The 57,671-nt window shown below is 61.6% G+C and carries 52 protein-coding genes (2 of these 52 cut by a window edge); 36 read left to right on the plus strand and 16 right to left on the minus strand.

The annotated features are described in order from the left end of the window. The 5 genes from IB241_RS19585 to IB241_RS19605 all read right to left on the minus strand — a co-directional run. A protein-coding gene (locus IB241_RS19585; RefSeq protein ID WP_192299862.1) for a sarcosine oxidase subunit alpha crosses the window boundary here: on the minus strand, positions 1-229 show its beginning. Its footprint begins 2,789 nt before the window's first position; the window shows 229 of its 3,018 coding nt (coding positions 1-229); it begins with the start codon at positions 227-229; the stop codon falls past the left edge of the window. Further along, positions 226-528, minus strand: a complete 303-nt coding sequence (locus IB241_RS19590) for a sarcosine oxidase subunit delta (RefSeq protein ID WP_073525868.1) — start codon at positions 526-528, stop codon at positions 226-228. Before IB241_RS19590 ends, IB241_RS19585 begins: the two co-directional genes overlap by 4 nt. Before the next feature lie 14 nt (positions 529-542). After that, on the minus strand, positions 543-1,793 hold the full coding sequence (locus IB241_RS19595) for a sarcosine oxidase subunit beta (RefSeq protein ID WP_034115307.1): 1,251 nt from the start codon (positions 1,791-1,793) through the stop codon (positions 543-545). Positions 1,794-1,815: 22 nt separating this feature from the next. After that, positions 1,816-3,069: a serine hydroxymethyltransferase gene (gene glyA / locus IB241_RS19600; protein ID WP_192299863.1), complete on the minus strand. Its 1,254-nt coding sequence runs from the start codon at positions 3,067-3,069 to the stop codon at positions 1,816-1,818. A 238-nt stretch (positions 3,070-3,307) separates the two neighbouring features. Next, positions 3,308-4,030, minus strand: coding sequence for a TraX family protein (locus IB241_RS19605; protein WP_192299864.1), 723 nt, complete (start codon positions 4,028-4,030; stop codon positions 3,308-3,310). Positions 4,031-4,120: 90 nt separating this feature from the next. On the opposite strand from IB241_RS19605, the gene IB241_RS19610 reads away from it, so the two are divergent. Both IB241_RS19610 and IB241_RS19615 read left to right on the plus strand, forming a co-directional pair. After that, positions 4,121-5,161, plus strand: a complete 1,041-nt coding sequence (locus tag IB241_RS19610; RefSeq protein WP_192299865.1) for a threonine aldolase family protein — start codon at positions 4,121-4,123, stop codon at positions 5,159-5,161. 183 nt (positions 5,162-5,344) lie between these two features. Then, positions 5,345-5,545, plus strand: coding sequence for a hypothetical protein (locus IB241_RS19615; RefSeq protein WP_192299866.1), 201 nt, complete (start codon positions 5,345-5,347; stop codon positions 5,543-5,545). 146 nt (positions 5,546-5,691) lie between these two features. On the opposite strand, the gene gbcB is transcribed toward IB241_RS19615, so the two are convergent. Further along, on the minus strand, positions 5,692-6,792 hold the full coding sequence (gbcB, locus tag IB241_RS19620) for a glycine-betaine demethylase subunit GbcB (RefSeq protein WP_192299867.1): 1,101 nt from the start codon (positions 6,790-6,792) through the stop codon (positions 5,692-5,694). A 284-nt stretch (positions 6,793-7,076) separates the two neighbouring features. Here gbcB and gbcA point away from each other — a divergent pair, with 284 nt between their 5' ends. The 14 genes from gbcA to IB241_RS19690 all read left to right on the plus strand — a co-directional run bounded on the left by gbcA (position 7,077) and on the right by IB241_RS19690 (position 20,361). Next, complete coding sequence (gene gbcA / locus IB241_RS19625) at positions 7,077-8,372, plus strand: glycine-betaine demethylase subunit GbcA (RefSeq protein ID WP_192299868.1); 1,296 nt, start codon at positions 7,077-7,079, stop codon at positions 8,370-8,372. Positions 8,373-9,278: 906 nt separating this feature from the next. Beyond that, a complete protein-coding gene (locus IB241_RS19630; RefSeq protein WP_192299955.1) occupies positions 9,279-9,773 on the plus strand; it encodes a prepilin-type N-terminal cleavage/methylation domain-containing protein in 495 nt (164 codons plus the stop codon). Next, positions 9,748-10,128, plus strand: a complete 381-nt coding sequence (locus IB241_RS19635) for a type II secretion system protein (RefSeq protein WP_192299869.1) — start codon at positions 9,748-9,750, stop codon at positions 10,126-10,128. The genes IB241_RS19630 and IB241_RS19635 overlap by 26 nt, the downstream gene beginning before the upstream one ends. Continuing rightward, positions 10,115-10,621: a Tfp pilus assembly protein FimT/FimU gene (locus IB241_RS19640; RefSeq protein WP_192299870.1), complete on the plus strand. Its 507-nt coding sequence runs from the start codon at positions 10,115-10,117 to the stop codon at positions 10,619-10,621. Before IB241_RS19635 ends, IB241_RS19640 begins: the two co-directional genes overlap by 14 nt. Before the next feature lie 74 nt (positions 10,622-10,695). Beyond that, complete coding sequence (gbpA, locus tag IB241_RS19645; RefSeq protein WP_192299871.1) at positions 10,696-12,144, plus strand: N-acetylglucosamine-binding protein GbpA; 1,449 nt, start codon at positions 10,696-10,698, stop codon at positions 12,142-12,144. Positions 12,145-12,396: 252 nt separating this feature from the next. Then, positions 12,397-12,828: a type II secretion system major pseudopilin GspG gene (gspG, locus tag IB241_RS19650; protein ID WP_192299872.1), complete on the plus strand. Its 432-nt coding sequence runs from the start codon at positions 12,397-12,399 to the stop codon at positions 12,826-12,828. A 1-nt stretch (position 12,829) separates the two neighbouring features. Then, positions 12,830-13,294, plus strand: a complete 465-nt coding sequence (locus tag IB241_RS19655) for a transglycosylase SLT domain-containing protein (RefSeq protein WP_192299873.1) — start codon at positions 12,830-12,832, stop codon at positions 13,292-13,294. After that, positions 13,291-14,475 (plus strand): type II secretion system F family protein, encoded by a 1,185-nt coding sequence (locus IB241_RS19660; RefSeq protein WP_192299874.1) that lies wholly within the window; start codon positions 13,291-13,293, stop codon positions 14,473-14,475. Before IB241_RS19655 ends, IB241_RS19660 begins: the two co-directional genes overlap by 4 nt. A 4-nt stretch (positions 14,476-14,479) precedes the next feature. Beyond that, positions 14,480-16,120: a GspE/PulE family protein gene (locus IB241_RS19665; protein ID WP_192299875.1), complete on the plus strand. Its 1,641-nt coding sequence runs from the start codon at positions 14,480-14,482 to the stop codon at positions 16,118-16,120. Beyond that, entirely contained in the window at positions 16,101-16,826 is a 726-nt protein-coding gene (locus tag IB241_RS19670) for a hypothetical protein (RefSeq protein ID WP_318652606.1), read from the plus strand. The genes IB241_RS19665 and IB241_RS19670 overlap by 20 nt, the downstream gene beginning before the upstream one ends. Next, on the plus strand, positions 16,823-17,377 hold the full coding sequence (locus IB241_RS19675; protein ID WP_192299876.1) for a hypothetical protein: 555 nt from the start codon (positions 16,823-16,825) through the stop codon (positions 17,375-17,377). The genes IB241_RS19670 and IB241_RS19675 overlap by 4 nt, the downstream gene beginning before the upstream one ends. Positions 17,378-17,383: 6 nt before the next feature. Further along, positions 17,384-17,920 carry a hypothetical protein gene (locus IB241_RS19680; RefSeq protein WP_192299877.1) on the plus strand — a complete coding sequence of 179 codons (537 nt, stop codon included), beginning with the start codon at positions 17,384-17,386 and terminating at the stop codon, positions 17,918-17,920. Next, positions 17,917-18,405, plus strand: a complete 489-nt coding sequence (locus IB241_RS19685; RefSeq protein WP_192299878.1) for a hypothetical protein — start codon at positions 17,917-17,919, stop codon at positions 18,403-18,405. The genes IB241_RS19680 and IB241_RS19685 overlap by 4 nt, the downstream gene beginning before the upstream one ends. Before the next feature lie 15 nt (positions 18,406-18,420). Continuing rightward, positions 18,421-20,361 (plus strand): secretin and TonB N-terminal domain-containing protein, encoded by a 1,941-nt coding sequence (locus IB241_RS19690; RefSeq protein ID WP_192299879.1) that lies wholly within the window; start codon positions 18,421-18,423, stop codon positions 20,359-20,361. Between the two features lie 119 nt (positions 20,362-20,480). Here the strand turns inward: IB241_RS19690 and IB241_RS19695 are convergent, their stop codons facing one another. From IB241_RS19695 to IB241_RS19720, 6 genes are all read right to left on the minus strand, one after another. Next, the gene (locus IB241_RS19695; RefSeq protein WP_192299880.1) at positions 20,481-21,251 is read right to left on the minus strand and encodes an electron transfer flavoprotein subunit beta; all 771 of its coding nucleotides are present in this window, start codon (positions 21,249-21,251) and stop codon (positions 20,481-20,483) included. 10 nt (positions 21,252-21,261) lie between these two features. Continuing rightward, complete coding sequence (locus IB241_RS19700) at positions 21,262-22,482, minus strand: electron transfer flavoprotein subunit alpha/FixB family protein (protein WP_192299881.1); 1,221 nt, start codon at positions 22,480-22,482, stop codon at positions 21,262-21,264. Continuing rightward, a complete protein-coding gene (dgcB, locus tag IB241_RS19705; RefSeq protein ID WP_192299882.1) occupies positions 22,482-24,425 on the minus strand; it encodes a dimethylglycine demethylation protein DgcB in 1,944 nt (647 codons plus the stop codon). The genes IB241_RS19700 and dgcB overlap by 1 nt, the downstream gene beginning before the upstream one ends. A 173-nt stretch (positions 24,426-24,598) precedes the next feature. After that, positions 24,599-26,659, minus strand: coding sequence for a dimethylglycine demethylation protein DgcA (gene dgcA, locus IB241_RS19710; RefSeq protein WP_192299883.1), 2,061 nt, complete (start codon positions 26,657-26,659; stop codon positions 24,599-24,601). A gap of 15 nt (positions 26,660-26,674) precedes the next feature. Next, entirely contained in the window at positions 26,675-27,205 is a 531-nt protein-coding gene (locus IB241_RS19715; RefSeq protein ID WP_192299884.1) for a DUF5943 domain-containing protein, read from the minus strand. Between the two features lie 78 nt (positions 27,206-27,283). Next, positions 27,284-28,261 carry a dipeptidase gene (locus IB241_RS19720; RefSeq protein WP_005792153.1) on the minus strand — a complete coding sequence of 326 codons (978 nt, stop codon included), beginning with the start codon at positions 28,259-28,261 and terminating at the stop codon, positions 27,284-27,286. A gap of 219 nt (positions 28,262-28,480) precedes the next feature. Here IB241_RS19720 and IB241_RS19725 point away from each other — a divergent pair, with 219 nt between their 5' ends. Next, positions 28,481-28,882 carry a lysozyme inhibitor LprI family protein gene (locus tag IB241_RS19725; RefSeq protein WP_192299885.1) on the plus strand — a complete coding sequence of 134 codons (402 nt, stop codon included), beginning with the start codon at positions 28,481-28,483 and terminating at the stop codon, positions 28,880-28,882. A 41-nt stretch (positions 28,883-28,923) separates the two neighbouring features. After that, entirely contained in the window at positions 28,924-29,340 is a 417-nt protein-coding gene (locus IB241_RS19730) for a DUF3010 family protein (RefSeq protein WP_192299886.1), read from the plus strand. 99 nt (positions 29,341-29,439) lie between these two features. Here the strand turns inward: IB241_RS19730 and IB241_RS19735 are convergent, their stop codons facing one another. After that, entirely contained in the window at positions 29,440-30,384 is a 945-nt protein-coding gene (locus IB241_RS19735) for a GlxA family transcriptional regulator (protein ID WP_192299887.1), read from the minus strand. 193 nt (positions 30,385-30,577) lie between these two features. Here IB241_RS19735 and IB241_RS19740 point away from each other — a divergent pair, with 193 nt between their 5' ends. From IB241_RS19740 to IB241_RS19760, 5 genes are all read left to right on the plus strand, one after another. Continuing rightward, the gene (locus IB241_RS19740; protein WP_192299888.1) at positions 30,578-31,510 is read left to right on the plus strand and encodes a choline ABC transporter substrate-binding protein; all 933 of its coding nucleotides are present in this window, start codon (positions 30,578-30,580) and stop codon (positions 31,508-31,510) included. Positions 31,511-31,583: 73 nt separating this feature from the next. Further along, entirely contained in the window at positions 31,584-32,471 is an 888-nt protein-coding gene (locus IB241_RS19745) for a 3-keto-5-aminohexanoate cleavage protein (protein ID WP_192299889.1), read from the plus strand. A gap of 147 nt (positions 32,472-32,618) precedes the next feature. After that, positions 32,619-33,584 (plus strand): L-carnitine dehydrogenase, encoded by a 966-nt coding sequence (locus tag IB241_RS19750; RefSeq protein ID WP_192299890.1) that lies wholly within the window; start codon positions 32,619-32,621, stop codon positions 33,582-33,584. A 113-nt stretch (positions 33,585-33,697) separates the two neighbouring features. Continuing rightward, positions 33,698-34,183, plus strand: a complete 486-nt coding sequence (locus tag IB241_RS19755; protein ID WP_192299891.1) for a thioesterase family protein — start codon at positions 33,698-33,700, stop codon at positions 34,181-34,183. A gap of 223 nt (positions 34,184-34,406) precedes the next feature. Further along, the gene (locus IB241_RS19760; RefSeq protein WP_192299892.1) at positions 34,407-34,670 is read left to right on the plus strand and encodes a hypothetical protein; all 264 of its coding nucleotides are present in this window, start codon (positions 34,407-34,409) and stop codon (positions 34,668-34,670) included. A 106-nt stretch (positions 34,671-34,776) separates the two neighbouring features. Here the strand turns inward: IB241_RS19760 and IB241_RS19765 are convergent, their stop codons facing one another. Next, positions 34,777-35,880, minus strand: a complete 1,104-nt coding sequence (locus tag IB241_RS19765; protein WP_192299893.1) for a GlxA family transcriptional regulator — start codon at positions 35,878-35,880, stop codon at positions 34,777-34,779. A gap of 518 nt (positions 35,881-36,398) precedes the next feature. After that, positions 36,399-37,775 (minus strand): L-serine ammonia-lyase, encoded by a 1,377-nt coding sequence (locus tag IB241_RS19770; RefSeq protein WP_192299894.1) that lies wholly within the window; start codon positions 37,773-37,775, stop codon positions 36,399-36,401. Between the two features lie 415 nt (positions 37,776-38,190). Here IB241_RS19770 and IB241_RS19775 point away from each other — a divergent pair, with 415 nt between their 5' ends. The 3 genes from IB241_RS19775 (at position 38,191) to choV (ending at position 41,230) form a co-directional block, all read left to right on the plus strand. Then, positions 38,191-39,138 carry a choline ABC transporter substrate-binding protein gene (locus tag IB241_RS19775; RefSeq protein WP_192299895.1) on the plus strand — a complete coding sequence of 316 codons (948 nt, stop codon included), beginning with the start codon at positions 38,191-38,193 and terminating at the stop codon, positions 39,136-39,138. Positions 39,139-39,209: 71 nt separating this feature from the next. Next, positions 39,210-40,055: a choline ABC transporter permease subunit gene (gene choW / locus IB241_RS19780; protein WP_010207125.1), complete on the plus strand. Its 846-nt coding sequence runs from the start codon at positions 39,210-39,212 to the stop codon at positions 40,053-40,055. Further along, positions 40,052-41,230: a choline ABC transporter ATP-binding protein gene (gene choV, locus IB241_RS19785; protein ID WP_192299896.1), complete on the plus strand. Its 1,179-nt coding sequence runs from the start codon at positions 40,052-40,054 to the stop codon at positions 41,228-41,230. The genes choW and choV overlap by 4 nt, the downstream gene beginning before the upstream one ends. Before the next feature lie 168 nt (positions 41,231-41,398). Here choV and IB241_RS19790 read toward each other — a convergent pair whose 3' ends face one another. Beyond that, a complete protein-coding gene (locus IB241_RS19790) occupies positions 41,399-43,333 on the minus strand; it encodes a BCCT family transporter (RefSeq protein WP_226454820.1) in 1,935 nt (644 codons plus the stop codon). Positions 43,334-43,713: 380 nt separating this feature from the next. Here IB241_RS19790 and betI point away from each other — a divergent pair, with 380 nt between their 5' ends. The 10 genes from betI to yccS form a co-directional block, all read left to right on the plus strand. After that, the gene (gene betI / locus IB241_RS19795) at positions 43,714-44,307 is read left to right on the plus strand and encodes a transcriptional regulator BetI (RefSeq protein ID WP_015886274.1); all 594 of its coding nucleotides are present in this window, start codon (positions 43,714-43,716) and stop codon (positions 44,305-44,307) included. Between the two features lie 91 nt (positions 44,308-44,398). Continuing rightward, entirely contained in the window at positions 44,399-45,871 is a 1,473-nt protein-coding gene (gene betB / locus IB241_RS19800; protein WP_192299898.1) for a betaine-aldehyde dehydrogenase, read from the plus strand. A 129-nt stretch (positions 45,872-46,000) separates the two neighbouring features. After that, positions 46,001-47,704, plus strand: a complete 1,704-nt coding sequence (gene betA, locus IB241_RS19805) for a choline dehydrogenase (protein WP_192299899.1) — start codon at positions 46,001-46,003, stop codon at positions 47,702-47,704. A 215-nt stretch (positions 47,705-47,919) separates the two neighbouring features. Then, a complete protein-coding gene (locus IB241_RS19810) occupies positions 47,920-49,362 on the plus strand; it encodes a TldD/PmbA family protein (RefSeq protein WP_192299900.1) in 1,443 nt (480 codons plus the stop codon). Beyond that, positions 49,362-50,678, plus strand: a complete 1,317-nt coding sequence (locus IB241_RS19815) for a TldD/PmbA family protein (RefSeq protein WP_192299901.1) — start codon at positions 49,362-49,364, stop codon at positions 50,676-50,678. The genes IB241_RS19810 and IB241_RS19815 overlap by 1 nt, the downstream gene beginning before the upstream one ends. Before the next feature lie 291 nt (positions 50,679-50,969). Next, complete coding sequence (locus tag IB241_RS19820; RefSeq protein WP_192299902.1) at positions 50,970-51,818, plus strand: alpha/beta fold hydrolase; 849 nt, start codon at positions 50,970-50,972, stop codon at positions 51,816-51,818. Positions 51,819-51,855: 37 nt separating this feature from the next. Further along, positions 51,856-53,262: a multidrug transporter subunit MdtD gene (gene mdtD, locus IB241_RS19825; RefSeq protein ID WP_192299903.1), complete on the plus strand. Its 1,407-nt coding sequence runs from the start codon at positions 51,856-51,858 to the stop codon at positions 53,260-53,262. 293 nt (positions 53,263-53,555) lie between these two features. Next, positions 53,556-54,893: an ATP-dependent RNA helicase DbpA gene (gene dbpA, locus IB241_RS19830; RefSeq protein ID WP_230412671.1), complete on the plus strand. Its 1,338-nt coding sequence runs from the start codon at positions 53,556-53,558 to the stop codon at positions 54,891-54,893. A 162-nt stretch (positions 54,894-55,055) separates the two neighbouring features. Beyond that, on the plus strand, positions 55,056-56,234 hold the full coding sequence (locus IB241_RS19835) for an NAD(P)/FAD-dependent oxidoreductase (RefSeq protein WP_192299905.1): 1,179 nt from the start codon (positions 55,056-55,058) through the stop codon (positions 56,232-56,234). Between the two features lie 171 nt (positions 56,235-56,405). Continuing rightward, a protein-coding gene (gene yccS / locus IB241_RS19840; protein WP_192299906.1) for a YccS family putative transporter crosses the window boundary here: on the plus strand, positions 56,406-57,671 show its 5' portion. The gene runs 918 nt beyond the window's last position; only the first 1,266 of its 2,184 coding nucleotides appear in the window; its start codon is at positions 56,406-56,408; its stop codon lies beyond the right edge, outside the window.

Below are 57,671 nucleotides of genomic sequence, written 5' to 3' on the forward strand. Positions count from 1 at the left end.
TCGCACCGATCTGCAACACCGCGTTCGGCTCTTCGGCGCCGGCGGCGAAGATGCCGCGAGGACGCGAGTACTTGAAGCTGCGGCCGATGATGTCGACGCCGTTGGCCAACAGGGCGGCGGCCAGGGTGTCGCCTTCAAAGCCCTTGTAGGTCTGGCCGTTGAAGGTAAACGTCAGGACTTTATTACGGTCGATCCGGCCACCGTTGGACAGGCGATTGGTCTGGCTCATACCTTCTCTCCAGAGGCCTTGGCGGTGAATTGTGGCTTCTCACCGATCTTGTAGGTTTCAAGAATTTCGTAGGTCAGGGTGTCGCGGGTCGCGTTGAAATACTGGCGGCAACCGGCGGCGTGAATCCACAACTCGTGGTGCAGGCCACGGGGGTTGTCGCGGAAGAACATGTAGTCGCCCCACTGCTCATCGGTGCAGGCATTCGGGTCCAGCGGGCGCGGGATATGCGCTTGGCCGGACGCGTGGAATTCCTCTTCGGAGCGCAGTTCGCCACAGTGAGGACAGAAGATATGCAACATAGGAATTTCTCCTGTTAGTGGGCGACGGCCGCAGCGCCGTGTTCGTCGATCAACGCACCGTTGTGGAAACGGTCGATGGAGAAAGGTGCGGCCAACGGGTGCATTTCACCCTTGGCGAGGCTGGCGGCAAACACGTTGCCTGAGCCTGGAGTGGCCTTGAAGCCACCGGTGCCCCAACCGCAGTTGAAGAACATGTTCGGCACTGGCGTCTTGGAGATGATCGGGCAGGCGTCCGGCGTGGTGTCGACGATGCCGCCCCACTGGCGGTTCATGCGTACGCGCGACAGCACCGGGAACATCTCGACGATGGCCTGGATGGTGTGCTCGATCACCGGGTACGAACCACGCTGGCCGTAGCCGTTGTAGCCGTCGATACCGGCGCCGATCACCAGGTCGCCCTTGTCGGACTGGCTGATGTAACCGTGCACGGCGTTGGACATGATCACGCTGTCGATAATCGGCTTGATCGGCTCCGACACCAACGCTTGCAGCGGATGGGATTCGATCGGCAGGCGGAACCCGGCCAGCGAAGCCATGTGCCCGGAGTTACCGGCCGTGACCACACCGACGCGCTTGGCGCCGATAAAGCCCTTGGTGGTTTCCACGCCGATGCACACGCCGTTTTCCTTGCGGAAACCGATCACTTCGGTCTGCTGGATCAGGTCCACGCCAAGGGCGTCGGCAGCACGGGCAAAGCCCCACGCCACGGCATCGTGACGGGCCACGCCGCCGCGCCGTTGCACGGTGGCACCGAGTACCGGGTAGCGGGTGTTTTTCGAGCAATCGAGGTACGGGATCTCGTCGGCCACTTGCTTGGCGTTGAGCAGCTCGCCGTCCACGCCGTTGAGGCGGTTGGCGCTCACACGCCGCTCGGAGTCACGGATGTCTTGCAGGGTGTGGCACAGGTTGTACACGCCGCGCTGGGAGAACATCACGTTGTAGTTCAGGTCCTGGGACAGGCCTTCCCACAGTTTCATCGCATGTTCGTACAGGTGCGCCGACTCGTCCCACAGGTAGTTGGAACGCACGATGGTGGTGTTGCGCGCGGTGTTACCGCCGCCCAGCCAGCCTTTCTCGACCACGGCCACGTTGGTGATGCCGTGTTCTTTTGCCAGGTAGTAGGCGGTCGCCAGACCATGCCCGCCGCCGCCGACGATGACCACGTCATAGACCTTTTTAGGGGTGGGCGTGCGCCACATCTTCTGCCAGTTTTCGTGGTGGCTGAGGGAGTGCTTGAAGAGGCCGAAGCCCGAGTAGCGTTGCATAGTCATTACTCCAAAACCGCGCTCAGCGATAAACCGGGAAATCAGCGCACAGGGCAGACACGTGCTTGGCCACGTTGGCCTCGACATCGGCGTCGCCGAGGTTGTCGAGGATGTCGCAGATCCAGCCGGCCAGTTCGATGCACTGCGCCACTTTGAAACCACGCGTGGTCACCGCCGGGGTGCCGATGCGCAGGCCCGAGGTCACGAACGGCGACTGCGGGTCATTCGGCACGGCGTTTTTGTTGACGGTGATGTGGGCGCGACCGAGGGCGGCATCCGCCTCTTTGCCGGTGAGGCCCTGACGGATCAGGCTGACCAGGAACAGGTGGTTATCGGTGCCGCCGGACACTACATCGTAGCCGCGTTTGATAAACACGCTGGCCATCGCCTGGGCGTTATCGATCACTTGTTGCTGGTAGGCCTTGAAGCCTGGCTCCAGCGCTTCCTTGAAGCACACGGCCTTGCCGGCGATGACGTGCATCAGCGGGCCGCCCTGGGCGCCGGGGAATACGGCGGCGTTGAGTTTCTTTTCGATCTCTTCGTTGGACTTGGCCAGGATCAAACCACCACGTGGACCGCGCAGGGTCTTGTGGGTGGTGGTGGTGACCACATCGGCGTACGGCAGCGGGTTCGGGTACAGGCCGGCGGCAACCAGGCCGGCGACGTGGGCCATGTCAACGAACAACAGCGCGCCAACCTTGTCGGCGATCTGACGGAAGCGTGGGAAATCCAGAGTCTTGGAGTAGGCAGAGAAACCGGCCACGACCATTTTCGGCTTGTGCTCGACCGCCAGGCGCTCGACTTCGTCGTAGTCGATCAGGCCGGTGTCGGTGTTGATGCCGTATTGCACCGCGTTGTACAGCTTGCCCGAGGACGACACTTTGGCGCCGTGGGTCAAGTGACCGCCGTGGGCCAGGCTCATGCCCAGGATGGTGTCGCCGGCGTTCAGCAGGGCCAGGTACACGGCGCTGTTGGCGGACGAACCGGAGTGTGGCTGCACGTTGGCGTAATCGGCGCCGAACAGCTGCTTGGCGCGTTCGATGGCCAGGGCTTCCACTTTATCCACATGCTCGCAGCCACCGTAGTAACGCTTGCCTGGGTAGCCTTCGGCATATTTGTTGGTGAGGCCGCTGCCTTGAGCTTCCATCACGCGCTTGCTGGTGTAGTTCTCTGACGCGATCAGCTCGATATGATCTTCCTGGCGCTGCTCCTCGGCATTCATCGCCGCCAGCAGTGCATCGTCATATCCCTGGATCTGGTCTTGTTTGCTGAACATCGCGTCTCTCCCAGCCTTTCGTATTGTTGAGGCCCGGTGCAGGGCCCTTTGATGCGATGGTAGGGCTGGCGCCTGTAGATCAAATGCCTACGCACGCCACGCAAAGGTGCGTTTACGACATTCATTGAGCGCCGCAGAAAAAATGTGGGAGCGGGCTTGCTCGCGAATGCGGTGGGCCAGCCAATACATGTGTTGACTGACCCACCGCATTCGCGAGCAAGCCCGCTCCCACAGGGGGTTACGCAATGATTTTGCGGACGATTAACAGCAGCAGAAAATGCAGAGGATAGAGGGTGTAGGCCCAGCGCCGCATCGCCGGCGGCGAGGCGTTTTTGGCATGTCGCAACAAGACCAGACCGGCCAATGGCGCGATCAGGCATGTGGCCAATCCCGACATCGCCATCAGCGTGCCGCTATCGAGCAACACCTGCCATTGATTGGCGGCCACGCAGACCAACCCCGGCAATACGCTGAAATACCAGGCACGGCTAAACACCAGCAGCATCGCCAACGGCAGCAGCACGCCAAAAAATCCGAACATCAGGTACGGGGAAAACACGCCGGCTATCGTGAGGGCAATCAGCGCCAATCCTCGATCAAAAAGCGTCTTCTGCTGCCATCCTCGCGCAACCAGCATTCCCAGCGCCAAGGTCGGCAACACATTCAACGTATCGGCATCCTCGATAAACAACCGGTACGGTACCTCGCTGATCACACTGAACAACAGCAGCCAGCCCAGGTAGCGCACGCTGACCGGGGCCCCTTTCACCCGGTGCAGATTCGCCGCAATCGCCAGGCAAAACCATGGGAACGCCAGGCGCCCCGGCACATACAAACCGTCCAGGCTCAACCCGACATAGCGCAGGTGATCGAGCACCATGCACAGCAGCGCCAGCCACTTGAGCAAGTCCAAAGCGCCATCTCGGACAGGTCCGACAGGCAAGGTGTGAGTGCCGTGCATAATTCCCCAGTGACTTTGCATTTACAGAGCGTGCGCACCCGCGACAATCTTGGTTACAGTGCGCACCAACATCGACCACAGGAATGGGCCATGACTGACAAGAGCCAACAATTCGCCAGCGACAACTATTCCGGCATTTGCCCGGAAGCCTGGGCCGCCATGGAACAAGCCAACCACGGCCATCAACGTGCCTACGGCGATGATGAATGGACCCACCGCGCCGCCGACGGTTTCCGCAACCTGTTCGAAACCGATTGTGAAGTGTTCTTCGCCTTCAACGGCACCGCCGCCAACTCCCTGGCGCTGTCCTCGCTGTGCCAGAGCTACCATAGCGTGATTTGCTCGGAAACCGCCCACGTCGAGACCGACGAATGCGGCGCGCCGGAGTTTTTCTCCAACGGCTCCAAGCTGCTCACCGCCCGTACCGAAAACGGCAAGCTGACCCCGGAATCGATCCGCGAGATCGCCCTCAAGCGCCAGGACATCCACTACCCCAAGCCCCGCGTGGTCACCCTGACCCAGGCCACCGAAGTCGGCAGCGTGTACACCCCGGACGAAATCCGCGCCATCAGCGCCACCTGCAAGGAACTCGGGCTGAACCTGCATATGGACGGCGCACGCTTCTCCAACGCTTGCGCATTCCTGGGCTGCTCGCCGGCCGACCTGACCTGGAAGGCCGGCGTCGACGTGCTGTGCTTTGGCGGCACCAAAAACGGCATGGCCGTGGGTGAAGCGATCCTGTTCTTCAACCACAAGCTGGCCGAAGACTTCGACTACCGCTGCAAACAGGCCGGCCAGTTGGCGTCGAAAATGCGCTTCCTGTCTGCCCCTTGGGTAGGCCTGCTGGAAAACGACGCCTGGCTCAAACACGCACGCCACGCCAACCATTGCGCGCAACTGTTGAGCCGCCTGGTGGCGGATATTCCCGGCGTGGAGTTGATGTTCCCGGTGCAGGCCAACGGCGTGTTCCTGCAACTCTCGGAACCGGCGATTGCGGCGCTGACAGCCAAGGGCTGGCGCTTCTACACCTTCATCGGCAAAGGCGGCGCGCGCTTCATGTGTGCGTGGGACACAGAAGAGGAACGTGTAAGGGAATTGGCCGATGATATTCGGAAAGTGATGGGCGCCTGATCCCGGCGGATACTGGCGCTATGCCGAGTCTGTTATTTGATATTTCTGACAGCAGCACACTGTATTTTCATTGACTAGCCTCTTGGAACCCGCAAGGAAAAGGCCGCTGCAGCGGCCACCTTTCGGGTACAACTGCCTGCCGAATCATCGGCCGGAAATGGAAATCCAGCAGAGAGCCAAACCATGGAATATCAAAGTAACGGTACCACCCTGCAAAACGACGACGGCGTCAACACCACAGTCATCGACTGGGATGAGTTCAGGAAATCCGCCAGAGTCGGCGACACCATCCGCGAGCCATCAAGGACGTTGAGGATCTACGATAAAGTCTATGAATTGACAGCATCAGGTCAGCACTTCGTCGTGCATATCTACGCCCAGTAACCACTGATGTGGGAGCGGGCTTGTGTGGGAGCGGGCTTGCTCGCGAATACGCAGTATCAGTCACCAGATCAGTGATCTGACACACCGCTTTCGCGAGCAAGCCCGCTCCCACACAAGCCCGCTCCTACTCTGAACTGCGCCCGCTGTCAGAACTCGATGCGCACGTCACCCTTCGGTACGCTGCAGCACGACAGAATGTAACCCTCGGCCTCGTCTTCCTCGGTGATCCCGCCGTTGTGCTCCATCTCCACCTCGCCACCCAGCTTCATCACCTTGCACGTGCCGCAGATCCCCATGCCACAGGCTTTCGGGATCAACAGGCCGAGCTTGGCCGCTGCCGCGTGCACGGTTTCGCCCGGCGCCACGCGGATGCTTTTGCCCGAGGCAATGAACTCCACTTGATGCAGGTCCGCCAGGTCGATCTCCGGCGCATCCGCCGCTTGTTCAGCTTGCTCTACCGCATCGGCACGCGCTTCCGCCGGCGTGGCACCGAAGGATTCCTCGTGATAACGCGCCATATCGAACCCGGCGACTTCCAGCAGGCGTTTCACCGCGTTCATGTACGGCGTCGGGCCGCAGCAGAACACTTCGCGCTCAAGGAAGTCCGGCACCATCAGCTCGAGCATCTTGTGATTGAGGTAGCCGCGATAACCCGCCCATGGTTCGCCCAGGCCGTGCTTTTCGCAGATCAGGTGCAGGCTGAAGTTGTCGATCCGCGACGCCATGTGTTCCAGCTCGCGGTGGTAGATGATGTCTTTGGGCGAGCGGGCGCTGTGGATAAACGTCATGTCGACGTTGGCGTTGGTGTCGTAGAACCAGCGCGCCATGGACATTACCGGGGTGATCCCGACACCACCGCTGAGGTACAGCACTTTCGGGCTGGGGAAATCGATGGCGTTGAACAGGCCGACCGGCCCGTGCACCGCCAGCTCCTGGCCTTCGTGCAAGGTATCGTGCAGCCAGTTGGACACCTTGCCGCCCGGCACGCGCTTGATCGTCACCGAGAAGCTGTACGGCACCGACGGCGAGCTGGAAATGGTGTAGGAGCGCATGATCGGCTGCCCTTCGATTTCCAGCTCCAGGGTGACGAACTGCCCCGGCTTGAAAAAGAACAGGATCGGCTGGTCGGCCATGAAACAGAAGGTGCGCACGTCCCAGGTTTCCTGGATGACTTTGACGCAACGGACAATGTGTCGACCATTGGCCCAGGTCTGGGTGGTTACCGGATTCAGGAAGCTGTTGGACATGCTGATTCTCCACTGCCGATGTTCGGCTTTATGGTGGCGATTCTGCGTAACGTCGCAACCGCCCATTTACCTATCTGCGACATTCACATACTTATCGCGACCAGCCCCCAACTACCTAGGCTTGCGCGTCGGGAACAGATTGGGCCATGTCGCCCATGGATAAGGTTCAACCCATCGGCGGCCCCACACTCGCTCCCAACAACGACGCTTTCTTTACGCCTTGCACTGCACCAACCGTAGCCACTATTCGCCGGCCACACAGAATGGCCATGAGGACACACACGATGGACGTCACCGCAACCTTAAGCTTGGGCGATCCGCTGGAACCCGCACGCAAGGCCACCGCGCAAATGCTGCAAGAGCGCGAGCGCACTTTCTCGCTGCCACAGCCGTTCTACTCTGATGAGCGACTGTTTGATATCGACATGCAGGAAATCTTCCAGAAAGAATGGTTGATCGCCGGCATGACCTGCGAGATCCCCGCCAAGGGCAACTACCTGACCCTGCAAGTGGGCAAGAACCCGATCATCGTGATCCGCGGCGCCGAAGGCGTGGTGCATGCGTTCCACAACGTGTGCCGTCACCGTGGCTCGCGCTTGTGCACCAGCGACAAGGGCAAGGTCGCCAAGCTGGTCTGCCACTACCACCAGTGGACCTACGAGCTGGACGGCCGCCTGCTGTTCGCCGGCACCGAGATGGGTGCCGACTTCGACATGAAGCAGTATGGCTTGAAGCCGGTGAACGTGAAGACCGCTGGCGGCTACATCTTTATCAGCCTGGCCGAGAACCCGCCAGCCATTGATGACTTCCTGTCGACGCTGAACCATTACATGGAACCGTACGACATGGAAAACACCAAGGTGGCGGTGCAAACCACCTTGATGGAGAAGGCCAACTGGAAGCTGGTGCTGGAAAACAACCGCGAGTGCTACCACTGCAACGCGTCGCACCCGGAACTGTTGAAGACCCTGCTGGAATGGGACGACGTCACCGACCCTCGCGCCGACCAGGCCTTCAAGGATCACGTCGCCGCATCGGCCGCCGCCTGGGACGCCGAGAAGATCCCGTACGCCCACGCCAGCTTCGGCCTGCGTAACCGCATCGTGCGCATGCCGCTGCTCAAGGGCACCGTGTCGATGACCCTGGACGGCAAGCAGGGCTGCGCCAAGCTGATGGGCCGCATCAAGAACCCGGACCTGGGCTCGATGCGCATCCTGCACCTGCCGCACTCGTGGAACCACTGCATGGGCGACCACATCATCGTGTTCACCGTGTGGCCGATCAGCGCCCAGGAAACCATGGTCACCACCAAGTGGCTGGTGCACAAAGACGCCGTCGAAGGCGTGGACTACGACGTGGAGCGCATGCGCCAGGTGTGGGACGCCACCAACGACCAGGACCGTCGCCTGGCCGAAGAAAACCAGCGCGGCATCAACTCCACCGCCTACCAACCGGGCCCGTACTCCAAGACCTACGAGTTCGGCGTGGTGAACTTCGTGGATTGGTACAGCGAGCGCATGCTCAACAACCTGGGTGCGGCACCGGCGCCTTACCTCAAGGGCGTGGCCGCACACGAATAAACAAACATGCGGGCTTGATGTGGGAGCGGGCTTGCTCGCGAAGGCGCAGTGTCAGTCACGGATGAAGTTGACTGATACACCGCTTTCGCGGGCAAGCCCGCTCCCACAGTTGATCGGCGCCGCTGGCAGATAGGCTGCCCCTCAACCATGGAATCTCCCACAGTTTGATCCGCACACTGTTCAAAATTTAGCCATACAGCCTACAGGCCGCTAGCAATAGGCCCTCCAGCCTTTGCCCAACAACTTATCCACAAAGCCACCCACAGCAATTGTGGGCAACTGTGTCTTCCAGCCAAAAATAACCGAAGAAAATCCGTGACTTATTCAGTCAGACGGTTTTGAGTACGCGCTGATCATTTTTTGACCATAACTCTACAAGCCACGTAATCCGTGGCATGCAGCAGTACGCAAACACCTTATCCACAGAAGCGCCAACAGACTTTGGGTGTAACTTTGAAAGCGCTGTGGAAAACCACCTTAAAGCTTCATAAATCGAGGCTTCGAGGGAGTTGGGCGCACAATTACCGGAAATTGATCAAAATATGATCACATGCGTGAAGCGCCCTATCCACCTGGCCTGTAGCCGATAGCAAACATCTTATCCACAGAAGCGCCAACAGACTTTGGGGGCAACTCCAGAACCCGCAGGTGCCTTATCCACACGAAAACTGCCTTAAAAACCGTGACTTAGCCTGGTCAGTTTTCATACAAGGGCCTGGAGCCGTTGATTGGCGTGGCCTGTGGACAAGCACCAACACCTTATCCACAGCTACGCTCACAGCGATTGTGGGTAACCCGCGCAACTGTACAAAAAACATACGGCATCTACACTGACTGTTGCATCCAACTTCACAAGCCTGGGTTAACGCGGACGTCCTTGGCGCAACAACAGGAGAGACCACGGTGATCTGGCAGGGTCAAACCAGCCATCACTGCGCCAAAGGTTTTACGCTGATTGAGTTACTACTGACGCTGGCCCTGCTGGCCACGCTTGCGACAGTGGCATATCCGCTGACAGCACTGATGGGAAAACGTGATCGTGAACTCGACTTGCAGCGCTCGTTGCGGGAGATCCGGCGCGCCATCGATTCCTACAAGGAAGCCAGCGACGACGGACGCATTGAAAAGAGCGTCACCGACAGCGGCTACCCGCCCACCTTGCACGCACTGGTGGAAGGCGTGACGGACAAAACCAACCTGCAAGGCCAAAAACTCTATTTCCTGCGGCGCATTCCTCGCGATCCCGTCTGCGAGTGTCCGGAACTTGCGCCTGAAAAAACCTGGCAGCTGCGCAGTTACAAGAGCAGCGCCGACAGCCCGCAAGAGGGGGAAGATGTCTTCGACGTTTCATCGCGCAACACTCGGGAGAGTTTGAATGGAACGCCCTACAACACCTGGTAATCGGGGTTTTACCCTGATCGAGTTGCTGGTGGTCATGGCCATCATCGCGACCCTCATGACCCTCGTGACACCCCAGTATTTCCGCCAGCACGCCAAGGCCCAGGAAACCGTGCTGCGCCACAACCTGTCGTCGATCCGCCAGGCCCTGGACCAATACCGCGAAGACCACGGCGCCAACCCCGACAGCCTGCAAGCCTTGGTGGATAAGCGCTACTTGCGTGAGATCCCCCGGGACCCGGTGACCGGCAGCCGCGACACCTGGCAACTGCAACCCTCCGACGAACAAGGCCTGGGCGACGTGCGCAGCGGCGCACCCGGCACTGCCAGCGACGGGAGCGCCTATGCCGACTGGTAAACCACGCCAACACGGCTCGGTGTTCATGGGCATGTTGGTGACGGTGGCCGTGGTGGCCGTCATGTTGATGCAGGTGGGCACGCTGTGGTCCAGCGTGTTGCAGCGCGAGCGTGAGTTGGAATTGCTCGCGCGGGGCAACGAGATTCGTCGGGCGATCGGCCTGTATTACCGCGAGGGCAACACCTTTCCCAAGTCCCTCGAAGACTTGGTCCAAGACCGCCGCCAACCCACCGTCAAACGCTACCTGCGCAAGCTCTACAACGACCCCCTGAGCGGCACCACAGACTGGGGCGTAGTCGCCGGGCCGGGTGACACCATCATGGGCGTATTCAGCAAAGCCCACGGCACACCGTTCAAGCAAGGCAACTTTGCAGTGATCAATCAGAGTTTTACAGGGCAAGGCAGTTATCAAGGGTGGGTGTTTCTGTATGGCTCTGTACAGAGTAGCCCTCCAACCCGCACCGCTCCCATGGGAGATCAGCTGAACCGATGACGTGAATGCATTTACACAACTGGTCGTTCCAGCAGTTCGGAACTTGTTTATCTGAATTGAAGGTGGAATAGAGCATGAACAACTTATTTCGATATATGAGTGTGCTTCAAAAGTACGTGCTGGCAGCCTGTATGTTGATGCCCATACAGACCGTTTTTGCCCATGGCGATGTGGACGGTTCACGCGCTGACAAGTGCAGCAAGGGACAGAACATTAACTGTGGCGGCGCACAATGGGAGCGACAAAGCACAGGCGAAACATACAAGGGCTTTCCCAATGGCAAAGGCGGCGCACCCGGGCAAGGCCCGGTTGATGGCGAAATTGCCAGCGGCAGCAATCAGCGCTTCGCGGCCCTGGACGCCCAGACAGCCACTCGATGGAATAAAACGGATATTTCAGATTCGAATGTCTCGTTCAGATGGACCTTTACCGCGCCACACCCGGCCACCATGTATGAGTACTTCATTACAAAAAACGGTTGGAATCAGAACCAACCTCTCACACGTGCGTCATTCGACCCCGCACCGTTCTGTAGCATCAACGCGGGCAACGTGGTGCCTGCCACGGGGCTCACTCACAACTGTGTGATTCCCCCTGGCAAGAGTGGTTACCACGTTATTCTCGCGAAGTGGACCGTTGGTGACACCCCGATGGCATTTCACAAACCCATTGACGTGAACATCGAGATCGGGCCGGGCGTACCGGGCATGCAAAAGATCGGCAGTATTTTGCCCGTAGACACCTTACTGCCCGGAGATTCGGTCAAGGCACGTGCGTTCAGTAGTTCTGGGGAAAGCCAGACTTATTCCGTTTCGACCACGATCGGAACGCCAGAAGAAGGGATGCCGGATGCTTGGCCTCGTGTTCTCGCGAAAAAATTCAATGACACTCAAACATTGGTCAAAGCAGGCAAGCCTCAAGCCGATGGAACGATTGTTCCCGAAAGTGGTGAAAATGATATTTACGCCGCCCCGGCAAGTTTGATAACGCATTACGAGATAGAGAAAGACATCAAGGAAAATCCTAATGCGCGCATGACCATATCCGCCCTCCCTGCTGAAAACCAACTGACGGATGGCAAATATGATCTGAAGTTCACCGTCATTGCCGACCCGACAATGAACGTGGAAACCACGTTATTTGATGCTGCCAACAAAGCAGTAGGGACCGCCAAAGGCGTTGTAGGCAACACGGGCGCCTGGCTGGACATGGCTGTCCGTTCTCAGCCTGGGCTGCATACGCTCATTGCAACAGGAACAACCGAAGATGGCCGCACGTCACGCCAGTCTTCAGCCCCTCTCACACTGACCGGCACGGGTGAATCGCAAAAATATGACTTCGTATTCCCTGAGCAATTGAAGTCATACAAAGCGGGAACCCTCGTACTTCAACCCAAAAATGGCAAGGTTTACGAATGCAAACCGGGAAGCGTCGCCGGGTGGTGCACGATATGGACGCCGAGTGCGACCCAGTACGAGCCAGGATCCGGATCTAATTGGGAGGATGCCTGGATCGCCAAATAAGCACACCGACAACGCCATTCAGAACCTAGCGTAAACATTGAAGCGCCGCGAGAACCTCGCGGCGCTTTTCCAAAAAGGTTTGTTATTCACAATAACGATATAGAAAAGTGCCAATCGTTATAGGGTGCCCTTCGGCGCCGCATAACGACCGACGCTACAGTTGAAATAAGTACTGGTTCTAACGCAGTCCTACCGGCGGTGCCCGCTCCCCCTGCGGGCCGGAAGAGTTACACACAACCGTCGGGTATCGCCATGCGCACACGCACGCTTATCCACAGCCCCCAACACGGCTTCACCCTGCTGGAGCTGCTCGTCGTCCTGCTGATCATCGCGCTCCTCGCCGGCTACGTTGGTCCCAAAATGTTCGACCGGCTCGAGCTGGCCAAAGTCCAAACCGCCCAGGGCCAGATGAAGTCCATCGCGGATGCCTTGAACCAGTACCGCCTGGACAACGGCAACTACCCCGACGAAACCCTCGGCCTCAACGCCCTCACTACCCGCCCCGCCAACGCAGCGAACTGGCAGGGGCCGTATCTGAAAACGCTGCCGCCAGACCCCTGGGGCAACCCGTACATTTTCAAGAACCCCGGCACCCCGCCCAACGATGCCGAGATCATCTCGCTGGGCCGCGATGGCAAGGCCGGCGGTGTAAACACCTACGCCGACATCGTCTACGGACTCTGACATGCACACGCTGCGGATCGCCCTGACCTTGCTGTGCCTCGTGGGCACCGCCCAGGCCGACTGCTGGCAGTTGGCGGCCAGCCGTTATCACGTCGATCCGCTGTTGCTGTACGCCATCGCCAAGGTCGAATCCAACCTCAACCCCAACGCACGCAATCTCAACGGCGACGGCAGCCAGGACCTGGGCCTGATGCAGATCAACAGCCGCCACTTGCCCGCCCTCGCCCGCTTTGGCATCACCGAACAGCAATTGATCAGCCAGCCCTGTACCAGCGTGATGGTCGGCGCGTGGATCCTCGCCGGGTTTATTCAACAGACGGGTTATGGCTGGCAGGCGGTCGGCGCGTATAACGCGGGCGCCCGGCCGGATCGTGCGACGCGGCGCTCAAGCTATGCACTGGCGGTATGGCGCTACTACGGCGCGTTGCTGCAACAGCGCGAGCAACTGGCGAGGCCGGCACCATGATCGACATCGACGCCCGCATCATCCGTGACGGCCATTTGCAGACCCTGCGCCTGCAAGCCAGCGACCTCGCCCAGGCGCGCCAGCAACTGCAAGCCGATGGCGCCCAGGTTGTCTCACTGAAAACCCGTCGCCAGCTCAAGTTGCCCAGCCGCCGCGCCAAGTTCGCCCTGGGCCTGTTTATCCAGGAGTTGGTGGTGTTGCTCGACGCAGGCCTGGTGCTGGTGGAAGCCGTGGAGACCCTGCGCGACAAGGCGCCGCCGGGGATCAACCGCCAGGTGATGAGCGACTTGCTGGCCTCGATGTACGAGGGCAACTCACTGTCCAAGGCCATGCAGCTCAAGCCACAGACCTTTCCCGAGTTGTTGATCGCCACCGTGGCGTCCTCCGAACACAGCGGCCAACTGGCGGTGGCCCTGCGCCGTTATCACCACTTCGAGGCACACCTGGAGAGCGTGAAAAAACGCGTCAGCGGTGCGCTGATGTATCCCTTGGTGGTGCTCAGCGTCGGCGCGCTGATCCTGTTGTTCCTGCTGTTTTTCGTGATCCCGCGGTTCGCCTCGGTGTTCGACTCGGTCAGCGACCTGCCCGCCACCGCACGTTTCATGGTGTGGTGGGGCGCGCTGGTGGAGACCCGTGGCCGCGAATTGTTGAGCGCCGTGGTGCTGGCGACTGTCGGCCTGGTGCTGCTGTTGCGCAGCGCCGCGTTCAAGCGTCGCGTCGCCGACCTGTTCTGGAAGATCCCCAGCCTCGGCGCCCAGCGCACGCTGTTTGTCCTTGCGCGTTTCTACCGCACCGCCGGCATGTTGCTGATGGGCGGGATGCCGGTGGTCACGGCGGTGCACATGTCCGGCGCACTACTGCCCGCCGAGCGTCAGGGCGCGCTGCGCCAGGCCATGACCGACATCCAGGCCGGGCAGCCGCTGTCCACGTCCCTGGCCCGCCATCAACTGACCACCGCCGTCGCCGAACGCCTGTTGCGGGTCGGTGAACAGAGCGGTGAACTGGCGGCGATGTGCGAGCGCATCGCGCAATTTCACGATGAAGCGCTGGAGCGCGCCATCGAACTCTTCAGCAAAGTTTTCGAGCCTCTGTTGATGCTGGTGGTGGGCGGCTTGATCGGCCTGATCGTGTTCATGTTGTACATGCCGATCTTCGAACTGGCAGGTTCCATTCAGGGGTAGCGCCATGAGCGAACAGACACGGCAATGGCAAGCATTGGCGCAACAACGCTCGATGTCCTTGGCCAACTACCTGCTGGAAGTGCTGGACAAGGCACCCGATCAACTCGCAACCATCGCCACCCCCCTGGGCCTGACGCCGATCAAACCCAAGCACCTGACGGAAAGCCATTGGCGTTTCGACCTGCTGCCACTGCCCCAATCGCTGATGCACAACGTGCTGCCCCTGGACTACCAGGGCCACCCCTGCCTGGTGCTCGGCGACCCGTTCACCCTGGCCAATCGGCACTGGATCCAGTCCACCCCCAACCTGCATTCACTGCCCCTGGCGATGAGCCTGCCGGGCGCGGTCAAGGCCCAGTTGGCGCTCGCCGAAACCAGCCAGCGCGTGATGCAGCCGTTTGGCGAGGACAATGAAGACGCCCGCGTCGGCCAGGCCGCCCAGGAAATCTCCCTGAGCAGCATTGCCCGCGACGACAACCCCGTGGTGCGCCTGATCAACTCCATGTTGTTTGATGCGCTGCAAAGCCGCGCCAGCGACATCCACCTGGAGACCAACCCCGAAGGCCTGGACATCAAATACCGCATCGACGGTGTGCTGCAAGCGATGGGCAAGGCCAACGGCCTGGACATGGCCGAGCAGGCGCTGTCGCGGATCAAGGTCCTGTCGGAGCTGGACATCGGCGAGCGCCGGGTGCCCCAGGACGGGCGATTCAAGATGAAGATCCAAGGCCGTGAGGTGGATTTTCGTGCGTCGATCATGCCCAGCATCCATGGCGAAGGCGCGGTGCTGCGGATTCTCGACAAGTCCCAGCGCGGTGAATCCCTGAGCCTGGAAAGCCTCGGCCTCGCCGCCGACACCATCGCCCGCATCCGCCTGCTGGCCAGCGAGCCCTACGGCATGCTGCTGGTGACCGGGCCCACCGGCAGCGGCAAATCCACCACGCTGTACGCGACCCTGTCGGAGATCAACACCGGCGAGAAAAAAATCATCACCATCGAAGATCCGGTGGAATACGAACTACCCGGTGTGCTGCAGATTCCAGTGAATGACAAAAAGGGGCTGACCTTCGCCCGTGGTCTGCGCTCTATCCTGCGCCATGACCCCGACACCATTCTGGTCGGGGAAATCCGCGATAGTGAAACCGCCGGCATCGCGGTGCAAGCCGCACTCACCGGGCATCTGGTGATGTCCTCGGTGCACGCCAACAGCGCGTTCAGCGTGCTTGAACGCTTTACCTACATGGACGTGGACCCAGCCAGCTTCGTCGAAGCCCTCAACGGTGTGGTCGCGCAGCGTCTGGTGCGGCGGGTGTGTCCGGATTGTGCGGTGAATGCCGAACCCGACGCCGACAGCGCCCGCCTCGTCCAGCTTGCCGATGACCAACTCAAACACGGCCACTACCGCGCGGGCAAAGGCTGCGACGCCTGTCGTCACACGGGTTATCGCGGACGGCTCGCCCTGGCGGAAGTGCTCACGCTGAACGACAGCATCAAGGAGGGCCTGCTCAACCGCAGCTCGGCAGCCACCTTGCGCGAGCTGGCACGTGAGACCGGCCATGTGTTCATGCGCGACATCGGCCTGGCCCATGCCGCCCAGGGCCACACCACGATCAAGGAGATCCTCCGTGTCCTTCCCTTTCATTGAGCATGTGGTGTGGCTGCACAGCAGCGGCGCCGTCTGGGCTGCGCGCCCGCGCTGGCGCGGTGCAACGGTATGGCGCGCGGAACAGGCCGGCGAACCCTTGGCCGCCTGCGCCGAACTGCTCGCACAGGCGCCGCGCGGTCGCGTGCGCTTTCTGGACCGGGCCAGCGTGCTGCTGGGGTTTCCCCACGTGCATTACCTGATGCTGCCGTGGCAAGCCGACCTGCATCGCCACACTGACTGGCAGGGCTTCGCCGAAGCCACGTTCAGCCAACAGGCCGGTATCGACAGCGAACATTGGCAGGTCCAGGTCGCCAACAGTAGCTTCGGCCGCGATCGCCTGGCGGTGGCCCTGCCACGGGACCTGCTGCAAGACATCCGCGAGCTGTTCAAGCTGGCGCACCTGCCCCTGGTGAGTTGCACACCGCTGCTCACGGCCGTGGCCCAGCGTTACTGGCGATACCTGCCCGAAGACTGCGTGCTGGCCGTCCCCGAATCCAGCGGCCTCAGTTGCCTGTATCGACACAGCGGTGCGCCGTCCCAGGTGTGCGTGCTACCCACCCGCCCCGACAGCCACTTGAGCGACAACCTGTTCACCGCCGACCTGCTGGCACAGCAACAGGCGACGACCACGCTGATCGTCGCCAATCGCCCTGTCTCGCCCTGGCTGGGGCCCTTGCATCCGTGGCTGGAGGAATCGTCCACATGAAATCCCGGCTCGCCAGCGCCTGGCACACCCTGCGCACGCCCCAGGCGCCAGCGGTGGACTTGCAACGCCCCGACGGCGTCCATCGGCCGCTGGTCGCCGTGCTGTGGCTGCTCACGCTGGGAGTGCTGCTCAACACCTGGTTGCACTGGCAGCGCATGGACCAGCAGCAACGCCAGACCGATGCACGGGAGCAGCAGTTCATCGAGCTGACGCGACGCCAGGAGCAATTGATCCAGGCTGCGAGTCGTCTGTCGCCCCGGCAGAAACAACAGCTGGCAGCGTTATCCAAGCAAGCGGCGACACCCTTCGCGCTGATCGACGCTGTGGCGCAAGCCTGGTCCGCCGACGTGGCCCTGACCCGGGTCGAGGTCAACACCCAGACCCAGCTGTTGCACATGGAGCTGGAGGCCAGGCGGCTGGGCGATGCGTTCCGATTTGTCGAACGGCTCAAGGCCCAGCCGCGGCTGCACGTGAACCTGCAACAAAGCACCCTCAAGACCAATGACCCGCAACACCCGGTGCAGGTCAAGATCGCCGTGGGCGCGGGGTAATCGCCCATGGACGCGTTGACTCGTCACCTGCCGCGCGTGCGCTGGCACCTCATGCAATGGCAACGGCGCCTGGGCTCCTGGGGGCTGCTGGCATTGGCCGTGATGGCGACTGCACTGGTGGTCGAAGTCGCGGTGATTCAACCGGCGGGCATCGTCGACCGCCAGCGCCGCCAGGAACTGGAGGCCGGCATCGCCGAACGGCCCCAGGAGGTGCAAGTCACGGAACCGGCGGCCGTCGAAAAAATGCCCAGTGCCGACGACTTTGCGCTGCGTCTGGAACAGCTGCTGGGCTCCCTCACCCAACGCGGCTTCGTGATCGAGCAAACCACCCTGGCCTACTCCGCCCCCGGCGACACCGGGCTGCAACGCCTGGACGTGGAAATCCCGTTGGTCGGGCCCTACAGCCTGCTGCGCGAGGCGTTGGTGGACATCGCGCAACAGCCGGCAGTGCGCATTGAAAACCTCATGCTGGAACGCAAGGAGATCATCAGCAGCCGGCTGAACATCAACCTCAAGATCAGCCTGCTGGGGGTGACGCAATGAAGCTGCCCCTCTATCTACGCGTGTTGTTGCTGCTCACCGTCATCGGCTGCGCCTGGCTGTTCTGGCAGGACACGCCGGACAGCCCGGTCAGCGCCCCCACGGCAGTGGCCGCCAAGCCGGTGGCCGCCGCACCGGCACCCCAGCCCGTGAACGCACCGGCGGCCATGGTCGAGCTGTTCCCCGCGCAAACCTGGACACCCCCGCCGCCACCGCCGATACCTGTGGATAACTCGCCGCCCAAACCGCCGCCGCTGCCATTCACTGTCAGTGCGCAATGGCGCTACGAGAACCAAGCGAAAATCGTCGTGCTGCAAGGCAACGGCAGCCAATACACCCTGTGCAACCGCTGCTCCGTACCGGGACGTATCGTGCCCGGCAAGATGCTCGACGCGCACTACCGGCTGGACAAACTCACCGACACGCTCGTGGTGCTGACCTACATGCCGCTCAAGCATGTCAGCACCTTGCGCCTGGATACTCACTGATGAAGGGGAATGATCATGTGGATGCGTACATCGATTCCCCTGGGCCTGGTGCTGATATTGCTTACCGGCTGCGAGACCGATCGAGCGATCAAGCACAGTGACGAACTGCGCCAGCAAGGCGACATCGTGCGCTCGGTCGAAGTGCTGCAAGCCGAAGCCAAACAGGCGCCCGACGATGTGAAATTGCGCACCGCCCAATTCAGTAAGCTGGAGTTGCTGGTCGCCCAATACAGCCGCGAAGCCAGCGCCGCACTGATGCGCGGTGACGACGCGGCCGCCATTCGCGCGCTGCAAATCATCCTCAAGTACGACCCCAGCAACCTCGGCGCCCGCCAGGAAATCCAGAACATCGAGGCGATGAAACAACTGCGCCCGCAACTGGCGCGGGCCTATGAAATGAAACGCGCCAACCCGGTCGAAGCGCTCAACCTGGTGCGCCAGATCATTGCGCAAAAACCCAACTACCGAGAGGCCCTGGATTTTCGCAACGCCCTGACCCGCGAATTGGTGAGTGCCGACTACCTGAGCGCCGACCTGTCCGAAGCCATGCGCAAACCCCTGAGCCTGGAGTTCAGCGCCCAGAGCCTGAGCACGATCTTCGAGACGATAGCGCGGCTGTCGGGGGTCAATTTCGTCATCGACAAAGACGTCAATCCCAGCGCCTCGGCGAGCATGAGCGCCAGCCGCACCACCGCCGAAGATGCGCTGAACCTGCTGCTCGCGACCCAGGGCCTGGACAAGAAAATCCTCAACAACAATACGATCCTCGTGTACCCCAAGCGCCCCGACAAAGAGCGTGAATACCGTGAGCTGGCCGTGCGCACCTTTTACCTCAGCCATGGTGACGCAAAGATCGTCGCCGCCGAGATCAAGCAAGTGCTCAAACCCAAGGAAGTGCTGGTGGACGAGCGCCTGAATGCGGTGATTGTGCGCGATGGGCTGGATACGTTGAGTGCGGTGGAGAAGATGGTCGAGGCCATCGACATTGCGCAATCGGAGGTCACTATCGACATTCAGGTGCTGGAGGTCAGCCTGACGGATGAACTGAATCTGGGCATCCAGTACCCGGAGAGTCTCGGCTTGTCGGTGGGCAACCTGGCCAACGTACCCGCGGGGCTCGCGGGTGTGCCGCTGAGTGCACTGCGCGGGATCAATGGCGACAACATCCTGCTGGACTCAGGCAGCACCTCGGCCCGCATCAATATGCTGCAACGCAGCGGCAACACCGTGACCCTGGCCAACCCGAGGGTGCGGGTGCGCAATCGCGAAGAGGCCCAGGTCAATATCGGCGACAAGATCCCCGTGGTCACCACCACGACGGCCAACCTGGTCACCACCTCATCCGTGGCGTACCAGGACGTGGGGCTACAGATCAGGGTCAAGCCCAATATCAGCCTCAGCGATGAGGTGAACCTGGAAGTGGATGTGGAGATGAGCCATATCACCAAACGCATTGCCGGCTCGGAAAATGTGCCTGCCACTTTTGAATTGGGTTCGCGCTCGACCAGAACCTTGCTCACGGCGCGCAACAATGAAACCCAGGTGGTCTCAGGGCTGATTCGCACCGCCGACGTCGAGGACGGCTCGGGCTTGCCGTGGTTGAGCCAGATCCCATGGATCGGCAAAAAGCTGTTTGGCACCAATCAGAGTACCCAGCAGAAAACCGAGATCATCCTGCTGCTGACCCCCAGGATCGAACGCAACCTCGACCTGCCGATTTCCCAGATCAGCACCTTCCACAGCGGCACCGAGGCGCGCAGTTCGACGGAGGGCATGATCCTGCGTGATACCACCGAGAAGATGACGCTCAAGCCCACCGGCGGCGATCCAACGCCCTCGATACCGCCACCGATGCAGCAACCGAATGCCAACTGGGCACCGCTGCCGCCGCCGTTGCCGGACTTGCTGCCCCAGCCAGCGCCGGTGCCGACACCTCAAGCCCCACAGGCACAATGAAGATCAATTGTGGGAGCTGGCTTGCCTGCGATGGAGGCGGGTCAGCTTGCACGGCCTTAGCTGATGGACCGCTATCGCTGGCAAGCCAGCTCCCACATGGTTTTGCATGGGTTCCCTAGTTAGCGGACTACACCCTCTTCCACCAACAACTTGAGGATCGCCTGGGCGCCCTCCTCCGCGCTCACACCCTTGAGCACTTGCCCACCACCGCCACTGGCCTTGGCCGTCGCGGCTTTCATCCGGTCGGCACCGCTCTTGGCCTTGATCACCTTCAAACGCTTGGGCCGTGGCTTGGCCGGTTGCAGCACTGCGGCGTTGAACAGTTCATCTTCTGCCACCTCAACCTCATGCGCCGCCAACTCACCACGTTGCGCCGGGCCGTAGGCACTTTGCCTGGGCTTGGGCGCGGCGTTGTCCACCGTGGCCAAAAACGGCAGGCGCACCTTCAAGCGCCGCCGCTGGCCGCGAGGCAAGGCTTGCAGCACATGGGCCACGCCGCCGTCGATGGACTCCACTTGCGCCAACCCGACAATCAACGGCCAGCCCAGTTGCTCGGCGAGCAGGAACGGCAACATGCCCGAACCTTCGCCGGTTTCCGCCTGGCTGCCGGCGAGCACCACGTGGGCACCGGCATCGCGCAGGTATTCACTGAGCACCGGCAAGGCATCGCTGCCCGCCGGTTGTTCCAGCACATGCAGTTGCGGCAGGCCCATGCCCAAATAACTGCGCAAGGTCGGCTCGGCGATGTTGCCGGCATGCAGCACCTGCAATGTATCCCCAGCCAATTGCAGGCCCAGCTCCACCGCGCGCGCGTCCTGCTCGGCGCGGCGCGGGCGCCCGGAGGTAGGGTGGGCGCCGATGGACACCAGGCTGATTACATTCGTGGTCATGGTCATGTCCTTAAGCGGCATCGCGCTTGGCGCCGTTGCGGTAGGTCTCGACTGCAGCGATCAAGGCTTGCAGGATCGCGGCACTTTCGCCGATCACCGACAGGTCGGCACGCTTGATCATGTCGCAGCTCGGATCGAGGTTGATCGCCACCACCTTGTCGCAGGCGCCGATGCCTTGCAGGTGCTGGATCGCCCCGGAAATCCCCACGGCCACATAGACACGGGCGGTGACCCAGGTGCCGCTGGCGCCGACCTGGCGATCACGGCCCATGAAGCCATCGTCCACTGCCACCCGCGAAGCGCCTTCGGTGGCACCCAGTGCGGCGGCAGTCTGGTGGAACAGCGCCCAGTCCTTCACGCCGTTGCCGCCAGAGAAAATGAACTCCGCCTCGGCCATCGGAATCGCTGCCGGGTCCACGGCCACCGCGCCGAGGTCCTCGATACGCGGCAGGCTGCGCGCCAGGGTTGTGGATAACTCCACGGGCAGCACTTCGTGCCGGGTTTCGCTGACGGGTTCAGCGCATTCCACGGCAGCCAGGATCAGGCGCGGCAGTGGCCGGGCCAAGTCTTCCTGGCCCGCGCCGGCACGGCCGATGCACTCGTCGCCCTTGATCTGCCACACCCGCGTGGCCGGACGCTCCTTGAGGCTGGCGGCAAACCGTCGTCCCAGTTCCCCACCGCCACTGCGGCTGTCCGGCAGCAGCCAGTGACGCGGGTTGAACTGGTTATCCACAGCCCGCAAACCTTGCACGCGTTGCTCCGGTGAATAACCGTCGAACTCGTGGCCTTCCAGCACCAGCAGGCGATCCACGCCCGCAGTGGCAAACGTGTTTTCCTTATGCTCGCCAAACACCACCGCCAGCACTGCGCCGTCGCTGCCGGCAAGTTGCCGGGCGAGGCCGAGCAGGTCGCGGTCGTGGCTGCTCAGGCGGCCACCGACCATGTCCGGCACCACGTTGATGTAGAACGCCGGCGCCGCCACCTGATGCAGCGGCAACTGCACTTGCACTGCCGCCGTGCGTTTGGCCGCGCCGCCCTGCTGGGCGCCGCTGCGGTCGATGCGCTTGATGCCGTTGGGGCCGATAAAACCGACGCCATGCACGTTCTTGCGGACGATGCCGTTAGGCCCCATCCAGCTATGTTGTACGGGCTGCATCGCTGCGTGCAGCGGGTGCAGACGGTTGCGGGCGATCCATTCGGCACGGGGGTCGCGGCGGATAATGTCGCTCATCAGTGCACCTCCGCAGGTTCACGCTTTAAAGGGGCTTTGCTCGGTGCGGCGTCTTCAAGCAATGCGTCGGCCACCAGCTCGGCGATGTCCTTGATCAACGGCCGCGGTTCAACCACGCCTTCGAGCATCGCCGTGCACTGTGGACAACCCACGGCCACCAGTTCGGCGCCGGTTTCGCGGATGTCTTCCATGCGCATATCGGGGATACGTTGCTTGCCGGGAATGTCGGTGATCGGCGCGCCGCCACCACCGCCGCAGCAGCGGGAACGGAAGCCCGAGCGTTGCATCTCCTTGACCTCGATACCCAGCGCACGCAGCACTTGGCGCGGTGCCTCGTACTCGCCGTTGTAGCGGCCCAGGTAGCACGGGTCGTGATAGGTCACGCTGTTGCCTTTGTGCTGGCCCAGGTTCAGCGCGCCTTCGCCGATCAGCTCGGCCATGAAGGTGCTGTGGTGCTGCACGAGGTAGTGGCCGTTGAAGGAGCCGTACTCGTTTTTCAGCACGTGGAAACTGTGCGGATCGCAAGTGACGATGCGCTTGAAGCTGTACTTGGCCAGGGTCTGGATATTGCGCGAGGCCAGCAGTTGGAAGGTGGCTTCATCGCCCAGGCGTCGGGCCACATCACCGCTGTCGCGCTCTTCGAGGCCCAGTACGGCGAAGTCGACATTGGCGGACTTGAGCACTTTGACGAACGCACGCAGGGTGCGTTGGTTGCGCATGTCGAAGGCGCCGTCGCCGACCCAGAACAGCACGTCGGCACTGCCTTTGTCGCTGAGCAACGGCAGGTTCAGATCCGCCGCCCAATTCAAGCGCCCCCCCGGTGCGAAGCCGCCAGGGTTGTCGGTGGCGATCAGGTTTTCGAGGACTTCGGCGCCCTTGTTCGGCGTGGCGCCCTTTTCCAGGGTGAGGTGGCGGCGCATGTCGACGATGGCGTCCACGTGCTCGATCATCATCGGGCACTCTTCCACGCAGGCGCGGCAGGTGGTGCACGACCACAGGGTCTCGGCGTCCACCAGGCCATTGACGATCGGCTGATGTGGGTTGCCGCTGTGTTCACCGATGGCTTTGCCTGGGTACGGGCTCCCGGCGAACTTGGCATCGGTGCCACCGGCCAGGCCGACCACCATGTCCTGGATCAGCTTTTTCGGGTTCAGCGGCTGCCCGGCGGCGAATGCCGGGCACGCGGCTTCGCACTTGCCGCACTGCACGCAGGCGTCGAAACCGAGCAGTTGGTTCCAGGTGAAATCATTGGGTTTCTCCACCCCCAGGGGCGCGGTTTTGTCGCTCAGGTCCAGCGGCTTCAGGCCGGTGGAACGGCCGCCGCCGAAACGTTCGGCGCGACGGTGCCAGGCCAGGTGCAGGGCACCGGCGAAGGCGTGTTTCATCGGGCCGCCCCAGGTCATGCCGAAGAACATTTCGGACACGCCCCACAACACACCTACGCTGAGCAGCGCGGCGAGCAGCCAGCCGCCGAAGTCCGCCGGCAGAATCCCGGCCACTGGCAGGGTCACCAGGAAAAAGCTCACCGAGAACGCCATCAGGCTTTTCGGCAGGCGCATCCACGGGCCTTTCGACAGGCGTGCCGGCGGGTTGCGCCGACGCAGGTAGACAAAGGTGGCGCCGACAAACATCAGTACCGAGGCGAGCAGCAAGGCATAGCCCAGGATGCGGTTGTGCAGGCCGAAACCGTGCACCAGGATCGCCAGCAACGCCGACAGCACAAAGCCCAGCGCCGTGGCGACGTGGGTGTTGGCGATGTATTTGTCGCGAGCGACCACGTGGTGCAAATCGACCATGTAGCGCTTGGGCATGGCCAGCAAGCCGCCCAGCAGGTCGACTTTGGACGCGCGGCCACGGCGCCACATCATGACGCGCCGCAGCGCGCCGAGGACGGCGAGGCCCAGGGCGGCAAACAATAAAATGGGAAGCAGGGTGTTCAACATGGTGAAGCTCCCAAAGACCACACAGGTCTACTGTGAAACTGGCCCCAAATGTGGGAGCGGGCTTGCTCGCGAATGCGGTGTGTCAGCTGACGCATTCGGTGGCTGATTCACCGCATTCGCGAGCAAGCCCGCTCCCACATTTTTGACCGAGTACACATTGGTTCAAGGCTGGGTCAGAAATCCTTGCACAAGCGCAGGGCGTCATAGATCGCGGCGTGGGTATTGCGCTGCGCCACACAGTCACCGATGCGGAACAGCAAGTACCCATCGCCCGTCTCGCTCAGGCACGGTTGCGGTTTGATCGCGAACAGCGCTTCGACGTCGATCTGGCCCTTGTTGCGCGAGCCTTCCTTGAGGGCGTAGTAGATGGCTTCATCCGGACGCACGCCGTTCTCGACGACGACCTGATCGACCACCCGCTCCTCTTTGGCGCCGGTGTATTCGTTCTCCAGCACCGCCACCAGCTTGTCGCCCTCGCGGTAGACCTTTTCCAGCATCATGTCGCCGGTCATGATCACTTCCTTGGGGTACATGCTGCGGTAGTAGGTCGGGAACGACGTACCGCCGATGGCCACGCCTGGCTTGATGTCGTCGGTGACGATCTCGACCTGGCTGCCTTTGTCCGCGAGGAAGTCCGCCACCGACATGCCGGTGAACTCGCAAATAGTGTCGTAGACCAGCACGTTCTTGCCCGGTGCAACCTTGCCGTCGAGCACGTCCCAGCTGCTGACCACCAGGCCTTCAGCCGCGCCCCAGTGTTCGTTCTGTTCCACGTTCGGATGGCCACCGACCGCCAGCACTACCACGTCTGGACGCAGGTCCATGATGGTGTCGGCGTCGGCCGCGACGCCCAGGCGCAGGTCGACTTTCAAGCGCGCCAGCTCCAGCTGATACCAGCGGGTGATGCCGGCGATCTGGTCGCGTTGCGGGGCTTTCGACGCGGTGGTGATTTGCCCGCCGATGAATTCTTTCTTTTCCAGCAGGGTCACGTCGTGGCCACGTTCGGCCGCCACACGCGCGGCTTCCATCCCGGCAGGACCGGCACCGACCACCACGACCTTGCGTTTGACGCCGGTGGTTTTTTCGATGATGTGCGGCACGCCCATGTATTCACGGGACGTCGCGGCGTTCTGGATGCACAGCACGTCCAGCCCCTGATACTGGCGGTCGATGCAGTAGTTGGCGCCCACACACTGCTTGATCTGGTCGATCTGGCCCATCTTGATCTTGGCGATCAAGTGCGGGTCGGCGATGTGTGCACGGGTCATGCCGACCATGTCCACATAACCGCCTTCCAGGATGCGTGTGGCCTGGTTCGGGTCCTTGATGTTCTGCGCGTGCAGCACCGGGACCTTCACCACTTCCTTGATCCCGGCCGCCAGGTGCAGGAACGGCTCCGGCGGGTAGCTCATGTTGGGGATCACGTTGGCCAGGGTGTTGTGGGTGTCGCAGCCCGAACCCACCACGCCGATGAAATCGAGCATGCCGGTGTCGTCGTAATACTTGGCGATCTGCTTCATGTCCTCGTGGGACAAGCCGTCCGGGTGGAACTCGTCACCGCACAGGCGCATGCCTACGCAGAAGTCGTCACCGACCTCGGCGCGCACGGCCTTCAGCACTTCCAGGCCGAACTTCATGCGGCCTTCAAAGGTGCCGCCCCATTCGTCGGTACGCTTGTTGACGCGCGGGCTCCAGAACTGGTCGATCATGTGCTGGTGCACGGCGGACAGTTCCACACCGTCCAGGCCACCGGCCTTGGCGCGGCGTGCGGCCTGGGCGTAGTTGCCGATCACGCGCCAGATTTCTTCCGGTTCGATGGTCTTGCAGGTGGCACGGTGCACCGGCTCACGTACGCCGGACGGCGACATCAGGGTCGGCCAGTTGAAGCCGTCCCAACGCGAGCGACGGCCCATGTGGGTAATCTGGATCATGATCTTGGCGCCATGCTTGTGCATGGCGTCAGCCAGGTTCTGGAAGTGCGGGATGATACGGTCGGTGGACAGGTTCACCGAGCTCCACCATTCCTGGGGGCTGTCGATCGCCACCACGGAGGAGCCGCCGCAGATCGCCAGGCCGATACCGCCCTTGGCTTTCTCTTCGTAATACTTCACATAGCGGTCGGTGGTCATCCCGCCGTCGGTGGCATACACCTCGGCGTGGGCGGTACTGAGCACGCGGTTGCGGATGGTCAGTTTGCCGATCTGGATCGGCGCAAACATTGCTTCGAAAGCCATGGCACGGTCCTCGGCTTACAACGGCTTGACGGTGAACAAGCCATCATCGTGGCCCTCTTCGGAGCCTCCGTAGACTTGTTCGGCGACGGTGCGGATCTTGCTGCCACGCGCTTGCAGGATCTGGTCCATGGCACCGGCAAACCAGCCGGTGAACATGTAGTCGACTTTGCGCCCGACCTTGCCGTACACGTAGACGAAGGCCGAGTGTTCCAGCTTGACGCTGGCGGTGCCTTTGTCGAGGTCGATGTCCTGGATCTTGAACAGGCCCCAGCCGCGTTGCGACAGGCGCTTCATGTAGTGCTCGAACACCGCGACGCCTTCCAGGCCGTGGCATTCGGCTTCTTTTTCACACCAGTGCCAGGCGGATTTGTAGCCGGCTTTGTAGAGGATCTCGGCGTAGGCCTCGGCGCCCAGCACTTCTTCGATACCGATGTGGTTGTTGACGAAGAAATGGCGCGGCACGTACAGCATTGGCAGGGCGTCGGAGGTCCAGACACCGGTCTCGCTGTCGACTTCGATTGGCAATTGCGGGGCGATCTTGGCCATGGAAACTTAACTCCAGAAAAATTCTTGTTAATGCCCCCGGGCGCGGACGGCCGGGGGAGAAGATGTGTTGGCGGTGGCTTATTCGCCCCAGACGTCCTTGAGGACGTTGACCCAGTTTTCGCCCATGATCTTGCGGACCACGCGCTCGGGGTGGCCGCGCTTGAGCAGGGTTTCGGTGAGGTTGGGGAACTCGCCCACGGTGCGGATGCCCAGCGGGTTGATGATCTTGCCGAAGCTGGTCAGGCGGCGGGCGTAGCCCTTGTCATGGGTCAGCATTTCAAAGAAATCCTGGCCATGGCCCTGGGTGAAGTCGGTGCCGATGCCGATGGCGTCTTCGCCGACGATGTTCATGGTGTATTCGATGGCTTCGGCGTAGTCGTCGATGGTCGAATCGATGCCCTTGGCCAGGAACGGCGCAAACATGGTCACGCCGACAAACCCGCCGTGGTCGGCAATGAACTTGAGTTCTTCATCGGACTTGTTGCGCGGGTGCTCTTTGAGCCCGGACGGCAGGCAGTGGGAGTAGCACACCGGTTTTTTCGATTCGAGGATGACTTCTTCGCTGGTCTTGGAGCCGACGTGGGACAGGTCGCACATGATGCCGACACGGTTCATCTCGGCGACGATCTCACGACCAAAACCCGACAGGCCGCCATCACGCTCGTAGCAGCCGGTGCCGACGAGGTTCTGGGTGTTGTAACACATCTGCACCACGCCAACGCCGAGCTGCTTGAAGATCTCGACGTAGCCGAGCTGGTCTTCAAACGCGTGGGCATTCTGGAAGCCGAAGATAATGCCGGTCTTGCCCTGCTCCTTGGCGCGGCGGATGTCGGCGGTGGTTTTCACCGGGATCACCAGGTCGCTGTTTTCACGGATCAGGGTCTGGCTGGCCACGATGTTATTGATGGTGGCCTGGAACCCTTCCCACACCGACACGGTGCAGTTGGCGGCGGTGAGGCCGCCTTTGCGCATGTCCTCGAACAGGTCGCGGTTCCACTTGGCAATAATCAGCCCGTCGATAACGATGCTGTCGGCGTGCAATTCGGCTGGGCTCATCAGGCGTCCCCTTATTGGCGATTCATGCGCCGAATCGTCTGCCGGCGCTTTGGGGCCAGCATATGCCCAGGGGCCGACAGAGCCGGGTGCAAAAACGACAGGGGAATTGCCGAAAGCGTCAATCCACGACAAAGGCTAAGAACAGAGGCCTGACTGGCGACTGTTCTTTGTCCTACTCTTGGGCCAGAATTCCCGCATCACCTGATATGAGACGGCGCAATGAAATCGATCTTCCTGGCTTTGGCACTCATCGCAACCGGCGTCCACGCGGCCGAAGACACCGACAGCACGCCGTGCGATGGCATCGAAAACGACAAACAAACCCTGGAATGCGCTACCTACAACAAAACCACCGCCGAGCAACTGCTCAAGGATAACTACCAGGGCCTGCTGGAACGCATGGCGGCGACCTACGGCAGCGACAAAACCAAGCTGGCAGACATTACCGCTCGTCTGAAGGATGCCCAGCAGAAGTGGGAAAAACTGCGAGATGCCGATTGCGCCGTGGACACCTTCCCGGCGGTAACGGGCACCAAGGCCTATGCGATTGCAGTGAATGACTGCCTGGCGCGCATGAGTGACGAGCGGTCGGAGTTTTTGGAGTCGATTGGCCAGGAATAAGCGACAATCCCCGGCACTTTCCGTTTGAAACAAGGCTATTCATGAAGACTTGCGGCATCGAAATCAAAGGCAGCGAAGCCATCATCGCCGTCGCCTCCCTGGACAACCAAGTGCTGAGCCACGTCGCCCTGGCCACCAAGAAGATCGCCCTGGAAGACGACGACGAAGCCGCCAACGTCAAAGCCTTCGCCGCGCAAGTGAAGGCGTTTGTGCAGGCCAACGGCGTCGAGCGCATCGCGATCAAGAAGCGCAGCAAGAAGGGTGAATTTGCCGGTGGGCCGACCACGTTCAAGATTGAAGGGGTGTTTCAGTTGCTCGACGGTGTGGAGGTGACGTTGTTGTCGCCGCAGACCATCAATGCGCAGAACAAGAAGCACAATTTTGATCTGCCCGCGACGCTCAACAAGTACCAGCACGAAGCCTACAAAGCCGCCTGCTCGGCCCTGCTGAAGAAATAAGCCACACTGATACTCGGTGCAGCTCTGAAATTGAGTTTTATACCCAATGATGGCGGCAACTATAATTTATAGTCGCCACTGTAATTGGCTAAAAAATGATCAAACCACCTCCCGTCGCCGATCCTCCCGTGGGCACTTGGCAAACCGCGCCCGATAGCTACGGGTGAAATACGACGGCGACTCAAACCCGCACGCAATACTCACTTCCAGCACGCTCATGTCGCTCTGGCGCAGCAGTTGCCGGGCCTTTTCCAGGCGCAGGCCGAGGTAGAAATTGCTCGGGGTGTCATTGAGGTGCAAACGAAACAGGCGCTCCAGCTGGCGCCGAGTGACCTTGATCGCCTCGGCCAGGGCCAATGTGCTCAGCGGTGGCTCGGTGTGCTGTTCCATCTCGCCGATCACTTGCACCAGTTTCTTGTTGTTGATGCCGTAGCGCGTGGCGATTTGCATGCGCTGGTGGTCTTTGCGTGGGCGGATGCGGCCCAGCACGAATTGCTCGGAAACCTGGATCGCCAGGTCGGGGCCATGGGCCTGGGCAATCAGGTCGAGCATCAGGTCGATGGACGCGGTGCCGCCGGCGCAGGTGATGCGACGACGGTCGATCTCGAACAGCTCCTGGGTCACGGTCAGGTGCGGATACGATTCCTTGAAAGCGTCGATGGCTTCCCAGTGCAGGGTCAGGCGGTGCCCATCGAGCAGGCCCGCCTCAGCCAGCACACAAGCGCCGGTGTCGATGGCGCCGAGGGTTACGCCCTCGTGGTCGAGACGGCGCAACCAGTGCTCCAGCGCGGGCGTGGCGAACTGCAAAGGTTCGAAGCCAGCGACAACCAATAATGTCGCGCCTTTCTTCAGCGGCTCGAGCGCCGCGTCGGCGTTGACCGACATGCCATTGCTCGCCAACACCGCGCCGCCGTCGGCGCTCAGCACGTGCCAGCGGTACAGCTCGCCACGAAAGCGATTGGCCACCCGCAGCGGTTCCAGCGCGGAGATAAAGCCGATGGCCGAGAAGCCCGGCATCAGCAAAAAATAGACATCCTGGGACATGGTGGCGCTCTCGTCGGACGGCCAGCGTGGCACTGTGATACTCCCGTTCGCGGGTGGTTTCAAGGGGGCAGGTCGCTGCAGTGCAAGAGTCGGTCGCCGCCGTGCGTTTTACCGCCGCGCAAGCTGCGTACCTTGGCTGCACGGTGCACAAAGACACCGGCCCCCACAATAACGACCTGCCGAGGGAACCACCATGAAACGACTGATGCTCGCACTCAGCGCCTGCGCACTCTTGAGTACCAACGCGATGGCGGCCGACGCGGCGTCCTGCCAGAACGTGCGCATGGGCGTGGTGAACTGGACCGACGTCATCGCCACCAGCGCCATGACCCAAGTGTTGCTCGACGGCCTCGGCTACAAGACCAAACAGACCAGCGCCTCCCAGCAAATCATCTTCGCCGGCATCCGCGACCAGCGCCTGGACCTGTTCCTCGGCTACTGGAACCCGCTGATGACCCAGACCATCACGCCGTTCGTCGACGCCAAGCAAGTCAAGGTCCTCGACAAGCCGAGCCTGGAAGATGCGCGTGCCACCCTCGCCGTGCCGACTTACCTGGCGGACAAGGGCCTGAAAACCTTCGCCGACATCGCCAGGTTCGAGAAAGAACTGGGCGGCAAGATCTACGGCATTGAGCCAGGCTCGGGCGCCAATACCCAGATCAAGGCAATGATCGCCAAGAACCAGTTCGGCCTGGGCAAGTTCCAGCTGGTCGAATCCAGCGAGGCCGGCATGCTCGCCGCCGTCGACCGTGCGGTGCGCCGCAAGGAAGCCGTGGTGTTCTTCGGCTGGGCGCCGCACCCCATGAACGTCAACGTCGCCATGACCTACCTCACCGGCAGCGACGACGCCCTGGGCCCGAACGAAGGCATGGCCACGGTATGGACCGTCACCGCGCCAACCTACGCCGAACAGTGCCCCAACGTGCACAAGTTGCTGACCAACCTGACCTTCACCGCTGCCGACGAGAGCCGGATGATGCAGCCCCTGCTGGATCACAAGGACGCCATCGAGTCCGCCAGGCAGTGGCTCAAGGATCACCCCCAGGACCAGGCGCGCTGGCTCGAAGGCGTGACCACCTTCGACGGCAAGCCGGCTGCGGCCAACCTGCAACTGTCCAGCAAATAAGCCATTTCCAACCACCGTTTCGCGGTCACTCCCGACCGCGAACGGCATCACCACGCCTGTAAGGAACCGCCTCATGAACCACGACGTCATCATCACCTGCGCACTCACCGGTGCTGGCGACACGACCAGCCGCAGCCCCCACGTGCCGGTCACTCCCAAACAGATCGCCGCCGCCGCCGTGGAAGCCGCCAAGGCCGGCGCCACCGTTGTGCACTGCCATGTGCGCGACCCCGAGACCGGCAAGTTCAGCCGCGACGTCGCCTTGTACCGCGAAGTGATGGAGCGCATCCGCGAGGCTGACATCGACATCATCGTCAACCTCACCGCCGGCATGGGCGGCGACCTGGAGATCGGGGCGGGCGAGAACCCGATGGCGTTCGGCCCCAATACCGACCTGGTCGGCCCGTTGACCCGCCTGGCGCATGTGGAGGAACTGCTGCCGGAAATCTGCACCCTGGACTGCGGCACGCTGAACTTTGGGGATGGCGACACCATTTACGTATCCACCCCGGCGCAACTGCGCGCAGGCGCCAAGCGTATCCAGGAGCTGGGGGTCAAGGCCGAGCTGGAGATTTTCGACACCGGCCACCTGTGGTTCGCCAAGCAGATGATCAAGGAAGGCCTGCTCGACAACCCGTTGTTCCAACTGTGCCTGGGCATCCCGTGGGGCGCACCGGCCGACACCACCACCATGAAAGCCATGGTCGACAACCTGCCCGCCGACGCCGTGTGGGCCGGCTTCGGCATCGGCCGCATGCAAATGCCGATGGCGGCGCAAGCGGTGCTGCTGGGCGGCAATGTGCGGGTGGGGTTGGAAGACAACCTGTGGCTGGACAAGGGCGTGCTCGCCACTAACGGCCAGTTGGTGGAGCGGGCGAGTGAAATTCTCAGCCGGCTTGGTGCACGGGTTCTGACGCCGGCGGAAGGTCGCGTGAAGATGGGCCTGACCCGACGCGGCTAACCCCCTGCCCGAAACCGAATCAAAAATGTGGGAGCGGGCTTGCTCGCGAATGCGGTGGCTCAGTACCGGATAGAGCGACTGACACTGCGCATTCGCGAGCAAGCCCGCTCCTACAATGGATCACCGAACTCTTCAGGAATGTCGCCAATGAGCTTTATCACCGAAATCAAAACCTTCGCCGCCCTGGGCAGCGGTGTCATCGGCAGCGGCTGGGTGTCCCGCGCCCTCGCCCATGGCCTGGATGTGGTCGCCTGGGACCCCGCGCCCGGCGCTGAAGCCGCCCTGCGCAAACGCGTCGCCAACGCCTGGGGTGCCCTGGAGAAACAAGGCCTGGCACCCGGTGCATCACAGGATCGCCTGCGCTTTGTCGACACCATCGAAGCCTGCGTAAAAGACGCCGATTTCATCCAGGAGAGCGCCCCCGAACGCCTGGAGTTGAAGCTCGAATTGCACAGCAAGATCAGCGCCGCCGCCAAGCCCAATGCGCTGATCGGTTCGAGCACGTCCGGTCTGTTGCCGAGTGAGTTCTACGAGAGCGCCACACACCCGCAACGCTGCGTGGTCGGCCATCCGTTCAACCCGGTGTATCTGCTGCCGCTGGTGGAAGTGGTCGGTGGCAAAAACACCGCGCCGCAAGCGATCCAGGCCGCGATCAAGGTGTATGAATCCCTCGGCATGCGCCCGTTGCATGTGCGCAAGGAAGTCCCTGGTTTTATTGCCGACCGCCTGCTTGAAGCGCTCTGGCGTGAGGCGCTGCACCTGGTCAACGACGGCGTGGCGACCACTGGCGAGATCGACGATGCGATCCGTTTTGGCGCGGGGCTGCGTTGGTCGTTCATGGGCACGTTCCTCACCTACACCCTCGCGGGTGGCGACGCCGGCATGCGGCATTTCATGGCGCAGTTCGGACCGGCGCTGCAGCTGCCGTGGACCTACCTGCCGGCACCGGAGCTGACCGACAAGTTGATCGACGATGTGGTGGAGGGCACCCGCGATCAGTTGGGCACACACAGCATTTCGGCGCTGGAGCGCTATCGTGATGATTGCCTGTTGGCGGTGCTGGAAGCGGTAAAAACCACCAAGGCCAAACACGGCATGAGCTTCGCTGAATAACCCCCGTGGGAGCGGGCTTGCTCGCGAAAGCGGAGTGTCAGTCACTTAAATTTTTCTGACTCACCGCATTCGCGAGCAAGCCCGCTCCCACATTTTTTGACCGAGTACATGCCATGCCTGCATTAACCACTTATACGACGCAAATCCACCCCGACTGGGTGGACTACAACGGCCACCTGCGCGACGCGTTCTACCTGCTGATCTTCAGCTACGCCACCGACGCGCTGATGGACAGCCTCGGCCTGGACAGCACCCACCGCGAAGCCAGCGGCCACTCGCTGTTCACCCTGGAGTTGCACCTGAACTACCTGCACGAAGTGAAACTCGGCGCCGACGTCGAGGTGCATACCCAACTCATCGCCCATGACGCCAAGCGCCTGCATCTCTACCACAGCCTGCATCCGGTCGGCGGCGATAAGGAACTGGCGGGCAACGAACAGATGCTGCTGCACGTCGACCTCAAAGGGCCCCATGCGACAGCGTTTAGCGAGGCCACCCTGCAACGCCTTTCGGCGATCTGCCTGGAGCAGGCCGACTTGCCGCGCCCTGCCCTGCTCGGCCGGGTCATCGGCATAAAAAAAGCCCCGATCAAGCCGTGACGAGATCGAGGCATAAGGTTTTGTGTGAGCTGTACATCCCGAGGGTGACCAAACCGTCAAGCTGCTTGCTTGAACCCAGTGTGCCCATTAGTGCCGTCGGCAAATGGCCCGAAAACGACATGCTCATAGCCATCTGAGCCATTCGTGCAATCTGCCCTTGCCGCCCCCTTGAGTGGCTACCAGAATCGAGGTCAAACCCGTTCCCTTCACCAGGATAAACGTCATGATGCATGCGGATTTGATTGACCAGGATGACCTGCTGGGCCAGTTGCGCTCACTGGGTTTCGAAGTCTCCAGCGGCTCTACCGCCGAGCAGGCCTGCGAGTGTGCGGTGCGTGGCTTGAGCGAGGCGCGGGCCAAGGCACTGAAGGGGATGGTGGAGCAGATGTACACCGGCAGCGCGACGATCTTGCCGGCGGTGCGCCAGGCCATCGATAAGCAGTTGCTCCCGGCCCTGATGCAGTTCAAGCAGAACTCCGGGGCCTGATGAAGCGCATTCGCGAGCAAGCCCGCTCCCACATTCGACTGCATTCCAGGGTTGGAACTCGGTCGAATGTGGGAGCGGGCTTGCTCGCGAATGCAGGCGCCTGGGTCTAGAGCCTTACGCTGGCAAACGTCGACTCATTGCGCGCCTGGCTCAACGCCGACATCGGTCCCGACAACGGTGACAGCACCAAGGCCGGCGGAATCGGCATCATCGCCACCTGTTGGGTCGTGTTGGAGCCCACACGTTCATCCCGTGGTGGAATGCCGAAGTATTCGCGGTAGCACTTGGAGAAGTGCGGCGTGGAGACAAACCCACACACCGACGCCACTTCGATGATCGACATCGGCGTTTGCTTGAGCAGCTGCCGCGCACGGATCAAACGCAACTTCAGGTAGTAACGCGACGGCGAGCAGTGCAGGTACTTCTGGAACAGCCGCTCCAGCTGGCGCCGCGATACGGCGACGTACACCGCCAACTCATCCAGGTCGATCGGCTCTTCCAGATTGGCCTCCATCAACGCGACGATTTCCTGCAGCTTCGGCTGGTTGGTGCCGAGCATGTGCTTGAGCGGCACGCGCTGGTGATCCTGCTCGTTGCGGATGCGTTCGTACACAAACATCTCGGAGATCGCGGCCGACAGTTCACGCCCGTGATCGCGGCTGATCAGGTGCAGCATCATGTCCAGCGGCGCGGTGCCGCCGGAGCTGGTGAAGCGGTTGCGGTCGAGGGTGAACAGGCGTGTGCTCATGGCCACGCGGGGAAAGGCTTCCTGCATCGAGGCCAGGCATTCCCAGTGCACGCTGCAATCGAAACCATCGAGCAGACCCGCGCAGGCCAGGGCCCAGCTGCCGGTGCACACGGCGCCCAGGCGACGCGACTGGCGCGCCTGGCTCTGCAGCCACGACACGTGTTCACGGGTGACGGTACGTTGGATACCCACGCCGCCGCACACGATCACAGTGTCCAGGGCCGGGGCTTTGTGCATGGAGGCATCGGGAGTGATTTGCAGCCCGTCGCTGGCCCACACTTGGTTGCCGTCGACACTCAGGGTTGTCCAGCGATACAACTCGCGACCGGACAGCTGGTTGGCCATGCGCAGGGGTTCGACTGCGGATGCCAGGGAAATCAGCGTGAAATTGTCCAGCAGCAAAAAGCCGATGGATTGAGGCGTACGGTTCTGGGGTTGAGCCCCGGAGTTGAACGACGTCATCACAGTATCTCCTCACACAAAGCGGGTGATGGCCTCAGGCGAGGCTCTTGTTATTGCGCTCTTCATCCTTCACGGAGAGAGGCTTTGAATTGACAGAGCAAATGCCATGCCTAAATTTGAATGGCCGTCCAATAACTCCTAAAAACGACGTTTTGACGCGTCTATATAAGCCCGCGCGAGACGCATGGTTAAGCCCTGAAATGGGCGTAGGAACGGGCCCTCACAGACCGGGTGAGCAGAACGGTAGCACTTGTGGGAAGGCGCTTTGCGGGCGTAGGAGAAGTCTGTCACCCATGGCACGGGGGACGGGTGGTCGAGGGGTAAATCGTTCGTGAGCTACTTATCTGTTTGCGACGCGCTAAAAGGTGGCGCTTTTGCTTTGGGTGTGCACTTTGTGAGCAGTGTTGTCTGGACCTCCGCTATCGCAGGCAAGCCAGCTCCCACATTCGACCGCATCCTCATGCTGGAACTCGGTCAACTGTGGGAGCTGGCTTGCCTGCGATGGCGGTGTCACTGACTCAACACTCGACAGCACTCACCGCCAACCCACCCCGCGACGTCTCTTTGTACTTGTCGTGCATGTCCGCCCCGGTATCGCGCATGGTGCGGATCACCCGGTCCAGCGAGATAAAGTGCTGGCCATCGCCACGCAACGCCATCTGCGCCGCGTTGATCGCCTTCACCGCCGCAATCGCATTGCGCTCGATGCACGGCACCTGCACCAGCCCGCCCACCGGGTCGCAGGTCAGGCCGAGGTTGTGTTCCAGGCCGATCTCGGCGGCGTTGCACAGTTGCTCCGGCGTGGCGCCGAGGATTTCCGCCAAGCCGGCGGCAGCCATCGCGCAGGCTGAACCCACCTCGCCCTGGCAGCCGACTTCGGCACCGGAGATCGAGGCGTTTTTCTTGCACAGGATGCCCACCGCCGCGGCGCCGAGCAGGTAGTCGACCACATTGGCTTCGGTGACTTCTTCGCTGAACTTCATGAAGTAGTGCAGCACCGCCGGGATGATCCCCGCCGCGCCGTTGGTGGGTGCGGTGACCATGCGCCCGCCAGCGGCGTTTTCTTCGTTGACCGCGAGGGCGAACAGGTTGACCCACTCCATCGCGCTCAACGTCGAGCCGATTACATTGGGCTTGTTCAATTCCTGCAGGCTGCGGTGCAACTTGGCGGCGCGGCGGCGCACGTTCAGGCCGCCGGGCAAGATGCCTTCGTGCTTGAGGCCTTGCTCCACGCAATCTTGCATGGCGTGCCAGAGCTTGAGCAGGCCACTGCGGATTTCTTCTTCGGAGCGCCAGACCTTTTCATTGGCCAGCATCAGTTCGGCGACGCGCAGGTTGTGGGTCTTGCACAGCTGCAACAGCTCCACCGCGCTGGAAAAATCGTAGGGCAGTTCGGTGCGATCCATGTCGGCCACGCCGCTTTGTGCCTGGGCTTCATCCACCACAAAACCGCCGCCCACCGAATAGTAAGTGTCGCGATGCAACTCGCCGCTGTCGCCGTACACCACAAGGGTCATGGCATTGGGGTGAAACGGCAGGTTTTCGTCGAGCAGGCGCATGTCGCGGGCCCACACGAAGGGCACCGCCAGGTGTCCGTCCAGCAGCAGGGTGTCGGTTTCGCGCAGGGTGTGAATGCGCTGGCCGATTTGCGACGGGTCGATTGCGTCCGGCCACTCGCCCATCAACCCCATGATGGTGGCGGTGTCGCTGCCGTGGCCGATGCCGGTGGCGGACAGGGAGCCATAAAGCTGAACTTCGACGCGCCGCACTTGTTCCAACAACTCACGTCCACGCAGGCCCTGGACGAACAACGCCGCGGCGCGCATGGGGCCGACGGTGTGAGAACTCGAAGGCCCGATGCCGATCTTGAACAGGTCGAAAACACTGATAGCCATTGCGGTAGAACTCCTCGATAAGCACGGCCAGGCTTGAACGAGGTGCTACGCTCAGATCGCCCAGATGGCGGCATCATCAAGCTTTTATCCGCCGTCACGGCGTCTCACACCGACGCACCCATGCTCACTAGCGTCGCTGGCGTGTGATCACCTGTTTTGGGCGTTTTTTGCGGTGCAGATGGGCAAAAACTGCAGTTTTGCCTTGGGAAAAACCTGTAAGCGACGTCACCGACACTGGATACGACCCTCCCTGTACTGGATACGACGCCCCCTGTAGGCGTCAGATTTTCACTGGTACATGATCAGTCTCGACTCGTTTGCAAGGCGCCGTGCCAGAGCAGTTGTCACACGCTCTAAACGCAACACTTATAAAGCGCGGCGAAGGCCGCCAGAAAAAACACAGGAGTCTAGCCCCATGAAAGGTTCACCCCAGTTGTTATTGGCCGCCATGCTGAGTCTGCCAGTCCTGGCGCACGCGGCAGAGCCGGCACAATGTCAGACCGTCAACTTCTCCGATGTCGGCTGGACCGACATCACCGTCACCACGGCGACCACCAGCGAAATCCTCAAGGGCCTGGGCTACAAGCCGCGCACCACGATGATTTCCGTACCAGTGACCTACAAGTCCCTGGCCGACGGCAAGAACATGGACATCTTCCTCGGCAACTGGATGCCGACCATGGAAAACGACATCAAGCAGTACCGTGATGCCGGCACCGTGGAAACCGTGCGCGCCAACCTGGAGAACGCCAAGTACACCCTGGCGGTCCCCGAAGCGCTGTACAACAAAGGCCTGAAGGACTTCGCCGACATCGCCAAATTCAAGGACGAGCTGGGCGGCAAGATCTACGGCATCGAGCCGGGCAACGACGGCAACCGCACCATCCAGACACTGATCGACAAAGACGCCTTCGGCCTGAAAACCGCCGGTTTCAAAGTGGTCGAATCCAGCGAAGCCGGGATGCTCTCCCAGGTTGAGCGCGCCTCCAAGCGTGACCAGGCCATCGTGTTCCTCGGCTGGGAACCGCACCCGATGAACACCCGCTTCAAGATGAAGTACCTGACCGGCGGGGATGATTCCTTCGGCCCCAACTACGGCCAGGCCACCATCTACACCAACGTGCGCAAGGGCTACACCCAGGAATGCAGCAACGTTGGCCAGCTCCTGAAAAACCTGTCGTTCACCTTGAACATGGAAAGCACCCTGATGGGTAACGTGCTGGACGACAAGATGAAGCCCGACGCCGCGGCGAAAGCCTGGCTGCAGAAAAACCCGCAAGTGCTCGACACCTGGCTCGCGGGGGTCACCACCGTTGATGGCAAACCTGGACTGGACGCCGTGAAAGCCTATCTCGCCAAGTAATTCACCGTTGTCCCCGGGGCGGTGCGCTGCCCCGGGATGTTTTCCCTCTTCGCATGTGGACATTCACTACCATGCTGACTGAACAGAAAATCCCACTAGGCCAGTACATCGCTGCCTTCGTTGAATGGTTGACCCAACACGGTGCCAACTACTTCGACGCAATCGCATCGACGCTGGAAACGATGATCCACGGCGTGACGTTCGCGCTGACCTGGTTCAATCCGCTGGCATTGATCGGTCTGATTGCGCTGCTGGCTCATTTTATTCAACGCAAATGGGGCCTGACCGTCTTTGTCATTGCCTCCTTCCTGCTGATCCTCAACCTGGGGTACTGGCAGGAAACCATGGAGACCCTGGCGCAGGTGCTGTTCGCCACCCTGGTCTGCGTGGTCATCGGTGTGCCGCTGGGCATTGTTGCCGCGCACAAACCGATGTTCTACACCATGATGCGGCCGGTACTCGATCTGATGCAGACCGTACCGACCTTCGTCTACCTCATCCCTACCCTGACCCTCTTCGGGCTGGGTGTGGTGCCTGGGCTGATTTCCACGGTGGTGTTCGCGATTGCCGCGCCGATCCGCCTGACTTACCTGGGTATCCGTGATGTACCGCAAGAGTTGATGGACGCCGGCAAGGCCTTTGGCTGCTCGCGCCGTCAGTTGCTCTCGCGCATTGAACTGCCCCACGCCATGCCGAGCATCGCTGCCGGCATTACCCAATGCATCATGCTGTCGTTGTCGATGGTGGTGATCGCCGCCCTGGTGGGCGCCGATGGCCTCGGCAAACCGGTGGTCAACGCACTCAACACCGCTGACATCGCCCTGGGCTTTGAAGCCGGCCTGGCAATCGTATTGCTGGCCATCATGCTCGACCGCATCTGCAAACAACCCGACGCCAAAGTAGGGGGTGATGCATGAGCATTATCCGATTCGACAATGTCGACGTGATCTTCTCCAAAGACCCACGCGAAGCGCTCAAGCTGCTGGACCAGGGCATGAGCCGTAACGAGATCCTGAAAAAGACCGGGCAGATTGTCGGCGTTGAAAAAGCCAGCCTGGACATCGAGAAAGGCGAGATCTGCGTGCTGATGGGCCTGTCGGGCTCGGGCAAATCCAGCTTGCTGCGCTGCATCAACGGCCTCAACACCGTGAGCCGCGGCCAACTGTTCGTGGAGCATGAGGGTCGCCAGATCGACATCGCTTCCTGCACCCCCGCCGAGCTGAAAATGATGCGTACCAAGCGCATCGCCATGGTGTTCCAGAAGTTCGCCCTGATGCCGTGGCTGACCGTGCGCGAAAACATCAGCTTCGGCCTGGAGATGCAGGGCCGTCCGGAAAAAGACCGGCGCAAGCTGGTGGACGAAAAGCTCGAACTGGTGGGCCTGACCCAATGGCGCAACAAGAAGCCGGATGAACTCTCCGGCGGCATGCAACAGCGCGTCGGCCTGGCCCGCGCGTTGGCGATGGACGCCGACATCCTGCTGATGGACGAACCCTTCTCCGCCCTCGACCCGCTGATCCGCCAGGGCTTGCAGGACGAGTTGCTGGAACTGCAACGCAAGCTGAGCAAGACCATCGTGTTCGTGAGCCACGACCTCGACGAAGCGCTCAAATTGGGCAGCCGTATCGCGATCATGAAAGACGGCAAGATCATCCAGTACAGCGTGCCGGAAGAGATCGTGCTGAACCCGGCGGATGACTATGTGCGCACCTTCGTCGCGCATACCAACCCACTGAACGTCCTGTGCGGCCGCAGCCTGATGCGCACCCTGGACAACTGCAAGCGCGTCAACGGTTCGGTGTGCCTGGACCCGGGCGGCGACTCGTGGCTGGACCTGGCCGAAGGCAACACCATCAAGGGTGCTCGCCAGAATGGCGCGGTGATGAATTTGCAGAACTGGGCACCGGGGCAAGCGGTGGAAGGTTTGAGTCGGTTGCCAACGCTGGTGGATTCGAATATCGGCATGCGTGATGCATTGCAGATTCGGTATCACACGGGGAACAAGCTGGTGTTGCATGACAACAACCAGGTGGTGGGGATCTTGGGGGACAGCGAGCTGTACCACGCCCTGCTAGGCAAGAACCTGGGGTAAGCCACACCGCAAAGCAAATGTGGGAGCGGGCTTGCTCGCGAATGCGGTGTGTCAGACAGCACATCTGCCACTGATACACCGCATTCGCGAGCAAGCCCGCTCCCACATTTTGATCTACGTACAACATAAAAAAAACGGCGCCAGTGACGGCGCCGTTCGTTTCAACTATCAGCTATAGACCCGGCCAAGGAGCTGCCGATGGCTTTCAAACTGATCGAGCACGTCCCGGGTGATCTGTTCCTGAGCAAAGCCCATCAGGTCGTACTCCTGAGGCCCGTTGTGCAGGTACACCTCAGCGCGGTAGTAGCGGGTGCGCTCTTCTTCAGGCAAGTCGGTCGAGGCCGACGAGTAAGCATCCAGGCTCACTTCGTAGACAAACGGGTTGCCCTCTTCCATCTCGATGCGCACACCAATGCAGCGCTTGGATTTGCCAAGCAAGGTCTGCACTTGCAAGCCCTGCTCACGCAATGCCACGGCGGCTTCTTCCAACGCCGGCGTTACGTGCTTGTCCATGAAACGCTGCACCGTGCCCTGGCTCGGTTGCAGGTCCAGCGCGGTCAACCGCTCGCTGAAACCACGACGGCCACGCTCGGCCAATTGCGCCTGCTCCTGTTCGATGGCCACGTCCTGGCGCATGGCCTTGTGCAGACCGAACATAAAGAACACCAGCACCACCGAGAACGGCAGCCCCGCCAGCACCACCATGGTTTGCATGGCTTCGAAGTTACCCGCGAACAACAGGCCGATGGTCACCAGAGTGATCACCGCCGACCAGAAGATCCGCAGCCAGTGCGGCGCATCTTCATCCACATTACCGCCTTTGCACGACAGGTTGGCCATCATCACCGCGCCGGAATCCGCCGGGGTCAGGAACAGCACAAAGCCCACAAAGATCGACACACCGATGACGATTTTCGACGCCGGGTAATGCTCCAGCAGTTGGTAGATGGCCATCGACGGTTGTTCCAGCGCCGTCTTGCCCAACTCCACCGCACCGTGGTTCAGCACCAGGTCCAGCGCCGAGTTGCCAAAGATCGACAGCCACGCCAGGGTGAAGCCCAGCGGGATCAACAGCACGCCCGCCACCAGTTCACGCACCGAGCGACCACGGGAAATGCGCGCGATGAACATGCCTACGAACGGCGCCCAGGAAATCCACCAGGCCCAGTAGAACAGGGTCCACAGCCCCATCCAGCGTTCGGTCTTGTCGGCGTCGCCTTCGTACACGTAGAGGTCGAAGGTTTTCAGCACCAGGCCGTTCATGTAGTCGCCGATGTTCTGCACGAAGCCGTTGAGCAGGTGCAGGGTCGGGCCGAACAGCAGCACAAAGATCAGCAAGCCGCTGAACAGCACGATATTGAGGTTGGACAAGCGGCGAATGCCGTTCTCCACACCCGACACGGCAGCGATGGTCGCCACGGTGCTCATCACGATGATCACGATCAGCAGGTTGGTGTTGTTGTGCGCCATGCCGAACAGGTTTTCCAAACCGGACGACACTTGCATCGCACCAATCCCCAGGTTGGTCACCAGGCCCAGCAGCGTCACGAACATGCCGAAACCGTCCACCGCGTGACCGGCCGCGCCCTTCACCCAACGCTCGCCGACCAGCGGGTACAGCGCCGAACGCAAGGCCAGCGGCTGGTTATGGCGATACGCGAAGTACGCCACGGCCAGGCCGACCAAGGCGTAGATCGCCCAACCGTGCAAGCCCCAGTGCAGGAAGGTCAATTGCAGCGCCTGGCGTGCAGCCATGTTGCTGGCGGCCGCGCCTTCAGGCGGGTTGAAGTAGTGGTCCAGCGGCTCCGAGGCGCCGAAGTACAGCAGCGAGATGCCGATACCCGACGAGAACAGCATGCCGGCCCAGGCGCCGTAGCTGAAGTCCGGGGTGTCGTCCTTACTGCCCAGTTTCAATTTGCCGTAGGAAGAAAACGCCAGGCCCACCACAAACACCAGGTAGGCGGCGATGACCACCATGTAATACCAGCCGAAGCTTTTCGACAGCCAGGCTTGTGCGACGCCGAGCATGCGCCCGGCCTCCTGCGGGGCGATGATCAGGATGGCAGTCAACAACAGAATCAACGCGGTGGAGGTGTAGAACACCCAACCGTTGACCCGCACCTTTTCCGGCGGGGTCTTTATAAGAGAGGCAGAACTCATGGCGCAGATGCTCCGGGCAGTGCGAAAGAGAAACACAAGGCAGCGGTTATCCCGGGACATCGCTTTATGGGCAGGCGACGGACGGGTGTTATAAAGACACCCCGAAAACCCTTGGCCCCCTACCGGACAGGTAGACAGGGCGTTTCAAGGGTTTTTGCAGGTGTCATTTGTCGCGGCTCTCAGGCAGGAAACTTCTGTAGGCAGCGACCATTTGTCGCAGATCTTATTCTTTGTTGATTGAACGTTCAATCAAAACAAAATAGACTGGCCATCAAGCCGACGGACGTTTATCGCCAGTCGGCAGGCCTAAGGAGAGGTGCTACATGCCCAAGGTCGGTATGCAACCCATACGCCGCCAGCAATTGATCGAAGCCACCTTGACGGCCATCGATCAGGTCGGGATGGGAGATGCCAGCATTGCGCTGATCGCCCGTTTGGCCGGCGTCTCGAACGGCATCATCAGTCACTACTTCAAGGACAAGAACGGCCTTATTGCAGCGACGATGCGCTACTTGATGAACGCGCTGATCGACAACGTCCACGAACGCAGGCTCGCGCTGACGGACGACAGCCCACGGGCACACCTTCAGGTGATCATCGAGGGCAACTTCGACGCCAGCCAGGTCAACGGCCCGGCAATGAAAACCTGGTTGGCCTTCTGGGCCACCAGCATGCATCACCCGTCATTGCACAGGTTGCAGCGGATCAACGATCAACGTCTGTATTCCAACCTGTGCTGCCAGTTCCGCCGAGTGCTGCCGCTGCCGCACGCACGCAAAGCAGCCCGAGGCCTGGCGGCCCTGATCGACGGTTTGTGGTTGCGCGGCGCCCTGTCGGGAGACGCTTTCGACACGGCGCAGGCGCAACGGATCGCTTACGAATACATGGATTTCCAATTGGCCAAGCAGGTGAGTTAGAGCACACATAGACGCTCAACCCCTGAACGCTGCCGCACCGGCCTACGGTGCGGTGGTCAACGCCAACCACTTATGCACTTGCGAGGACTTTATGGCCCGTTTCGAACTGCAAAAACTCTACATTGACGGCGGCTACAGCGACGCTGGCAGCGATGCCACCTTCGAAGCCATCAACCCGGCTAACGGTGAAGTTCTCGCCCAAGTGCAACGCGCGACGAAAGACGACGTTGAACGTGCCGTGGTCAGCGCCGAAAAAGGCCAGAAAATCTGGGCCGCGATGACCGCCATGGAGCGTTCGCGCATCCTGCGTCGTGCCGTCGACATCCTGCGCGAGCGCAACGACGAACTGGCGGCCCTGGAAACCCTGGACACTGGTAAAGCGTTCTCCGAAACCAAGTACGTCGACATCGTCACCGGCGCCGACGTGCTGGAATACTACGCAGGCCTGGTGCCCGCCATCGAAGGCGAGCAGATCCCGCTGCGCGACACTTCCTTCGTCTACACCCGCCGCGAGCCGCTGGGCGTGGTGGCGGGTATCGGCGCGTGGAACTACCCGATCCAGATCGCCCTGTGGAAATCCGCACCGGCCCTGGCCGCCGGTAACGCGATGATCTTCAAGCCAAGCGAAGTCACCTCGCTGACCACCCTGAAACTGGCCGAGATCTACACCGAAGCCGGCGTTCCAGCGGGCGTGTTCAACGTATTGACCGGCAGCGGCCGTGAAGTCGGCACCTGGCTGACCGAGCACCCGCGCATCGAAAAAATCTCGTTCACCGGCGGCACCGACACCGGCAAGAAAGTCATGGCCAGCGCGTCGAGCTCCTCGCTCAAAGACGTGACCATGGAACTGGGCGGCAAGTCCCCGCTGATCATCTTTGACGACGCCGACCTCGACCGCGCCGCCGACACCGCGATGATGGCCAACTTCTACAGCTCCGGTCAGGTGTGCACCAACGGCACCCGCGTGTTCGTGCCCAAGCACCTGCAAGCGGCGTTCGAAGCCAAGATCGTCGAGCGTGTCGCGCGCATTCGCGTCGGCAACCCGGAAGACGAAAACACCAACTTCGGCCCACTGGTCAGCTTTGCCCACATGGAAAGCGTGCTGGGCTACATCGCCAAGGGCAAAGAGCAAGGCGCACGCCTGCTGTGCGGCGGCGAGCGCCTGACCGACGGCGACTTCGCCAAAGGCGCCTTCGTGGCCCCGACCGTGTTCACCGACTGCACCGACGAAATGACCATCGTCCGTGAAGAAATCTTCGGCCCAGTGATGAGCATCCTCACCTACGAGACCGAAGAAGAAGTGATCCGCCGCGCCAACGACACCGACTTCGGCCTGGCCGCCGGCCTGGTGACCAAGGACCTGAACCGCGCCCACCGCGTGATTCATCAGCTGGAAGCGGGTATCTGCTGGATCAACGCCTGGGGCGAGTCCGACGCGAAGATGCCGGTTGGCGGCTACAAGCAATCCGGTGTGGGCCGTGAGAACGGCATCAGCTCGCTGAACAACTTCACCCGCATCAAATCGGTACAGGTCGAGCTGGGCGATTACGCATCAGTGTTCTGATGAGCCTCAAGCGGCAAGCTTCAAGCTGCAAGTAAAAGCAGTTTGGCTTGCCGTACCTCCCCGATACACCGCTCGCTGCCCTTTCTTGCAGCTTGAAGCTAAGAGCTTGCAGCTCTCAAGGAGCCCCCCATGACTCAAGAATACGACTACATCATTGTTGGCGCAGGTTCTGCGGGCAACACACTAGCGACCCGTCTGACCGAAGACGAAGGCGTCACCGTCCTGCTGCTGGAAGCCGGCGGCCCGGACTACCGTTTCGATTTCCGTACGCAGATGCCAGCCGCGCTGGCGTTCCCACTGCAAGGCCGCCGCTACAACTGGGCCTACGAAACCGATCCAGAGCCACACATGGATGGCCGCCGCATGGAATGTGGTCGCGGCAAGGGCCTGGGCGGTTCTTCCCTGATCAACGGCATGTGCTACATCCGTGGCAACGCCATGGACTACGACAACTGGGCGAAGCTGCCGGGCCTGGAAGACTGGACCTACCTCGACTGCCTGCCGTATTTCCGCAAGGCCGAAACCCGCGACATCGGTCCTAACGACTGGCACGGCGGCGATGGCCCGGTCAGCGTGACCACGCCAAAGGCCGGCAACAACCCGCTGTTCCACGCCATGGTCGAAGCCGGCGTGCAGGCCGGTTACCCGCGTACCGAAGACTTGAACGGCTACCAGCAAGAAGGCTTTGGCCCGATGGACCGTACCGTCACGCCTAAAGGCCGTCGCGCCAGCACCGCACGCGGTTACCTGGACACCGCCAAGAAGCGTTCGACGCTGACCATCGTCACCCACGCCCTCACCGACAAAGTGTTGTTCGAAGGCAAGCGTGCGGTCGGCGTGCGTTACCTGATCGGTGCCGCCGAAGAGCGCGTCGAAGCCCGCGCCCGTAAGGAAGTGCTGGTGTGCAGCGGTGCAATCGCTTCGCCGCAACTGCTGCAACGCTCCGGTGTCGGCCCGGCCAAACTGCTGGAAAGCCTCGACATCCCGGTGGTCCACGACCTGCCCGGCGTCGGCGAGAACCTGCAGGACCACCTTGAGCTGTACCTGCAATACGCGTGCACCCAACCCGTGTCGCTGTACCCGTCGCTGCTCTGGTACAACCAGCCGGCGATCGGTGCCGAGTGGCTGTTCAACGGCACCGGCATCGGCGCCAGCAACCAGTTCGAAGCAGGCGGGTTTATCCGTACCCGTGAAGAATTCGAGTGGCCGAACATCCAGTACCACTTCCTGCCGGTGGCGATTAACTACAACGGCAGCAACGGTGTGAAAGAGCACGGTTTCCAGGCGCACATGGGGTCCATGCGTTCGCCGAGCCGTGGGCGCATCCAGCTGAAGTCGAAGAACCCGCGCGACTACCCGAGCATCCTCTTCAACTACATGGCCACCGAACAGGACTGGCAGGAATTCCGCGACGGCATTCGCCTGACCCGTGAAATCATGCAACAGCCGGCCCTGGACCCGTACCGTGGCCGCGAAATCAGCCCGGGTATCGACGTGCAAACCGATGAACAGCTCGACAAGTTCATCCGCGAGCACGCCGAGACTGCGTTCCACCCGTCCTGCTCGTGCAAGATGGGCACCGACGAGATGGCAGTCGTGGACGGCGAAGGCCGTGTACACGGCATGCAAGGTCTGCGTGTGGTGGATGCGTCGATCATGCCGATCATCACCACTGGCAACCTGAACGCGCCGACGATCATGATCGCCGAGAAAATCGCCGACAAGATCCGTGGCCGCCAGCCGCTGCCACGCAGCACTGCCGACTACTACGTGGCCGGCGATGCCCCAGTGCGTGGCAAGCCGCTGCGTGAAGTGGGCCCTACCGCGCAGTAACTGAGACACCGCGTCGCCTGTATCGCAGGCAAGCCAGCTCCCACAGTTGACCGAGTTCGTCTAAATAACTCGATCACCTGTGGGAGCCGGGCTTGCCCGCGATGAGGCCCGACCAGACACCACAAAACCACCCGCCTACACTTTCCTTGATCAGCTCCCAGCCCAGGCCTACTCTGTCCGCCTGCCCGCGACGAGCCGCCCACAAGGAAGGCCCCATGTTCGATAAACACTCCCTCCTCAAACAGCACTTCAGTGCCCTGCGCTCCTGCGCCGAATTCTTCTCCCTGCGCTACGTGCGCGAATCCGGCCACTACCTGGCCGTGCGCAAGAACGTCGCCGAACCGCCGCACCTGAACCACGACGAGGGCGCCATGCTCACCGTGCGCGTCAACGGTGTGGAAGCCTACGCCGCGACCCACGACATTTCCCTCGCCGGCCTGCAAGCCGCCCTTGAGCGCGCCGAACAGCAAGCCCGGCAGATCGCTGCCCACGCCCTGCTCGACCTGCGCGACCAGCCGGTGTCCAGCGACGTGGCCGACTACCTGTCGCCCGATCTCGAGCAAGCCTTCCCGTCCTTGAGCGACTGCTACCAACTGCTCGGCGATGAATCCGCTGCGGTGCCCAAAGACGAGCGCCTGGTGAACTGGGAAGTCAGCCTGGGCCTGACCCACGTCGAGCAGATCTACCTCAACACTGCCGGTGCCGAACTGCGCCAGGCCCAACGCTTCGTGTTCCCCGGCGTCAACGTCACCGCCTACGACGGCCACGACAGCCAGACCCGCACCCTGGGCGGCAGCAACTTCGGCCAGCAAGGCGGCTTTGGCGTGATCAGCCGCTTCGGCCTGGTCGGCGCCGCGCCGCGCGTTGCCGATGAAGCCCTGCAACTGCTGCTCGCGCCAAATACGCCCAATGGCCTGCGCGACCTGCTGTTGATGCCCGACCAGATGATTTTGCAAATCCACGAATCCATCGGCCACCCACTGGAACTGGACCGCATCCTTGGCGACGAGCGCAATTACGCCGGCACCAGTTTTGTGAAGGCCAGCGACTTCGGCCATCTGCAATACGGCTCACCGCTGCTCAACGTGACCTTCGACCCGCAGATCCCCGAGCAACTCGCCAGCTACGGCCATGACGACGACGGCACCGCCGCCAGCAAGCAATTCCTGATCCGCGAAGGGTTGTTGCTCAAGCCGCTGGGCGGTGCGTTGTCGCAATTCCGTGCGGGCATGCAAGGCGTGGCCAACAGCCGCGCCAGCAGCTGGAACCGCGCGCCCATCGACCGCATGGCCAACCTGAATATCGAGGCGGGTGACAAGAGCCTGTCGCAGATGATTGGCGGCATCGAAAACGGCATCCTGATGTCGACCAACCGTTCATGGTCCATCGACGATGCGCGCAACAAATTCCAGTTCGGCTGCGAATGGGGCCAACTGATCGAAAACGGCGAGCTCAAGGGCGTGGTGAAAAACCCCAACTACCGGGCAATTTCCGCGCAGTTTTGGCGCAACCTCAGCGCCGTCGGCGATGCCAGCACCTTCAAGGTGTTGGGTACGCCGAACTGCGGCAAAGGCGAACCCAACCAGGTGATCCGCGTCGGCCATGCGTCGCCGGCCTGTGTGTTCAGTGATGTCGATGTATTTGGGGGAGATGCCTGATGAACGACTTCAAGGCACTGGTGCAATGGCTCAAGCAGGCCATCACCGACAACGAACAGTTTCATTTGGGCTACGCCGCCGAAGCGTCCGAGTTCGTACGTTTCAACCACGCCAAGGTGCGCCAGGCCGGGCAGGTGCAGCAGGCCAGCGTCACGCTCAAGCTGATCAACGCTGACCGCCACGCCGACCTGAACATCACCCTCGCCGGTGCACCCCAACTGGACCGCCAGCGCCTCGCCGATGGCTTGCAACAGTTGCGCGAAACCCTGCCGCTGCTGCCGCCAGACCCGTACCTGCTGCTGAACCACAACGCCTGGCAAAGCCGCAACGAACAGGTACAGCCATTGCCAGCGCTGGCCCAGGTGCTGGACGACATCAGCCGCGCCGCCGACGGCGTGGACCTGGTTGGCTTCTACGCCGCCGGCCCGATCAGCCGTGGTTTTGCCAGCTCTTCGGGGGCGTTCGGCTGGCACAAGGCCAATAGCTTCAACTTCGACTTCAGCCTGTTTCACGCCAATGGCGAAGCGGTGAAAGCCAGCTACGCCGGGCACACCTGGGACAGCAAAGCGTTTGCCGCACGCTTGCAACAGGCCCGCGAGCAACTCGAGTTCCTTGGCCGCCCACTGCACAAGCTGGCACCGGGGCAGTACCGCGCCTACCTCGCTCCGGCGGCCATGGAAGAAATCATCAGCATCATCACTTGGGGCGGTTTTTCCGCCCAGGCCATTGCCAGCAAAAGCAGTTCGCTGCAAAAACTGTATGCCGGGGAACAATCCCTGAGCCCGCTGGTGACGGTGGATGAGCGCATCAGCGGCTCCCTGAGCGAAGCGTTTTCCAGCGAAGGCTATCCGCGGGGCGATGTCACGCTGATCAACGCGGGCCAGGCCGCAGGCGAGCTGATCAACTCGCGCAGCGCCGCCGAGTACGGCCTGAGCACCAACGGCGCAAGCCGTGACGAAGCGCCGAGCGCCTTGCAGATGGCGGCGGGCAACCTAGCCCAGGCCGACATCCTCAAGAGGTTGGGCACCGGTTTGTACATCAGCAACCTGTGGTACTTGAACTACTCCGACCTGCCGGCGGCGCGCCTGACCGGCATGACGCGCTTTGCGACGTTCTGGGTAGAGGACGGCGAGATCAAGGCGCCGGTGAGCACCATGCGCTTTGATGACAGTGTGTACAGCTTGCTCGGTTCGCAGTTGGAAGCGCTGACGGCGGAGCGGGAGTTGCTGCTGTCGGCCAGTACTTATGGGCAACGCAATACCTCGTCCAACCTGCTCCCGGGCGCCTTGGTCAAACGCCTGACCTTGACCCTCTAAACACAACACCCCCCCCTGTGGGGTGCGGGCTTGTGTGGGAGCGGGCTTGCTCGCGAATACGGTGGGTCAGTCAACTCATTCAGTGACTGACACACTGCTTTCGCGAGCAAGCCCGCTCCCACACCAACCCACTCTCACATTGCACTGTGCAGGTTTCTGATACCTCGCTTCGCACCTTCCTACCGCAAAATCCCATCTCGCACTTGTTCCCCCGTGCTCTGTTGTCCCCTGCAAAAAACCTCGCTATAACGGTTAGTGGCATACCGCCACCCACAGGAAGTGAGCGTTGACATGGACCACGGAAGTTTCGTCATCAACAAGCTGTTCAAGCACTACAACGTTCACGTTGAGCAACTGGGCAACGACCCGCAGAAAGACACCGTATTGATGGTCAATGGCGCGCTGTCCACCACCCGCTCGTTCGCCCGCACCAGCAAGTGCCTGGCCGAGCATTTCAATGTGTTGTTGTTCGACCTGCCCTTCTCGGGCTACTCGCGCGAGCACAACACCGACCTGGATCTGGTGACCAAGGACGATGAAGTCCAGATGCTGCGCGCCCTGGTGGAGCGCTTCGAGGTCAACCATCTGGTGTCGGCTTCGTGGGGTGGCATCTCCACGCTGCTGACCCTGGCGCACAACCCGCCATCGATCAAAAGCTCGGTGGTGATGGCCCTGGCCCCAGACCTCAACAGGGCGATGCTCGATTACGTGGAGCGCGTGCGCGTGCTGATCGAGGCGGATGACAAGTCCGCCGTCGGCCATTTGCTCAACGAGACGGTGGGCAAATACCTGTCGCCCCGGCTCAAGCGCAATAACCATCGGCACCTGTCGACCATGGCCACCACCGAATACCGCCAGGCGCGCTTTCATATTCATCAGGTGCTGGCGCTGGGCGATGGCAATTACCTGCCAGAGCTCAAGAAGATTGAAACGCCGGTGCACTTCATCAACGGTGCGCTGGATGAATACACGCCGGCCGCCGAGGCGCAGGTATTCAAGCAGTATGTGGGGCGCAGCAGCTTTGCTGTGGCCGAACATACCGGGCACTTGCTCGACCTCGAATCCAGTGAGGCCGCCGCGGCGGTGCACCGTGAACTGCTGGATTTCCTGGTGGGAAAACGCACGACGGATGGCGCATAATCGCCGACACATAGCCTGCTAACAAAAAGGGTTTTCTATGCCGAATCGCGTCCCGCTCGATGCCAAGACCGCCCGCTGGCTCCCCTGGGTGGTGGCGATTGCCTTCTTCATGCAGTCGCTGGACGGGACGATTCTGAACACGGCACTGCCGGCCATGGCCCGGGACCTGGCGGAAAACCCACTGCGCATGCAAGGCGTGGTGATCGCCTACATGCTCACCGTCGCCTTGCTGATCCCGGCCTCGGGCTGGATCGCCGACCGCTTCGGCACCAAGAAAATCTTCTTTGGCGCGATCATGCTGTTCAGCATCGGTTCGCTGCTGTGCGCGCTGTCCAGCAGCCTGACCATGCTGGTGGGCGCGCGGGTCATCCAGGGCTTGGGCGGTGCGTTGATGCTGCCGGTCGGGCGACTGGTGGTGCTGCGCGCCTACCCGCGTTCCGAACTGGTGCGGATCATGGGCTTTATCACCATCCCCGGCCTGCTTGGCCCGCTGCTCGGCCCGACCATGGGCGGCTGGATGGTGCAATACCTGACGTGGCACTGGATCTTTTTGATCAACCTGCCGGTGGGCATGATCGGTTGCTACGCCGTGTGGAAATTCATCCCCGACCTGCGCGGCAGCGAGCGCACACGCTTTGATAGCCTGGGTTTCTTGCTGTTTGGCGCGGCAATGGTGCTGATCACCATCGCCATGGAAGGCCTGGGCGAACTGCACCTGCCGCACCTGCGGGTGATGTTGCTGCTGTTCAGCGGGCTGGCGTGCCTGGCGGCGTACTGGCTGCGCGCCGGGCATATCGATAACCCGTTGTTCTCGCCGGTGCTGTTCAAGACGCGCACCTTTGCGGTGGGCATCCTCGGCAACTTGTTTGCGCGCCTGGGCAGCGGCGCGCTGCCGTTCCTGGTGCCGCTGCTGTTGCAGGTGGCGCTGGGCTATTCGCCGTCGGAAGCCGGGATGAGCATGTTGCCGCTGGCGGCGGCGGCGATGTTTGCCAAGTCCATCGCGCGGCCGTTGATCGAGCGACTGGGCTACCGCATCGTGCTGACCGGCAACACCCTGGCGCTGGGCATCATGCTGGCGAGCATGGGGCTGGTCACGGAACACACGCCCTACCCTTTGTTGCTGGGCATGCTGGCGGTGCTGGGGGCAATCAACTCGCTGCAATTCACCGCGATGAACACCGTCACCCTGATCGACCTCGACGACGCCCAGGCCAGCAGCGGCAACAGTTTGCTGTCGGTCGTGGCGCAATTGTCCCTCAGCCTTGGCGTGGCCTGCGCCGGTGCATTGCTCGGCGGGTTCACCGCAGAAACCGGCAACGATGGCGTGGAAAGCGTGCTCGGCGCGTTCCAGCTGACTTTCCTCACCGTAGGCATCATGGCGATGCTGGCGGCGGCGATCTTCCTGCAATTGTCGCCTAAAGGCAGCGGCAAGCCGCAAGTTTGAAGCTGCAAGAAAAAGCGCTAACTTGCAGCTTGAAGCTCATAACTTGCCGCTGGCCCCCCCCTACTCCTCGTCGAGAACATACAAACAGCGGCAAGCCGCAAGTTTGAAGCTGCAAGAAAAAGCGCTAACTTGCAGCTTGCAGCTCATAACTTGCCGCTGGCCCCCTACTCCTCGTCGAGAACATACAAATAAACCCGAGGGGGCCTGCTACACTGCGCGACATTTTGTTTTGCAGAGCCAGTCCCGTGACTACCATCGCCACCGCTTTTAATACTTTGCCGCTGTCCGCCGCCATGCTGGCTAACCTCGACTCGCTGGGTTATGTCGAGATGACGCAGATCCAGGCGCAAAGCTTGCCGGTGATCCTCAAGGGGCTGGACCTGATCGCACAGGCCAAGACCGGCAGCGGCAAGACTGCCGCCTTCGGCATCGGCCTGTTGAACCCGATCAACCCGCGTTACTTCGGCTGCCAGGCGCTGGTGATGTGCCCGACCCGTGAGCTGGCCGACCAGGTCGCCAAGGAAATCCGTCGCCTGGCCCGTGCCGAAGACAACATCAAGGTCCTGACCCTGTGCGGTGGCGTGTCCCTCGGCCCGCAGATCGCCTCCCTGGAACACGGCGCCCACGTTATCGTCGGCACTCCGGGCCGGATCCAGCAGCACCTGCGCAAGGGTTCGCTGGTGCTGGATGGCTTGAATACGCTGATCCTCGACGAAGCCGACCGCATGCTCGACATGGGCTTCTACGATGCCATCGAAGACATCATCAGCAAGACCCCGGCACGCCGCCAGACCCTGCTGTTCTCGGCCACCTACCCGGTAAGCATCAAGCAGTTGGCCTCCAAGTTCATGCGCGCGCCGCAGCAAGTGAAGGCCGAGGCGTTCCACTCCGACGATCAGATCGAACAGCGTTTCTTCGAAATCTCGCCGGAAGAGCGCATGGATGCCGTGACCAAAGTCCTGGCGCACTTCCGCCCGGCCTCTTGCGTGGCGTTCTGCTTTACCAAGCAGCAAGTGCAGGAAACCGTCGACCACCTGACGTCCAAGGGCATCTCCGCCGTTGGCCTGCATGGCGACCTGGAACAGCGCGACCGCGACCAGGTACTGGCGATGTTCGCCAACCGCAGCACCTCGGTGCTGGTAGCGACCGACGTCGCCGCCCGTGGCCTGGACATCGACTCGCTGGACATGGTGATCAACGTCGAACTGGCCCGTGACTCGGAAATCCACATCCACCGCGTCGGCCGTACCGGCCGTGCCGGTGAGACCGGGATTGCGATCAGCCTGGTGGCGCCGTCCGAAGCGCACCGCGCCCAGGCTATCGAGCAGTTGCAGAAGTCGCCGTTGAACTGGGACCAACTGGACAACCTCAAGCCGCAAAGTGGTGGGCCGTTGCTGCCGGTCATGAGCACCCTGTGCATCGCCGCTGGCCGTAAAGACAAAGTGCGTCCGGGTGACATCCTCGGTGCACTGACGGGTGAAGCCGGGATTCCGGGGGCCCAGGTCGGCAAGATCGCGATTTTCGACTTCCAGGCCTTTGTGGCCGTGGAACGCGGCATCGCCAAGCAGGCGTTGCAGCGTTTGAATGACGGCAAGATCAAGGGCCGTTCGTTGCGCGTGCGGATCCTGTAACACGATCTCCCACCCAATGGAGATCCAAATGTGGGAGCGGGCTTGCTCGCGAATGCGGTGTATCAGTCAGACATATAACGACTGACACTCCCCATTCGCGAGCAAGCCCGCTCCCACACTTTTGACTGTATTCCAATTCAGAATTTGTATGAGGACGTGGCTGTGCGCTCGACCGAAGTAGTGATCATTGGCGCCGGCGCCGCAGGCTTGATGTGCGCACTGACCGCCGCCGGGCGCGGGCGCAAGGTGATGCTGATCGACCATGCCAACAAGGCCGGCAAGAAGATCCTGATGTCCGGCGGTGGCCGCTGCAATTTCACCAACCTGTACACCGAGCCGGCCAACTTCCTCTCGCACAATGCGCACTTCTGCAAATCCGCCCTGGCGCGCTACACCCAGTGGGATTTCATCGGGCTGGTGGCCAAGCACGGCGTGCCGTACCACGAGAAGAAACTCGGCCAGCTGTTCTGCGATAACAAGTCCAGCGACATCCTCGGCATGCTGCTCGACGAATGCATCCAGACCGGCGTCAGCCTGCACCTGGACACCTCCATCCAGGAGATCGCCAAAGTCGACAGCGGCTACCAATTGCAGACCACCCTCGGCGAACTGCGCTGCGAGTCCCTGGTGATCGCCACCGGCGGCCTGTCGATTCCAACCTTGGGCGCCACCGGCTTTGGCTATCAGGTGGCCAGGCAATTCGGCCACGAACTGCTGCCGACCCGCGCCGGGCTGGTGCCATTCACCATCACCGACCAGCTCAAGGACTTGTGCGGCGAGTTGTCCGGCACCTCGGTGGATTGCCTGGTCAGCTGCAACGACCAGAGCTTTCGCGAGAACATCCTGTTTACCCACCGCGGCCTGAGCGGCCCGGCGATCTTGCAGATTTCCTCGTATTGGGAACCCGGCGACACCGTGGAGATCAACCTGCTGCCCGACCACGACGCCCACACCTGGCTGCAACAGCAACAGGCCGAGCGTGCGAACAGCGAGCTGAAAACCCTGCTGGGCGAGATCTTCACCAAGAAGATGGCCAACCTGCTGGCGGAAACCTGGTTTGTGTCCAAGCCGATGAAGCAGTACACCCATGCGGAGATTGCCGATATTGCGCAAAAACTCGGCAGTTGGCAGCTAGTGCCGGCGGGCACCGAGGGCTATCGCACGGCCGAGGTAACGCTGGGCGGGGTGGATACGCGGGAGGTGTCGTCTAAGACCATGGAATCCCTGAAAAGCCCTGGGCTGTACTTTATCGGTGAAGTGCTGGATGTGACCGGTCACTTGGGCGGGTTCAACTTCCAGTGGGCGTGGGCTTCGGGCTACGCTGCCGCACAATACGCCTGACATCACGGTTTCAACCTTTGAAATGCAATCCCCTGTGGGAGCTGGCTTGCCTGCTCCTACAGGGTTATGGGGTGTTGCTGAAATAATTGCGAGTAGATGTGATCACGACCCTTGCCGTGGCGTCACTGATGCGCCAACTTAACGGCATCGTCCCGGAAGACTCCAGCCTTCATGTCATCGACCTCGTTCAAGCAGTCCCTGCGCCGCCTGTGGGCGCTGGATAAATTCAGCTACAGCATCCGGGTGTTCATCGCCCTCACCGGCAGTATGGCGCTGTGCTGGTATCAGGATGAGATGACCCTGCTGATCCCGCTGTTCCTGGGGATTATCGCCAGTGCCCTGGCCGAGACCGACGACAGCTGGCAAGGCCGCCTCAACGCCCTGGCCGTGACACTGGTGTGTTTCAGCATTGCCGCGCTATCCGTGGAGTTGCTGTTCCCCTACCCGTGGATTTTCGCGATTTCCCTGGCCCTGGCCACCTTCTGCCTGACCATGCTCGGCGCCTTGGGCGAACGCTACGGGGCGATTGCCTCGGCGACGCTGATCCTGTCGGTGTACACCATGATCGGCGTGGACCAGCGCGGTGGCGCGGTCTCGGACTTCTGGCATGAACCACTGCTGCTGGTGGCCGGTGCGGCCTGGTACGGCGCGTTGTCGGTGCTGTGGCAGGCGCTGTTTTCCAACCAGCCGGTGCAACAGAGCCTGGCGCGGTTGTTCCGCGAACTGGGGCGCTACCTCAAGCTCAAATCGTCGCTTTTCGAACCGATCCGCCAGCTGGATGTGGAAGCGCGCCGCCTGGAACTGGCCCAGCAAAACGGCCGGGTGGTCGCCGCACTGAATGCCGCGAAGGAAATCATCCTGCACCGCGTGGGCAATGGCCGACCGGGTTCGAAGGTCAGTCGCTACCTCAAGCTGTACTTCCTCGCCCAGGACATCCACGAACGCGCCAGCTCGTCGCACTACCCCTACAACGCCCTGGCCGAAGCCTTTTTCCACAGTGACGTGCTGTTCCGCTGCCAGCGCCTGCTGCGCCAGCAAGGCAAGGCCTGCCAGGCCTTGGCCGAGTCGATCCAACTGCGCCAGCCATTCATCTATGACGCCAGCTTCGCCGAAGCCCTGGGTGACCTGAACGCATCCCTGGAACACCTGCGCATCCAGAGCAACCCGGCCTGGCGCGGCCTGCTGCGTTCGTTGCGTGCACTGGCGGCCAACCTGTCCACACTGGACCGCCTGCTCGGCGACGCGAGCAACCCCGATAGCCTGGCCGACGCCACCGACAGCAACCTGCTCGACCGTGCCCCGCGCAACCTCAAGGAAATGTGGACGCGCCTGCGCACGCAGATGACGCCGACCTCGTTGCTGTTCCGCCATGCGCTGCGCCTGTCCCTGGCGCTGACCGTCGGCTACGGCATGCTGCATGCGATCCACGCCTCGCAA

It is taken from the genome of Pseudomonas sp. PDM05 (genome assembly GCF_014851685.1).
Taxonomy (GTDB): domain Bacteria; phylum Pseudomonadota; class Gammaproteobacteria; order Pseudomonadales; family Pseudomonadaceae; genus Aquipseudomonas.

Excerpts from the sequence above, each read along its gene's own strand:
- IB241_RS19590 (WP_073525868.1), bottom strand. The coding sequence starts at position 528 with ATGTTGCATATCTTCTGTCCTCACTGTGGCGAACTGCGCTCCGAAGAG.
- IB241_RS19595 (WP_034115307.1), bottom strand. The coding sequence starts at position 1,793 with ATGCAACGCTACTCGGGCTTCGGCCTCTTCAAGCACTCCCTCAGCCAC.
- glyA (WP_192299863.1), bottom strand. The coding sequence starts at position 3,069 with ATGTTCAGCAAACAAGACCAGATCCAGGGATATGACGATGCACTGCTG.
- IB241_RS19605 (WP_192299864.1), bottom strand. The coding sequence starts at position 4,030 with ATGCACGGCACTCACACCTTGCCTGTCGGACCTGTCCGAGATGGCGCT.
- IB241_RS19610 (WP_192299865.1), top strand. The coding sequence starts at position 4,121 with ATGACTGACAAGAGCCAACAATTCGCCAGCGACAACTATTCCGGCATT.
- IB241_RS19615 (WP_192299866.1), top strand. The coding sequence starts at position 5,345 with ATGGAATATCAAAGTAACGGTACCACCCTGCAAAACGACGACGGCGTC.
- gbcB (WP_192299867.1), bottom strand. The coding sequence starts at position 6,792 with ATGTCCAACAGCTTCCTGAATCCGGTAACCACCCAGACCTGGGCCAAT.
- gbcA (WP_192299868.1), top strand. The coding sequence starts at position 7,077 with ATGGACGTCACCGCAACCTTAAGCTTGGGCGATCCGCTGGAACCCGCA.
- IB241_RS19635 (WP_192299869.1), top strand. The coding sequence starts at position 9,748 with ATGGAACGCCCTACAACACCTGGTAATCGGGGTTTTACCCTGATCGAG.
- IB241_RS19640 (WP_192299870.1), top strand. The coding sequence starts at position 10,115 with ATGCCGACTGGTAAACCACGCCAACACGGCTCGGTGTTCATGGGCATG.
- gbpA (WP_192299871.1), top strand. The coding sequence starts at position 10,696 with ATGAACAACTTATTTCGATATATGAGTGTGCTTCAAAAGTACGTGCTG.
- gspG (WP_192299872.1), top strand. The coding sequence starts at position 12,397 with ATGCGCACACGCACGCTTATCCACAGCCCCCAACACGGCTTCACCCTG.
- IB241_RS19655 (WP_192299873.1), top strand. The coding sequence starts at position 12,830 with ATGCACACGCTGCGGATCGCCCTGACCTTGCTGTGCCTCGTGGGCACC.
- IB241_RS19660 (WP_192299874.1), top strand. The coding sequence starts at position 13,291 with ATGATCGACATCGACGCCCGCATCATCCGTGACGGCCATTTGCAGACC.
- IB241_RS19665 (WP_192299875.1), top strand. The coding sequence starts at position 14,480 with ATGAGCGAACAGACACGGCAATGGCAAGCATTGGCGCAACAACGCTCG.
- IB241_RS19675 (WP_192299876.1), top strand. The coding sequence starts at position 16,823 with ATGAAATCCCGGCTCGCCAGCGCCTGGCACACCCTGCGCACGCCCCAG.
- IB241_RS19680 (WP_192299877.1), top strand. The coding sequence starts at position 17,384 with ATGGACGCGTTGACTCGTCACCTGCCGCGCGTGCGCTGGCACCTCATG.
- IB241_RS19685 (WP_192299878.1), top strand. The coding sequence starts at position 17,917 with ATGAAGCTGCCCCTCTATCTACGCGTGTTGTTGCTGCTCACCGTCATC.
- IB241_RS19690 (WP_192299879.1), top strand. The coding sequence starts at position 18,421 with ATGTGGATGCGTACATCGATTCCCCTGGGCCTGGTGCTGATATTGCTT.
- IB241_RS19695 (WP_192299880.1), bottom strand. The coding sequence starts at position 21,251 with ATGACCACGAATGTAATCAGCCTGGTGTCCATCGGCGCCCACCCTACC.
- IB241_RS19700 (WP_192299881.1), bottom strand. The coding sequence starts at position 22,482 with ATGAGCGACATTATCCGCCGCGACCCCCGTGCCGAATGGATCGCCCGC.
- dgcB (WP_192299882.1), bottom strand. The coding sequence starts at position 24,425 with ATGTTGAACACCCTGCTTCCCATTTTATTGTTTGCCGCCCTGGGCCTC.
- dgcA (WP_192299883.1), bottom strand. The coding sequence starts at position 26,659 with ATGGCTTTCGAAGCAATGTTTGCGCCGATCCAGATCGGCAAACTGACC.
- IB241_RS19715 (WP_192299884.1), bottom strand. The coding sequence starts at position 27,205 with ATGGCCAAGATCGCCCCGCAATTGCCAATCGAAGTCGACAGCGAGACC.
- IB241_RS19720 (WP_005792153.1), bottom strand. The coding sequence starts at position 28,261 with ATGAGCCCAGCCGAATTGCACGCCGACAGCATCGTTATCGACGGGCTG.
- IB241_RS19725 (WP_192299885.1), top strand. The coding sequence starts at position 28,481 with ATGAAATCGATCTTCCTGGCTTTGGCACTCATCGCAACCGGCGTCCAC.
- IB241_RS19730 (WP_192299886.1), top strand. The coding sequence starts at position 28,924 with ATGAAGACTTGCGGCATCGAAATCAAAGGCAGCGAAGCCATCATCGCC.
- IB241_RS19735 (WP_192299887.1), bottom strand. The coding sequence starts at position 30,384 with ATGTCCCAGGATGTCTATTTTTTGCTGATGCCGGGCTTCTCGGCCATC.
- IB241_RS19740 (WP_192299888.1), top strand. The coding sequence starts at position 30,578 with ATGAAACGACTGATGCTCGCACTCAGCGCCTGCGCACTCTTGAGTACC.
- IB241_RS19745 (WP_192299889.1), top strand. The coding sequence starts at position 31,584 with ATGAACCACGACGTCATCATCACCTGCGCACTCACCGGTGCTGGCGAC.
- IB241_RS19750 (WP_192299890.1), top strand. The coding sequence starts at position 32,619 with ATGAGCTTTATCACCGAAATCAAAACCTTCGCCGCCCTGGGCAGCGGT.
- IB241_RS19755 (WP_192299891.1), top strand. The coding sequence starts at position 33,698 with ATGCCTGCATTAACCACTTATACGACGCAAATCCACCCCGACTGGGTG.
- IB241_RS19760 (WP_192299892.1), top strand. The coding sequence starts at position 34,407 with ATGATGCATGCGGATTTGATTGACCAGGATGACCTGCTGGGCCAGTTG.
- IB241_RS19765 (WP_192299893.1), bottom strand. The coding sequence starts at position 35,880 with ATGACGTCGTTCAACTCCGGGGCTCAACCCCAGAACCGTACGCCTCAA.
- IB241_RS19770 (WP_192299894.1), bottom strand. The coding sequence starts at position 37,775 with ATGGCTATCAGTGTTTTCGACCTGTTCAAGATCGGCATCGGGCCTTCG.
- IB241_RS19775 (WP_192299895.1), top strand. The coding sequence starts at position 38,191 with ATGAAAGGTTCACCCCAGTTGTTATTGGCCGCCATGCTGAGTCTGCCA.
- choW (WP_010207125.1), top strand. The coding sequence starts at position 39,210 with ATGCTGACTGAACAGAAAATCCCACTAGGCCAGTACATCGCTGCCTTC.
- choV (WP_192299896.1), top strand. The coding sequence starts at position 40,052 with ATGAGCATTATCCGATTCGACAATGTCGACGTGATCTTCTCCAAAGAC.
- betI (WP_015886274.1), top strand. The coding sequence starts at position 43,714 with ATGCCCAAGGTCGGTATGCAACCCATACGCCGCCAGCAATTGATCGAA.
- betB (WP_192299898.1), top strand. The coding sequence starts at position 44,399 with ATGGCCCGTTTCGAACTGCAAAAACTCTACATTGACGGCGGCTACAGC.
- betA (WP_192299899.1), top strand. The coding sequence starts at position 46,001 with ATGACTCAAGAATACGACTACATCATTGTTGGCGCAGGTTCTGCGGGC.
- IB241_RS19810 (WP_192299900.1), top strand. The coding sequence starts at position 47,920 with ATGTTCGATAAACACTCCCTCCTCAAACAGCACTTCAGTGCCCTGCGC.
- IB241_RS19815 (WP_192299901.1), top strand. The coding sequence starts at position 49,362 with ATGAACGACTTCAAGGCACTGGTGCAATGGCTCAAGCAGGCCATCACC.
- IB241_RS19820 (WP_192299902.1), top strand. The coding sequence starts at position 50,970 with ATGGACCACGGAAGTTTCGTCATCAACAAGCTGTTCAAGCACTACAAC.
- mdtD (WP_192299903.1), top strand. The coding sequence starts at position 51,856 with ATGCCGAATCGCGTCCCGCTCGATGCCAAGACCGCCCGCTGGCTCCCC.
- dbpA (WP_230412671.1), top strand. The coding sequence starts at position 53,556 with ATGCTGGCTAACCTCGACTCGCTGGGTTATGTCGAGATGACGCAGATC.